This window comes from Janthinobacterium sp. EB271-G4-3-2 (assembly GCF_020858035.1).
GTDB lineage: Bacteria > Pseudomonadota > Gammaproteobacteria > Burkholderiales > Burkholderiaceae_D > Janthinobacterium > Janthinobacterium aestuarii.
In genome coordinates this window covers 78617-136287 of record NZ_JACYMG010000005.1, presented here as the reverse complement: position 1 = coordinate 136287, position 57671 = coordinate 78617, and the positions used below count along the sequence as shown (strand labels likewise).

General features: G+C 65.5%; 42 protein-coding genes and 1 tRNA gene (1 of these 43 cut by a window edge). 22 read left to right on the top strand and 21 right to left on the bottom strand.

Going from position 1 to position 57671, the window contains the following annotated elements; all coding sequences use genetic code 11:
• The 7 genes in view from IGS55_RS12825 to tssA are tightly spaced (at most 53 nt apart) and all read left to right on the top strand, a layout consistent with a single transcriptional unit that may run on beyond the window.
• A protein-coding gene (locus IGS55_RS12825; RefSeq protein WP_230518812.1) for a M15 family metallopeptidase crosses the window boundary here: on the top strand, positions 1–163 show its 3' end. 680 nt of this gene lie to the left of the window's left edge; 163 of the gene's 843 nt are visible here — the last part of the coding sequence; its start codon lies beyond the left edge, outside the window; it ends in the stop codon at positions 161–163.
• Positions 164–174: 11 nt separating this feature from the next.
• Complete coding sequence (locus IGS55_RS12820) at positions 175–444, top strand: PAAR domain-containing protein (RefSeq protein ID WP_058047875.1); 270 nt, start codon at positions 175–177, stop codon at positions 442–444.
• Positions 445–475: 31 nt separating this feature from the next.
• Positions 476–1912, top strand: coding sequence for a hypothetical protein (locus tag IGS55_RS12815; protein WP_230518811.1), 1437 nt, complete (start codon positions 476–478; stop codon positions 1910–1912).
• 53 nt (positions 1913–1965) lie between these two features.
• On the top strand, positions 1966–5718 hold the full coding sequence (gene tssM / locus IGS55_RS12810; protein ID WP_230518810.1) for a type VI secretion system membrane subunit TssM: 3753 nt from the start codon (positions 1966–1968) through the stop codon (positions 5716–5718).
• Complete coding sequence (gene tagF, locus IGS55_RS12805; RefSeq protein ID WP_230518809.1) at positions 5715–6698, top strand: type VI secretion system-associated protein TagF; 984 nt, start codon at positions 5715–5717, stop codon at positions 6696–6698. The genes tssM and tagF overlap by 4 nt, the downstream gene beginning before the upstream one ends.
• A gap of 2 nt (positions 6699–6700) precedes the next feature.
• Complete coding sequence (locus IGS55_RS12800) at positions 6701–7510, top strand: OmpA family protein (protein WP_230518808.1); 810 nt, start codon at positions 6701–6703, stop codon at positions 7508–7510.
• Between the two features lie 48 nt (positions 7511–7558).
• Positions 7559–8590 (top strand): type VI secretion system protein TssA, encoded by a 1032-nt coding sequence (gene tssA, locus IGS55_RS12795; RefSeq protein ID WP_230518807.1) that lies wholly within the window; start codon positions 7559–7561, stop codon positions 8588–8590.
• A gap of 13 nt (positions 8591–8603) precedes the next feature.
• Here tssA and tssH read toward each other — a convergent pair whose 3' ends face one another.
• The 8 genes from tssH to IGS55_RS12755 form a co-directional block, all read right to left on the bottom strand.
• Positions 8604–11264 (bottom strand): type VI secretion system ATPase TssH, encoded by a 2661-nt coding sequence (gene tssH, locus IGS55_RS12790; protein ID WP_230518806.1) that lies wholly within the window; start codon positions 11262–11264, stop codon positions 8604–8606.
• Between the two features lie 55 nt (positions 11265–11319).
• Positions 11320–12405, bottom strand: a complete 1086-nt coding sequence (gene tssG / locus IGS55_RS12785; RefSeq protein WP_230518805.1) for a type VI secretion system baseplate subunit TssG — start codon at positions 12403–12405, stop codon at positions 11320–11322.
• Entirely contained in the window at positions 12369–14213 is a 1845-nt protein-coding gene (tssF, locus tag IGS55_RS12780; protein WP_230518804.1) for a type VI secretion system baseplate subunit TssF, read from the bottom strand. Before tssF ends, tssG begins: the two co-directional genes overlap by 37 nt.
• 2 nt (positions 14214–14215) lie before the next feature.
• Positions 14216–14707, bottom strand: coding sequence for a type VI secretion system baseplate subunit TssE (tssE, locus tag IGS55_RS12775; protein WP_058047868.1), 492 nt, complete (start codon positions 14705–14707; stop codon positions 14216–14218).
• 92 nt (positions 14708–14799) lie between these two features.
• Entirely contained in the window at positions 14800–15291 is a 492-nt protein-coding gene (locus tag IGS55_RS12770) for an Hcp family type VI secretion system effector (RefSeq protein WP_035817450.1), read from the bottom strand.
• Between the two features lie 33 nt (positions 15292–15324).
• Entirely contained in the window at positions 15325–16809 is a 1485-nt protein-coding gene (gene tssC / locus IGS55_RS12765) for a type VI secretion system contractile sheath large subunit (protein WP_139091264.1), read from the bottom strand.
• A 1-nt stretch (position 16810) separates the two neighbouring features.
• On the bottom strand, positions 16811–17320 hold the full coding sequence (tssB, locus tag IGS55_RS12760) for a type VI secretion system contractile sheath small subunit (RefSeq protein WP_058047866.1): 510 nt from the start codon (positions 17318–17320) through the stop codon (positions 16811–16813).
• 73 nt (positions 17321–17393) lie between these two features.
• Positions 17394–17969, bottom strand: a complete 576-nt coding sequence (locus IGS55_RS12755) for a hypothetical protein (protein ID WP_230518803.1) — start codon at positions 17967–17969, stop codon at positions 17394–17396.
• 289 nt (positions 17970–18258) lie between these two features.
• On the opposite strand from IGS55_RS12755, the gene tssK reads away from it, so the two are divergent.
• Genes tssK through IGS55_RS12735 form a run of 4 tightly spaced genes read left to right on the top strand, consistent with a single transcriptional unit; the run spans position 18259 to position 24721 of the window.
• A complete protein-coding gene (gene tssK, locus IGS55_RS12750) occupies positions 18259–19605 on the top strand; it encodes a type VI secretion system baseplate subunit TssK (RefSeq protein ID WP_139091267.1) in 1347 nt (448 codons plus the stop codon).
• A gap of 9 nt (positions 19606–19614) precedes the next feature.
• Entirely contained in the window at positions 19615–20397 is a 783-nt protein-coding gene (icmH, locus tag IGS55_RS12745; RefSeq protein ID WP_230518802.1) for a type IVB secretion system protein IcmH/DotU, read from the top strand.
• Positions 20397–24224, top strand: coding sequence for a type VI secretion system Vgr family protein (gene tssI / locus IGS55_RS12740; RefSeq protein WP_230518801.1), 3828 nt, complete (start codon positions 20397–20399; stop codon positions 24222–24224). The genes icmH and tssI overlap by 1 nt, the downstream gene beginning before the upstream one ends.
• 41 nt (positions 24225–24265) lie before the next feature.
• Positions 24266–24721, top strand: coding sequence for a hypothetical protein (locus tag IGS55_RS12735; RefSeq protein WP_230518800.1), 456 nt, complete (start codon positions 24266–24268; stop codon positions 24719–24721).
• A 5-nt stretch (positions 24722–24726) separates the two neighbouring features.
• On the opposite strand, the gene IGS55_RS12730 is transcribed toward IGS55_RS12735, so the two are convergent.
• The 7 genes from IGS55_RS12730 to cysS all read right to left on the bottom strand — a co-directional run bounded on the left by IGS55_RS12730 (position 24727) and on the right by cysS (position 33090).
• On the bottom strand, positions 24727–26310 hold the full coding sequence (locus tag IGS55_RS12730) for a methyl-accepting chemotaxis protein (protein ID WP_230518799.1): 1584 nt from the start codon (positions 26308–26310) through the stop codon (positions 24727–24729).
• Positions 26311–26687: 377 nt separating this feature from the next.
• Positions 26688–26780, bottom strand: a tRNA-Ser gene (locus IGS55_RS12725).
• Positions 26781–26890: 110 nt separating this feature from the next.
• The gene (locus IGS55_RS12720; RefSeq protein WP_230518798.1) at positions 26891–28138 is read right to left on the bottom strand and encodes an aspartate kinase; all 1248 of its coding nucleotides are present in this window, start codon (positions 28136–28138) and stop codon (positions 26891–26893) included.
• Between the two features lie 196 nt (positions 28139–28334).
• A complete protein-coding gene (gene tilS / locus IGS55_RS12715; protein ID WP_230518797.1) occupies positions 28335–29753 on the bottom strand; it encodes a tRNA lysidine(34) synthetase TilS in 1419 nt (472 codons plus the stop codon).
• 197 nt (positions 29754–29950) lie between these two features.
• Positions 29951–30925, bottom strand: coding sequence for an acetyl-CoA carboxylase carboxyltransferase subunit alpha (locus IGS55_RS12710; RefSeq protein WP_230518796.1), 975 nt, complete (start codon positions 30923–30925; stop codon positions 29951–29953).
• 54 nt (positions 30926–30979) lie between these two features.
• The gene (locus tag IGS55_RS12705; protein ID WP_128140838.1) at positions 30980–31693 is read right to left on the bottom strand and encodes a DNA-3-methyladenine glycosylase family protein; all 714 of its coding nucleotides are present in this window, start codon (positions 31691–31693) and stop codon (positions 30980–30982) included.
• Complete coding sequence (cysS, locus tag IGS55_RS12700) at positions 31693–33090, bottom strand: cysteine--tRNA ligase (protein ID WP_230518795.1); 1398 nt, start codon at positions 33088–33090, stop codon at positions 31693–31695. Before cysS ends, IGS55_RS12705 begins: the two co-directional genes overlap by 1 nt.
• A 278-nt stretch (positions 33091–33368) precedes the next feature.
• Here cysS and IGS55_RS12695 point away from each other — a divergent pair, with 278 nt between their 5' ends.
• The 11 genes from IGS55_RS12695 (at position 33369) to IGS55_RS12640 (ending at position 51039) form a co-directional block, all read left to right on the top strand.
• Positions 33369–33998, top strand: coding sequence for a peptidylprolyl isomerase (locus IGS55_RS12695; RefSeq protein ID WP_230518794.1), 630 nt, complete (start codon positions 33369–33371; stop codon positions 33996–33998).
• Between the two features lie 73 nt (positions 33999–34071).
• Positions 34072–34563, top strand: coding sequence for a peptidylprolyl isomerase (locus tag IGS55_RS12690; protein ID WP_230518793.1), 492 nt, complete (start codon positions 34072–34074; stop codon positions 34561–34563).
• A gap of 86 nt (positions 34564–34649) precedes the next feature.
• Positions 34650–35396, top strand: a complete 747-nt coding sequence (locus tag IGS55_RS12685) for a UDP-2,3-diacylglucosamine diphosphatase (RefSeq protein WP_230518792.1) — start codon at positions 34650–34652, stop codon at positions 35394–35396.
• A 69-nt stretch (positions 35397–35465) separates the two neighbouring features.
• A complete protein-coding gene (locus tag IGS55_RS12680; protein WP_230518791.1) occupies positions 35466–36182 on the top strand; it encodes a DUF72 domain-containing protein in 717 nt (238 codons plus the stop codon).
• 130 nt (positions 36183–36312) lie between these two features.
• The gene (locus IGS55_RS12675; protein ID WP_230518790.1) at positions 36313–36693 is read left to right on the top strand and encodes a GntR family transcriptional regulator; all 381 of its coding nucleotides are present in this window, start codon (positions 36313–36315) and stop codon (positions 36691–36693) included.
• Positions 36690–37562 (top strand): ABC transporter ATP-binding protein, encoded by an 873-nt coding sequence (locus IGS55_RS12670; RefSeq protein WP_230518789.1) that lies wholly within the window; start codon positions 36690–36692, stop codon positions 37560–37562. The genes IGS55_RS12675 and IGS55_RS12670 overlap by 4 nt, the downstream gene beginning before the upstream one ends.
• On the top strand, positions 37559–38560 hold the full coding sequence (locus tag IGS55_RS12665; protein ID WP_230518788.1) for a hypothetical protein: 1002 nt from the start codon (positions 37559–37561) through the stop codon (positions 38558–38560). Before IGS55_RS12670 ends, IGS55_RS12665 begins: the two co-directional genes overlap by 4 nt.
• A 757-nt stretch (positions 38561–39317) precedes the next feature.
• Entirely contained in the window at positions 39318–46304 is a 6987-nt protein-coding gene (locus tag IGS55_RS12655) for a hypothetical protein (protein WP_268992033.1), read from the top strand.
• Between the two features lie 181 nt (positions 46305–46485).
• Complete coding sequence (locus IGS55_RS12650; protein WP_230518785.1) at positions 46486–47712, top strand: TolC family protein; 1227 nt, start codon at positions 46486–46488, stop codon at positions 47710–47712.
• A gap of 28 nt (positions 47713–47740) precedes the next feature.
• Positions 47741–49873: an ATP-binding cassette domain-containing protein gene (locus tag IGS55_RS12645; protein WP_230518784.1), complete on the top strand. Its 2133-nt coding sequence runs from the start codon at positions 47741–47743 to the stop codon at positions 49871–49873.
• Positions 49870–51039 (top strand): HlyD family type I secretion periplasmic adaptor subunit, encoded by a 1170-nt coding sequence (locus IGS55_RS12640; RefSeq protein WP_219329792.1) that lies wholly within the window; start codon positions 49870–49872, stop codon positions 51037–51039. The genes IGS55_RS12645 and IGS55_RS12640 overlap by 4 nt, the downstream gene beginning before the upstream one ends.
• A 12-nt stretch (positions 51040–51051) precedes the next feature.
• Here the strand turns inward: IGS55_RS12640 and udk are convergent, their stop codons facing one another.
• The 6 genes from udk to rnr all read right to left on the bottom strand — a co-directional run bounded on the left by udk (position 51052) and on the right by rnr (position 57219).
• Positions 51052–51696, bottom strand: a complete 645-nt coding sequence (gene udk / locus IGS55_RS12635) for a uridine kinase (RefSeq protein WP_070303044.1) — start codon at positions 51694–51696, stop codon at positions 51052–51054.
• 59 nt (positions 51697–51755) lie between these two features.
• Positions 51756–52259 carry a DUF2199 domain-containing protein gene (locus tag IGS55_RS12630; protein ID WP_230518783.1) on the bottom strand — a complete coding sequence of 168 codons (504 nt, stop codon included), beginning with the start codon at positions 52257–52259 and terminating at the stop codon, positions 51756–51758.
• Positions 52260–52273: 14 nt separating this feature from the next.
• Complete coding sequence (locus tag IGS55_RS12625; protein WP_070221306.1) at positions 52274–52972, bottom strand: YceH family protein; 699 nt, start codon at positions 52970–52972, stop codon at positions 52274–52276.
• Between the two features lie 10 nt (positions 52973–52982).
• The gene (gene cysE / locus IGS55_RS12620) at positions 52983–53732 is read right to left on the bottom strand and encodes a serine O-acetyltransferase (protein WP_034756915.1); all 750 of its coding nucleotides are present in this window, start codon (positions 53730–53732) and stop codon (positions 52983–52985) included.
• A gap of 193 nt (positions 53733–53925) precedes the next feature.
• Positions 53926–54669, bottom strand: a complete 744-nt coding sequence (gene rlmB, locus IGS55_RS12615) for a 23S rRNA (guanosine(2251)-2'-O)-methyltransferase RlmB (RefSeq protein ID WP_034756912.1) — start codon at positions 54667–54669, stop codon at positions 53926–53928.
• A 15-nt stretch (positions 54670–54684) separates the two neighbouring features.
• The gene (gene rnr, locus IGS55_RS12610) at positions 54685–57219 is read right to left on the bottom strand and encodes a ribonuclease R (protein WP_230518782.1); all 2535 of its coding nucleotides are present in this window, start codon (positions 57217–57219) and stop codon (positions 54685–54687) included.
• Between the last annotated feature and the right edge of the window lie 452 nt (positions 57220–57671).

The following is a 57671-nucleotide window of genomic DNA, read 5'->3' as shown; positions in this document are numbered from 1 at the left end:
TGGCAAGCTGATCATTTCCGAGAAGGACCCGTGGGCCATGCGCGGCTACCAGCTGTATGGCGAAGTGGCCGAATCGGTCGGCATGACCTGGGGCGGACGCTGGAAAATGATGGATTTCGGGCATACCGAGCTGCGCCTGCCCGGCATAATGAAAAAACACTGAGAGGAGCGCATATGGCCGGTCCCGTAATCAGATTAGGCGACAAGACATCGCATGGCGGCACCGTGCTGGAAGCATCGGCGGTGAGCGACAGCGGCGGCATCGGCATGGCCCGGGTCGGCGACAAGGTAGCGTGTCCCCTGCCCGGCCATGGCGTCTGCCCCATCGTCAGCGGCGACCCCAGCCTCATCGTCGATGGCAAGCCCGTGGCGCGCCACGGCGACAAAACCAGCTGCGGCGCGCTGCTGATCGCCAGCCAGCAAGCCACCACCGACCAGGCATGACGGCCCTGCCCGTATGCGGAGTAGCCCGCTGATGCGCCCCTGGCTGCGGCGCTGCCTGCTGACCGTGTCCGTCTTTGCGCTATGCTGGACGGGCGCCATCGCGTATTGGCGCGACAGCACGCGCATGCCTGCACCGGGCGAGCTGGCCGGCGCCATGCTGGCGCTGCCGCTGGCCCTGCTGTTGATGCTGTGGCTGGGTAAAAAGCTGCCGGCCAGGCTGCTGGCCGGGCCCGCGCTGGCCGCGGCGCCGGGTCTTGCCGCCCCGCTCCAGGCCGAGGCGGCGGCCCCGCCCGCGAAACCGGCGCCGCTGCATATCGTGGCCGCCACCCTGCGCATGCCGGGCGGCGCCACGCCGGCGCAATTGCTGGCCGCCATGCGCTCCCGGCAAGCCCGCCCCGCGCTCGACGGGCAGCTCCTCGATGAGGACGGCTATCCGCTGCTGTGCGGCAGGGTGGACGGCATCGACGAAGAGGCGCAGCAGCCACTGCTGGCCGCCTGGCTGGGTGAACATCCGCAGGCAGGCCTGGCCAGCGAACCGTTCCCCTTCAACCCGGAAGACCTGCGCGCGCTGGCCCTGGGCGCCCAGGTGCTGGCCGAACTGCTGGACGAAGCCCTGCAGCATGCGCTGTCGGCAGGCGCACCGGCCTCGCTGGCCAGCGCGCTGCCCATGCTGCGGCTGCACCTGCTGATGCCAGCCTCGTGGAGCGCCGCCCAGCGCCAGGCCGGCGACGCCTGGCTGCGCCACCTGGCGCGCGAGCAGGGCTGGCCGGCGCAGAAATTGCTGCCGGCCGCCGAGCCAGCCACGGGGCAGCCGGCGCCGTTTGCACTGTTGAATGCGCTTACCGGAGACGCGCCACCGCAGCCGCCCTGCCTGTCCATCGTGCTGGCCTGCGACTCCTGCATAGGCGAGCTGCGCGTGCATGCGCTGGCAAGCCAGGGCCAGCTGTTCAGCGCCGCTCAGGCGAACGGACAGATCCCCGGCGAAGGCGCGGCCGGCCTGCTGCTGGCCGGCCCTGGCGCAACGGCGCCGCTGGACGAGCCGGCGCCAGTGCTGCTGCACCGCGCCGCCACGGGCGAACTGCCGCAAGGCGCCAGCCGGCGCGGCGAAGCGGACAAGAACCTGCTGGCGGACCTGGGCCGGCAGGCGCTGGCCGCGGCAGGCGACGATGCGGCGGCCGGCATCGCGCTGGTCAGCGCCGATACCGACCAGCGCGCCCCCCGCATGCTCGAACTGATGCAATGCGCCGGCGCCCTCTTGCCCCAGCTGGACCTGGGCGAACAGGTGCTGGGCGTCGGCGCCGCATGCGGCCAGTGCGGCGCCGTCACGACACTGGCCGCATTGGCCATGGCGCGGCAAGCGGCGGCCGACGACGGCGCGCAAGTCTTATGTCTCAGCAACCTCGATCCACTCCAGCGCGGCGCACTCGTTATTGGTCCGCCCGCGCAAAGCAGTCACAGCTCCACCTGATACGGCGACGTCCCCTCCACGCACATTAACGGTTTGCACACTATAAAATTATGATGCAACGATTCTGGCACTCCCTGACCTCACGCACCAGCCTGCTCATCCTCGGCATCGCGGCCGCCGTCCTGCTGCTGTTCGCCTGCGCCGTCATTTTCGACTGGCCGGCCACCCGGCTGCTGTCCTTGCTGGCCGCGGCGGCGCTGCTGGGCGCCATCGTGTGGTGGCTGCGCCGCCGCCGGCGCCGGCGCGAGGGCGCCAGCTTCAACAGCATGCTCGAGCAGCAGGCGGCCGGCGCCGCGCCCAAGGCCGGCTTGGTGCAGCGCGAGGAAACGGAAGCCATCCGCAAGCGCATGCTGGAAGCGATCAATACCATCAAGACATCGCGGCTGGGCCAGCTGTCGGGCGACGCGGCGCTGTATGAACTGCCCTGGTATATGATCATCGGCAATCCCGCCGCCGGCAAGAGCACGGCGATCGCCAATTCGGGCCTGCAGTTTCCTTTTGTCGACAGCAAGATCGTGCAAGGCATGGGCGGCACCCGCAACTGCGACTGGTTTTTCACCACCGACGGCATCCTGCTCGACACGGCCGGGCGCTACGCCATCAGCGATGAAGACCGCGCCGAGTGGTTCGGCTTCCTCGCCCTGCTGAAAAAACACCGCAAGCGCGCGCCGATCAACGGCATCATCATCGCCGTCAGCATTGCCGAGCTGACCGGCAGCAAGCCCGAATTCGCCATCGAACTGGCCAAGAACCTGCGCCAGCGCGTACAGGAACTGACGGAGAAGCTGGAAGTCCATGCGCCCGTGTACGTGGTATTCACCAAGGCCGACCTGATCACCGGCTTCAGCGAATTTTTCCACGATGCCGAGCGCAGCGAACGCGACAAGGTCTGGGGCGCCACCCTGCCCTACAGCGTCAACAGCTCCAAGCAGGACGTGCTGGAGCAGTTCGACCAGCGCTTCGACGAGCTGTACGATGGCCTGAAGGACCTCAGCCTGGCCAACATGTCGCTGCTGGGACGCGAGCGCATGCCGCCCGGCGTCTTCACCTTCCCGCTGGAATTCAGTTCCGTGAAGGGGCCGCTGCGCGCCTTCATCGCCACGCTGTTCGAGGAAAATCCGTTCCAGTTCAAGCCCGTCTTCCGCGGTTTCTATTTCACCAGCGCCCTGCAGGAAGGCGCTTCCGTCTCCGCCTCGTCGGAACGGGTGGCGCAGCGCTTCGACCTCAAGCCGCAGCAGCAGGAACACAAGACGGTCCAGGTGCGGGACCAGCACGGCTACTTCCTGCTGAACCTGTTTCGCAAGGTGATCTTCGCTGACAAGGAACTGGTGGCGCAATACGCCAGTCCACGCAAGACGCGCTTGCGCTATGCCACGTTTTTCACCGCCATCGCGCTGGCCGGCCTGGCGCTGGGCGGCTGGAGCTGGTCCTACCTGGCCAACCGCCAGTTGGCGGCCAATGTCCAGGCCGACCTGGAGCAGGCCATCAAGGTGCAGGACAAGCGGCTGGACCTGCAGTCGCGCTTCCAGGCCCTGGAAATCCTGCAGGACCGCATCGAGCAGCTGGAAGCGTACCGCAGCAAGCGGCCGCTGGCGCTCAGCCTGGGCCTGTACCAGGGTGACTTGCTGGAACGCAAACTGCGCGAAGAGTATTTTTCCGGCCTCAAGGAAGTCATGCTCGCGCCGGTGGCCCAGTCGCTGGAATCGTTCCTCGCGGAAGTGAACGCGGGCGCCGACCGGCTGCAGCCGCTGGCGGCAGTGCCGGCCGGCACGACGGCCGCCGCCACGGTCAGCCCGGCGGCCAGCACCACAGGCCAGCCCTTCAAGGATGCCGCGCCGACGAACGTGGAGGATGCCTACAATGCCCTGAAAACCTATTTGATGCTGGGTGACAAGTCGCGCGCCGAGGCCGGACACCTGAACGACCAGCTGACCCGCTACTGGCGCGGCTGGCTCGACGCCAACCGGGGCAACATGCCGCGCGAACAGATGATCCGCAGCGCCGAACGCCTGATCTCGTTCTACCTGACGCAGATCGACGACCCGTCCTGGCCGCAGATCGAGAACCAGCGGGCCCTGGCAGACCAGTCGCGCGACAGCCTGCGCCGCGTGGTGCGCGGCATGCCGGCGCGCGACCGCGTGTATGCGGACGTGAAGGCGCGCGCCGCCACGCGCTTCCCGTCGATGACGGTGGCGCGCATCGTCGGCGAGCAGGACAAGGAACTGGTGCTGGGCAGCTACGCCATCCCCGGCACCTTCACGCGCGACGCCTGGGAAAAATACATCCAGCAGGCGTTCCAGGAAGCGGCCAACCGCGAACTGCAAAGCGCCGACTGGGTACTGAAGACGGCGTCGAAGGATGACCTGACCCTGGAAGGCAGCCCGGAACAGATCCAGAAGGCGCTGGTGGAACTGTACAAGACCGATTACGCCAGGGAGTGGCAAAAATTCATCCAGGGCGTCAGCATCCGCGAATTGAACGGTTTCGACAATGCGGCGCAGGCGATGAACCGCCTCGGCGATCCGCAAGCCTCGCCCCTCAACAAGCTGATCGAGACGGTGTACCAGGAAACCTCGTGGGACAACCCTTCGCTGCTGGGCCAGGGCTTGCAGCGGGCACAGCGCGGGGCAATGGACTGGTTCCGCGAAACGGTGCTGCGCCAGAAGCCCGCCGCCACGGTGACGGGCCAGTCCGGCGGCGCCATGCCGATGGGCCCTGTCGGCCGCGAATTTTCCGGCGTGGCGCGCCTGGTGGTGGCGCGCGACAAGGAAGCGTCGCCCATGCGCGGCTACCTGGCGGCCCTGTCGAAGCTGCGCGTGCGCTTCAACCAGATCAAGAACCAGGGCGACACGGGTCCCGGCGCCAAGCAGCTGATGCAGCAGACGCTCGACGGCAGCGGTTCGGAACTGGCCGACGCGCTGAAATACGTGGACGAGCAGATGCTGACCGGCATGAGCGACCAGCAAAAGCAGGCCATCCGCCCGCTGCTGGTGCGCCCGCTGATGCAGACCTTCGCCGTCATCGTCAAGCCCACCGAGACGGAGATCAACAAGGTATGGCTGGCCCAGGTACTCGAACCGTTCCAGAAAACCCTGGCGCCGAAATATCCGTTCGCGCCCGACTCGCGCATCGAGGCGAGCAATGCGGACATCGGCCAGGTATTCGGCCCGGAAGGCGCCATCGCCAAGTTCTTCAACACCACCATCGGCCCGCTGGTCGTGCGGCGCGGCGACGCCATCAGCGCCAGGACCTGGGCCGCGATGGGCATCACCCTGGCGCCGCCGGTGGTGGCCAGCCTGCCCGGCTGGGTCGCGCCGCTCAGCGCCAACGGCGTGGCCACGGCGGCCGGCGCCGCCGAAGCGCAGACGCGCTTCGACCTGCAGGCGCTGAGCGCGCCCGGCGCCACCGAATATACGATCGAGATCGACGGCCAGGCGCTGCGCTGGCGCGGCCAGCCGCAGCCCTGGGTGCACATGGTCTGGCCCAACCCGCAGGGCGTGCCAGGCTCGCGCATCAGCGCCATCACGCCGGAAGGACGCACCGTGGTGCTGCTGAACGAACCGGGGCATTTCGGCCTGAAGAAGATGATCGATTCGGCCAGGCGCACGCGCAAGGAGGGCGGCGTATTTGAACTGAGCTGGGAAAACAGCGGCGTCACCGTGACGGCCAACCTGAAGATCGTGGCCGCTGCCGCACCGGCGCCCGCCTCCGCCGGCAACCAGGGTTTCCGTGGCCTGAAACTGCCGGAATCGGTAGCCGTCGGCGCACCGGAAACGGCCACCGCCATCGCCGGGAACACGCCATGAGCCGCCCTACCGCTACCCAGATCGGCTATTTCGGCAAGATTCCCAGCCGCGGCGACTTCATCAAGCACGGCGACAACCCGGCCCTGCTGAAGATGCTCGACGACTGGCTGGCCAACGCCATGGAGCTGATGACGGCCGATGCGCGCTGGAAGCTCACCTACGATGCGCTGCCGCCGCTGCATTTCGCCTTCATCGGCCCGCGCCGCGGCCGCGCCATCGCCGGGCATATCGCCGCCAGCAGCGATGCCTCGTCGCGCCGCTTTCCCTTCCTGATGATGGGCGCCATGGAAGTGGCGCATCCGGCCGGCTTCGTGCCGACCAGTCCGCTGGTGCTGTCGCGCCTGTGGAACCGCCTCGATGCCATGAGCGCCGAGATGTGCGGCGCGGCGGCCGGCGCCGCGCTGCCGGCCGCCGCCGCGGGCGCCAGCATCGAACTGGACTTGCGCGGCAGCGCCTACGAGGCCGCCTTCGACGACTTCCTCGGCCTGCAGACGGTGGGCGCGCTCGACGCCCTGCTGGCGCCCACGGGTTTTGGCGGTTCCGTGCGCCAGGTGCTGCTGGCCCTGGGCATGCTGCTGCAGCCCGTCATGGCCAGCAGCTCCAGCCGGCTGGAAAAAAGCCTGGAACTGCCGCTGCCGGCCGATCCGCTCTACCGCAACCTGGTGGCGGCCTTCTGGATGCACCTGATCGCACCGTTCCTGGCGCGCGCCGACTTCGAACTGGCGCTGTTCATCACCCGCATCCGCGGCCGCCATGCGCTGGTGCTGGGTTTTTGCGGCGCCTCGGCGCAGACCCTGCACGCCATCATGGAACCGCAGGCGGCGCTGGAGCACCATATCGCCTTCGACGACCTGGCCTGGGTCGAGGAACAGGCCGACAGCGACTACGCCATCAAGAAAGCCTCGACCTATCTGGCGCAGGCCAACCTGTCACTCAAATCGGCGCACGACACGTTCCGTGCGGCCTTCATCGGGAGCTGATCATGCACATCCGCCTTGCCCTCCTTCTCGGCCTCGCATGCGCGCTGGCCGGCGCCAATGCGCAAAACGCCACCGCGCCGGCGGCCGCTGTCTCGGTACCGGCCGCCGCCACGCCGCAACCGGGCCAGGTACTGGCCAGCGGCACGGTGCCGGACGAAGCGGCCAAGGCGGCGGTGCTGGCGCGCCTGCGCGAACTGTATGGCGCCGACAAGGTGGTCGACCAGATCGCCGTCGGCCAGGTCGCACAGCCGGCAAACTGGAACGCCTATGTGCAAAAGCTGCTGACGGCGGACCTCAAGCAGATCCGCCGCGGCCAGCTGAAGATCGAAGGCAGCGTGGTCAGCGTGCGCGGCGAAGTGGCCAACGAGGCGCAGCGGCAAAAGATCGCCAGCGACTTCGCCACCAGCCTCAACCCCACGTACACCGTCAACAACGGCTTGCGCGTGTCCGCCTCCGAGCAGAATATCCTCGACGGCGCACTGGCCAACCGCACCATTGAATTCGAGAGCGGCAAGACGACGCTGACGCCGTCGGGCCGCGCCATCCTCGACGAAATGAGCGCGGCGCTGCACAAGCTGGCGGGCCGCAAGGTCGACATCATCGGCCACACCGACAACCTGGGACTGCGCGCCAGCAACCAGAACCTGAGCCAGGCGCGCGCCGAGGCGGTCAAGACCTACCTGGCCGGCAAGGGCATCGACGGCGACCTGCTCAGCGCTTCCGGGCAGGGCCCGGACCGTCCCATCGCCAGCAATGACAGCGCCGACGGCCGCGCGCGCAACCGCCGCATCGAATTTCGCATGGTCCAGTAAGACCGCACCGCCCCGAGAAAACCATCCGCCCCACTGCCGAGAACACACATGATTTCAGCCGACCAGCTCCTGCTTCCCATCAGCGCCGAACAGCCATGCGGCGTCGACCTGTCTTTCTCCACCGACTTCGACGCCATCGGCCAGGCCCGCAAGTTCGACGACCCCACGCTCGACCAGGGCGAGTGGGTCACCGACCTGAAGGAAGCCGACTGGGCCTTCGTACTGCAGCGCTGCGCCGCCCTGCTGGGGGAAAAGAGCAAGGACTTGCGGCTCGCCGCCTGGCTGGCCGAAGCCAGCGCCAGGCAAGACCATTTGCGCGGACTGGGCGAAGGCTATCGGCTGCTGGCGGGCCTGCTGCGCCAGTACTGGGACCTGGGCCTGTACCCGCAGCCCGATGGCGACGACCACGAGCAGCGCATCGGCAACCTGGGCTGGATCCTGGCGCGCACGCCGTCGCTCGTGCGCGCCATGGCGCTGACGGACAAGCAGTCGGGCGGCTGGTCGACGATCGACTTCGAGACGGCGCGCAAGCGGGCCGCCAGCAACCAGGATGGCGTCAACGGCACCAGGCTGGTGGACATGGAGGCGGCGCGGCGCGGCACGTCGGCGCAGTTCCGCGCCGCTTTTGCGGCCGACGCCCAGTTCTGCCTGGACGCGCTGGCCGAGCTGGAACAGGCCGCCGATAGCCGCCTGGGCAAGGACAGCCCGGGCTTTTCCATGGCGCGCGAAGCGCTGCAAACGATGCAGCTGGCCCTGCCGGCCGCGGCCAGCCCTGCCGCCAGCGTCGCGGCCGCGCCGGTACCCGCTGGCAGCCAGGCGGCGGTGGCCGCCGTGCCGGCGCTGCCGCCGGCGCCGCCCGGCGAGCTGCACAGCCGCGCCCAGGCGCTGGCCCAGCTGCGCCAGGTGGCGCAGTACTTCCGTCAGACGGAGCCGCACAGCCCCGTCTCGTACTTCGCCGACAAGGCCGCCAACGCGGGCGAGCAGAACCTGCATGAATGGCTGCGCGGCGTGGTCAAGGACGGCGCCTCGCTGGCCCACATCGAGGAGCTGCTGGGCATCGCGCCCGGCAGCGGCCACTGAACCGATTTGGCGCCTATTTGATCGTATACCGGAACTGCCCCTGCTTGCCGGCGCTGGCCTTGATACGGCTGATGCCCTGACCTTCCGCCATGCGCGCCAGCACGGCTTCGGCGATTTCCGGCAGCAGGCTGCCATTGAGGATATTGTCGACGTTGCGCGCGCCCGAATCGACTTCGGTGCAGCGCGCCAGCACCGCCTCGACCAGCGCCTCGTCGTAGATAAACTCGGCCTGGTGATTGGCGGCGATGCGGGCGGCGATGCGGCCCAGCTTCAGGCCGATGATACGGGCCAGCACGTCGTCGCCGATCGGATAATAGGGAATCACCTTCAGGCGCCCCAGGAAAGCGGGCTTGAAGACCTTCAGCAGTTGCGGGCGGATGGCCAGCTCGAGCTGCTCCGGCGTCGGCAGCTGCTCTTGCGGCAAGTTCAGGCACGCCTGCATCATGGTGGCCGACGCCACGTTCGAGGTCAGGATGATGATGGTATTTTTAAAATCGATCTCGCGTCCCTCGGCATCGTCCATCACGCCCTTGTCGAAGACCTGGAAGAACAGCTCCATGACATCGGGATGCGCCTTTTCCACCTCGTCGAGCAGCAGCACGCTGTACGGATTGCGGCGCACCGCCTCGGTCAGCACGCCGCCCTCGCCATAGCCGACATAACCGGGCGGCGAACCCTTCAGCCCCGACACGCTGTGGGCTTCCTGGTATTCGCTCATGTTGATGGAAATGAGCTTGCGTTCGCCGCCGTACAGCACGTCGGCCAGCGCCAGCGCCGTTTCCGTCTTGCCGATGCCGGACGGGCCGACGAACAGGAACACGCCCTTCGGCTTGTCGGGGTCGTCCAGGTTGGCGCGCGCCGTGCGCACGCGCTGCGCCACCGCCTCGATCGCGTGGGGCTGGCCCAGCACGCGCTCCTGCAGCAAGTCCTTCAGCCGCAGCACGGTCTTGAGTTCATCCTTGACCATTTTGCCCAGCGGGATGCCGGTCCAGCCGGCGACGATTTCCGCCACCACGTGGCCGTCGACCTGCACCGGCACCAGCGGCGTCTCGCCCTGCAGCGACGCCAGTTCGGCCTGCAGCGCCAGCAGCTCGCGCCCCTGCCCCGCGTCGGCCGGCGTGCCGTCCTCGAGCTGGCGGCGGATCGCCTGGATCTGTTCCGACAGCGTCTTTTCGCTGTCCCAGCGCGCGGCCAGCTGAGCGTGTTCCTGCGTGGCGGCGCCGCGTTCGGCGTCGAGTAGCTGCAGCCGTGCGCCATGGCGCGCGCCGCCGCTCTCCTCGCGCGCCAGGGCCGATGCTTCCGCATCGATGCGCTCGCGCCGGCGCGCCACGCTGTCGAGCAGGGCCGGCGTGGCGCTCTGCCCCAGCGCCACCCTGGCGCAGGCCGTATCGAGCACGCTGATGGCCTTGTCCGGCAGCTGGCGGCCCGCGATGTAGCGGTGCGACAGGCGCACGGCCTCGGTGATCGCCTCGTCGAAGATGCGCACCTTGAAATGCTGCTCCATCAGCGGCGCCATGCCGCGCAACATGGCGCATGCCAGTTCTTCGCTCGGTTCCTCGATCTTGACGACCTGGAAGCGGCGCGCCAGCGCGGCATCCTTTTCAAAATATTTTTTGTATTCGCCCCAGGTGGTGGCGGCGATGGTGCGCAGCTCGCCGCGCGCCAGCGCCGGTTTCAGCAGGTTGGCCGCATCGTTCTGGCCGGCGCTGCCGCCGGCGCCGATCATCGTGTGCGCCTCGTCGATGAAGAGAATGATGGCGTGCGCGCTCTTGCCCACTTCGGCGATGACGTTTTTCAGGCGGTTCTCGAACTCGCCCTTGACGCTGGCGCCGGCCTGCAGCAGGCCCATGTCCAGGGTGTGGATCTCCACGCTCTGCAGGATCTCGGGCACGTCGCCCTGCACGATGCGCAAGGCCAGGCCCTCGACCACGGCCGTCTTGCCGACCCCGGCCTCGCCCGTCAGGATGGGATTGTTCTGGCGCCGCCGCATCAGGATGTCGATCGCCTGGCGAATTTCCATGTCGCGCCCGATCACGGGATCGACCTTGCCGGCGCGCGCGCGCGCCGTCAGGTTGACCGTGAACTGGTCCAGTGCCGGCGTTTTCGACGCCGCCGCCGCGCCGGCCAATTCCCCCACGGGATCGCCGCCGGCATCGCTCGCTTCTTCCTGCCCTGCGGCCGCCACGCCGGCTTCCTGCGAGCCCTCGGTCAGCTTGTCGAGCCCGTGCTTGATCTCGTCGAGCTTGAATTCGTGGAACAGCGCCGAGCCCCGGTAAGCCAGCTGCGCCAGTTCCGGCTCGGTCAGCAGCGCCTGCAGCAGATGACCGCTGCGGATGCTCACCTGCCGCCCGGCCCGCAAATCGAGCGAAGCGATCAGCCAGGCATGCTCGAACAGCTTGGGCAGGCGCACGGAAAACACGGGCGTGCGCGCATTGCCCGTCTGCAGGCGCGCCACTTCGGCGCGCAAATCCGCTTCCAGCATGCTCACGCTGACGCCGCTCCTGCGGGCAATCAGCACGAAATCGCTGCGCGGCTGCTCCAGCAACGCGAGGAAGACGTGTTCCAGGTCGACTTCATACTGCCCCAGGCCGACGCAAAGACTGGCCGCGCGCGTGGCGGCCGTACGGCAGGTGTCGTTCAACTTGCTGATCAATGTTTTCAGGCTGATGCTCATGGGGCGGCGGTCCTTGTCGGGTGAGAGTGGGCGAAATCGATGCAGTGGCGCGCGCTCAAGCCAGCGCATGCAGTTCATAGCGGACATCGGCGCGGTCGCGCGCCTCGCCGCCGGTGATCAGGAAACTGTCCCAGCCCAGCCGCCCGCCGCTGCGCGGCTCCGCCAGCGCAATGCCCTGCACGTCGGCGGCGCGCAGCACCAGCTGCACCTCGTATTCCAGGCACAGGCCGGTGAACATGGCGAGCATCTTCTCGAGCGCGAGAGCGGCCGCGCCGCCAGGCAGGAACGCGTCGAAGTGACAGCGGGCCAGCGGGCCGATGGTCAGCCGCAGGCGCAGGTCGCGCTGCCACACGCGTGCGCCGACCATGGCGGTCGCGCCCAGCAAGGCGTTGCTGCCGCCCAGCGTGCTTTGCTGCTCGCGCGGCACGTCGTACCAGCAGCCGACAAACTGGCTGACGGCGATGCGCTGCCCGAAATACTCGGACAGCACCTGGCCGATCAGCACGGCCGACGGCGGCCGGTGGCGCATGGCGGCGGCGAAAAAACCCACCGATTCGTCGAGCACGCCGGCGCCGTCCCCGGCCAGGCGCTGGCGCAGCGAGGCGTTGCCCAGCCCCGCCAGCGACAGCAGCAGCGGCAGGAACTGGTCCTTGCCGTCGAGCTGGTATTTGAGTTCCAGCCGGTACTTGCGCCACGCTTCATAGAACAGGGCCAGGGCGCGGTTCGAAAACGTGTCAAGGAAGGCGCGCGGCCCCTCGTCCTTTTCATACAGCTGGTGCGTGGCGATGCGTTCCGTATAGTGCAGCGGCAGCGCGCCGGCGACGCCGAGAAAGCCCATGAAGGCCGGCGTGACGCGCACGTATTTCAGCTGCCCGACGCGCAGCGCCGCGCCCAGCGCGCTGGCGTCTGTCGCCAGTTCGCGCGGTTCGGGCGCCAGCGCTTCGAGCTGGCTGGGGGCGAAGTCGAGCGAGATGGAATTCTGAAAGCGCAGGAAACTGGCCACCGCATCGTCGTGCGGCAAGCCATTGCGCCTGAGCCACAGCTCCAGCATGCGCACCGCCTGGAAGTACTGGAAGCGGCACGGCTGGGCAAACAGGCGCTCGATTACACTAGGCTCGAATCGCCGCTGCGTGGTTTGCATCGCCACAGCTCCTCTCCTGATTTTTTTGCCAGCACCACCAGCTGCGTGAAACTGTTCGCATGCACATACAAGCCCAGGAAGCACTCGATCACGTGCGCAAAGGCGTGGATGCCGCTGCCGACGAAGGCCTCTTCGTCTATCGTCAGCCGCACTTCGACGCCGCGCACCAGGCAGGCGAAGGGATTGCCCGGCAGCCAGGCATTGACGGCCTGGTGGGCGATGGCGGTGATGCCGCGGATTTGCCGCTGCGAAGTGGCCGAGCGCGGCAAGTCGTACAGGGTCAGCATTTCCTGGAACGCTTCCAGGCCGCTGCCGGCCAGTGACAGGTGATTCAGCGACAAATGCGAAATCAGACGCCAGTGGGCGCCACGTCCCCGTTCGAAACGGTGCGACTCGCTGGGTTTGCGCAGCAGGCTGATGCTGCGCACGCTGGAGCCGCCTTCGAGGAACAGGTCGCCGCCGTGCAAGCCGTAGGTCAGCTGCGCCGGCAAGTCGCGGTTGGTGCAGCTCAGCTCCAGGCTGAGCGTGTCCGTTTCCACGGCGGCCGGGTCGAAATCGATGTCGACGATCGAGATCTGCGTCTCGTAGCCGGGACTCTTGCCGGCGATGATCTCGTCGCGCCGCATGACCCAGTAGTGGCCATCCCTGGCCGGGGTTTCGCCATGGCGCAGCGAATAGAACGGACGGAATTCCACCACGGATTCGCCCTGCGGCGTCTGCCGCACCAGCTTGACCGAGTCGATGGACTGCACCTCGAACGCATAGGCGCGGCGCGCATCGGCCAGCACGGGATAGCTGGCGGCCGTGTGCGTGAGGCGGATAGGCTCGCCGCGCTGGCGGAACAGGTTGACCACCGGCGTGCAGCCCAGCAGCAGGTTGTGCGTGTTCATCGTTCCCAGCAGGCGCGCCGTGTTCGAATCGGTGCGCAGGCCGCTCAGCGCCAGGTGCAAGGTGATGCGGCGGCAGCCGGCCGGCAGCGCGGCGCACAGCGCGCCGAGGTCGATGTCGAAGAAGTTGAATTTCTCGGGAAAGCAGAAATACTCGGTCAGCAGCCGGTAGGCCGGATGCGAGCGGGCGGAAAACGGGATCAGCGCATCGTCCTCGGCAAAGCCGGCGCTGCGCACGGGAATGCCGTCGAGCGGGACCCAGCTGCCGCTGCCGTCCGCCTCGGCGTAGGCTTTCACGGTGCGCATGAACAGGGCGTCGCGCAGCGCCGCGCAAAACGAGGGCTGGCCATCGATGAACACGCGCAGCGAGGCCAGTCCCAGCCGGCCCAGCGCCAGCTGCGCGGCGCTCGACTCGATGGTGATGCGTACGCCCGAGGTGGCATTCGCCGGCAGCAGCACCTGTTCCGGCGCCTCGATGATGGCGCAAAACGCCGCGTGCGTGAGCGCCAGCGGCGCCACCGTCACGGGGTAGGCCGTGCGGAAGGTGCAGGCCACGCCTTTCACGGGACGCGTCGTCAGCTCCGTGCCGCGGGCGATTTCCGCGGGCGCCGTCAGCTGCGCCGCCGCGCCGCCGCTATCCATGCGCGCGATCGAGCACGAGGGAAACGGCCGCAGGTAATGCGGGTACAGCACTTCGAACAGCGCTTCGGTAAACTCGGGATAATCATCGTCGATGCGCTTCGAGATGCGCGAATTGAGCAGCGCGAACGACTGGATCATGCGCTCGATGTGCGGGTCCTCGCACACCTCGCCGCCCATCAGCAGGCGGCCGGCGATCTTCGGGTAGCGCTCGGAAAACTCGCGCGAATAGCGGCGCAGGAAACCCAGTTCGCGCTCATAGTAGGGCAGCAATTCTTCCAAGGTCAGGCTCCCGTGGACGCGGCGCGGCGCCCTTTGCTGATCGTGTAATGCAGGCTGGAAGGCTGCAGGATGGCGTCGAAGCTGACCGGTTCGTGCGCCGCGTGCACCACCAGCAGCGCACTGATGGCGAAATTGAGGCGGTTGATCGAGCCTTCCTCGATTTCCAGCGATGCGCGCACCTGGCGCAAGCGCGGCTCGTGGCGGGCGATGGCCTTTTCCAGGCACTGGCAGATATGGGCGCGGTCGTCCGTGCTCGACAGGCTAAGCCCGGCGAAATCGTTCAAGCCGTACGTGATGATCGACTTGCCGCACTCGGGAAAGGGTTTGAGCAGCGCCTCGGGCAGCACGGCGCGCGTGTTGAGCAGCGCTTCCAGATCGCGCGCCACGGTGTCTTTCAAATCCTCGAGCGAGAGACGCGAGACGGTGCCGCTGGAGGCGCCGTGCACGGGCGTATCCATCAGGCGGTCGAACAGGCCCGGCGTAAAACCTTTCATGGGCTTCCCGTTTCATGGGTGGCGTGAACACTGCGGCCGGCGGCCAGGAAAACCAGCGGCGGCGCGCCGCTGGCGTACGCGGTCGGGTATGGTCAAGCCGTCTTGTTGGCCGACAGGTCCCAGCCGCCAGAGGTATTACCGCCCGAACCGCCACCCACTTTTTGCTGGGTGTACTTCCACTTGACCTTCGAATACTTGAGCGCCAGGTCTTCGCCGAGAATGTCGCCCGCGGCCACCGATGGCGCCACGCTGCTGATCATCACGTTCTCCAGTTCGATTTCGAAGTACTTGATGCGTTCACCCTGGCCGTCGGCGCGCAGGAACTCGAGCTTGGCTTTCGGGATGGTCTTGCCGGACGAGCAAGTCTGCAGCAGCAAGGGGCTGGCGAGATCGGCCATCTTGGCGATGACGATATCCTTGTGCTCGGTACGTTCGGCGGTATGGCCGCCGCCTGTCGAGGCGGTCGCCGATTTGGGTTGCAGCACTTGCCACTGGACCGACTTGCATTCGATCCAATCCTTGTGGCTGTTATCCGTGGATTCGCCCTTGATGCCATCAATTTGCAAGTATACGTCGATTGCCATGTTATTCCTTTCAATAGTGTGAAGAAAAATACATTACGATTTGGTCGACTGCGGAAGCTCCGCGACCAAACGGAGTGAAACGGACAATTCGTCCAGCTGGAAATGCGGACGCAAAAAGGACACGGCGCGGTACACGCCGGGCCGGCCCGGCACTTCCGCCACCTGCACCGAAGCTTCGCGCAGCGGAAACTGGGCTTTCTGTTCCTGGCTGGCGTTATCGTCGAGCAGCACGTACTGCGTCAGCCAGCGGTTGAGGAAATCTTCCACGTTGGAGGCGGCGGCAAAGCTGCCGATCTTGTCGCGCATCATGGCCTTCATGTAATGGGCGATGCGCGAGACGGCAAAGATGTATTGCAGCTGCGCCGACAGCACGGCGTTCGCGTTCGCGGCGTCCGTATTGTATTTTTTCGCCTTCTGCGCCGACTGGGCGCCGAAAAACGCGGCATAGTCCGTGTTCTTGCAGTGCACGAGCGAGATGAAGCCCAGGTCGCTCAATTCCTTTTCGCGGCGGTCCGTGATGGCGATTTCGGTCGGGCATTTCAGCGCCACCTCGCCCTCGTCCGTCTTGAAGGTATGCGTCGGCAAGTCTTCCACCAGGCCGCCCCCTTCGACGCCGCGTATCGCCGCGCACCAGCCGTAATCCTCGAAGGCGGCCGTCAGCTTGGTGCCGAAAGCGTAGGCGGCGTTGCACCACAGGTATTTCTGGTGATCGGTGCCGTCCACGTCCTCGACGAAATTGAAGCCGTCGACGGTGGCGCCATCGAGCGGATTGAACGGCAGCCGGCCCAGGAAGCGGGGCAAGGTCAGGCCCACGTAGCGCGCGTCTTCCGATTCGCGCAAGGATTTCCACTTCGCATATTCGACCGTGTCGAATACCTTGGCCAGGTCGCGCGGTTTGCCCAGGTCGCTGTAGCTTTCCAGGCCAAACAATTCCGGCGACGCGGACGAGATGAACGGCGCGTGCGCGGCGGCGGCCACATGCGACATCTGCTCGATGAAATACATGTCTTCGGGCTGGCGGCTGAATTCGAAGTCGCCCAGCAAGGTGCCGAACGGCGCGCCGCCAAAGGTGCCGAATTCCTCTTCGTAGACTTTCTTGAACATGGTCGACTGGTCGAACTCCAGCGCGCTCTGGAAATCCTTGACCAGTTCGCGCTTGGTCGCGTTCATCAGCTTGATTTTCAGGTTCGTGCCGGTGGCCGTGTTCTTCACCAGGTAATGCAGGCCCGTCCAGCTGCTTTCCAGCTTCTGGAATTCGGGTGCGTGCATGATGGCGCTGAGCTGCGCGGAAATGAGCTGGTCCAGTTCGGCCACGCGGGCGTCGATGGTGGCGGCCAGGTTGTTCGACACCACCACCGTGCCATCCATGACCTGGCTGACCAGTTCGGAAATGAGATCCTTGGCGCGGGCGTGTTCGACGCTGGACTTGGCCACCTTGCTCTGCTCGACGATCTGGTCGAGCAAGTCGATTTCGGCGGTGCCGGCAGCGCTCAATGCGGGGGTCAGTTGTGCGGACATATCAATCTTTCCTGACGTGGGAATGTTGTTCCAGCTGGGCCAGTTTTTCCGTGCTGTTGAGCACGTCATTCAGGATGTCTTCCAGCTTGTCGTTGCCGGCCAGCTTGTTGCGCAGGTCGGCCAGCTTGGTGCGCGCCTCGAGCAGCTTGCGCAGCGGCTCGACCTGCTCGACCACCGCTTCCGGGCGGAAATCGGCGATCGAGCGGAATTTCAGCTCGACGCCGAACTGGCCGCCACCGGCGCCCAGTTCATTGGGCACGCGGTAGGTGGCGCGCGGCTCGATGCCCTTCATCACTTCATCGAAATTGTCGCGGTCGATATCGACGAACTTGCGGTCCTTCAGGCGCTTCTGCTCGAGTTCCGAATTGCCGCCGAAATCGCCCACCACGCCCACCACGAACGGCAGCTCCTTGTTTTCGATGGCGTCGCCGATCTCGACGTCATAGGTCATCTGCACGCGTGGCGGGCGTACCTTTTGCAAGCGCTTCTGCACACTATCTTTTTTCGACATGACATCCCCTTCCCAAATGTTGGCGGCATCGGCGATGCGCCTGTTGAACTGCGGCGTACCTGTGCCTGGCTGGCTACTTCAGGGCATTGAATGGATTGGCGCTTCCCTCATCGGCAGCGCGCTTGCTTGGCTGCTTGCGGGCTTGGCGCACGGGCGGCTTGTCCGGCGGCGGCACCAGCACGGTTTCGCCGAGGCTCTCGCGCAGCAGCTTGGCCAGGTCCTGCGATTCCGCGCGCAGCGGACCGGACAGGTTGTTCTGGCGGCTCAGGTCGGCCAGCGCCCGCGTCGACAGGCGCAGTCCGCTGATGGCGATCACGCTGTTGGCCAGCTTGTCGGCAGGATCGCGCACCAGCACTTCCTGGGCATTGAGGATGGCTTCGCCATACTGGCCCGCATCGTAGCGGCTTTGCGCCATGCGCACCCAGGGCTGCTTGTCGGCGGGCGCGGCGGCGGCGGCCTCCTGCCACAGCGCCAGCGCCGCCGCCTTGTTGCCCGTATCCACCGCCTGCGCGGCCTTGGCCATCAGTTCCTCCAGCGTCGGCGGCGCCACGACGGTTGGCGGTTTGGCCACCGGCGCGGTACTGCAGGCGCCGAGGGCAAAAGCACAGGTGATAACGGCAAGAGTGCGTAGCGAAACCGAGCGTGTCATGTTGAGCGTTCCTTCAAAAAAGAAGACCGTTTTGACGATTGAAAAGTTGCTTTTTATAGTTGCTAATTGTTTATTTTTCGGAGCGTAGCATGATTTGAAAATTTACTGCGTTCAATAGAAAATACGCGAAAACTCACACCACTTAGGCTAAAAACGTACAGTACGCACCATTCCTCAAGATAATGTTAAGGTTCTTGCAGTTGCGAAAAAAGCACCAAGTTGCGCGATGCGAAGCATGTTTTTCAGTCGCCGCCGCGCGCCTCACTGTGTCTGGCATAGAGGGCAATTCATGAGCATGGCAAACAAATTGTTATGGGGCGAAGGCCTGTTCCTGCGGCCCCAGCATTTCCAGCAGCAAGACCAGTACCACGAACAGCGCCTGCACGAGAGCGTCAAGGCATTGCACCCGTATGCGTGGGGGGTGAACCAGCTGCAGATCGACCGTGATGCGCTGGCCAACAACAGCTTGCGCCTGCTGGAACTGTCGCTGGTCTTCCAGGACGGCGAAATCTACAATGCGGCCGGCGGCGATGAACTGCCCGAGGCGCTCGACCTGGGCAACTTGCCGTCGTCGCTGCAATCGGTGACCTTCCACGCCGCCTTGCCGGCCTTTAAGCCATTCGGCGGCAACTTCGCCGCCAGCGGCCAGCCCAACAACGCGGCGCGCTACGCCCAGGCCAATCTCAGCACGCCGGACCTGTACACCCAGGCCGCGCAGGCCGAACTGACCTACCTGAAAAAAACCCTGCGCCTGGTGGCCGATTCCGAACCGCGCGATTCCTACGTCAGCTTCCCCCTGCTGCGCCTGCGGCGCCTGTCGACGGGCGGCTTCGAGCAGGATCCGGCCTTCGTGCCCCCCAGCCTGTCCATCCGCAGCGCGCCCCTGCTGTTCCTGCAATTGCGCCGCCTGATCGACGCGCTGCAGGCCAAGGTCAATGCGCTGTACGGGCATCACCGCGAGCCGAGCAAGAGCGTGATCGAATTCCGCTCGGGCGACATGTCCTCGTTCTGGCTGCTGCACACGGCCAGCGCGGCCTATGCTTCGCTCAGCCACTACTACCATCATCCGGCGCTGCATCCGGAGCGGCTGTACGAACAGCTGCTGGCCCTGGCGGGCGGCCTGATGACATTTTCAAGAAGCCATGCGCTGGCCGACCTGCCGCCGTACCGGCATGCCGATCCCGGCCCGCCGTTCGCCCAGCTGCACGCCATGATCCGCGAATTGCTCGACACCGTGATCTCGTCGAAATACTTCGCCATCGCGCTGACGGAAACCAAGCCGTCCTACCACCACGGCAAGCTGGACTCGGAAAAGATCGACGCCAAGACGGCGTTCTACCTGGGCGTGTCGGCCGACATGGCCGGCGTGGAACTGGTCGACGTGGTGCCGCTGCGCTTCAAGGTGGGCGCGCCGGACGACGTGGAAAAGTTCGTCCTGTCCGCCCTGCCCGGAGTGCGCCTGCAGCACGCGCCGCAGGTGCCGGCCGCCGTGCCGGTGCGCCCCGACATGTTTTACTTCACCATCGAGGCCAAGGGCCAGATGTACGAACGCATGCTGCAGGCGCAGTCGCTGCTGGTCTATGTCCCTTCCGGCATGCGTGAACTGAAACTCGAACTTGTCGCCGTCACTTCCTGAGGTCCAACGATGCATTCCAGCGCTCCTCCTTCCCTGATGTCCGGCGGCCAGGCCGCCTATGCCTCCGGCATGGCTGCCGGTCCCGGCACGGAACACACCTTGATGGACCTGATGTACGACGGTTTTTACGCCCTGTTCATGCTGAAGAACGGCAGCGGGCCGCAAGACAATGCCGATTTCATCAGCAAGATGACGCACTTCCTCGATGAGTTCAGCCGCGGCGCGAAAAAACAGGGCGCGTCGGCGGACGATATCGACGCCGCAAAATATGCGTTCTGCGCAGCCGTCGATGAAATCATCCTGCGCTCGCCCTACAGCATCCGCGACGAATGGGCACGGCGGCCGTTGCAGCTGGTGCTGTTCGGCGACCAGCTGGCCGGCGAAAACTTCTTCATCCGCCTGGAAGCGCTGCGCGCGCGCGGCAGCGCGCACCTGCAGGCGCTCGAGGTATTCCACATGTGCCTGCTGCTGGGTTTCCAGGGCCGCTACATCCTGGAAGGCCCGGAAAAACTCAACTACCTGACGGCGCGCCTGGGCGACGAAATCGCCCAGATGAAGGGCAAGAAGACCGGCTTCGCCCCGCATGCGGAGCGGCCCGACCAGATCATCCACAAGCTGCGCAACAACGTGCCGCCATGGGTGCTGTGTTCGGTGTTCGCCCTGATCTGCGCGCTGGGCTACCTGGGGCTGCGCACCATGCTGGCCAAGCAGACGCAAGCGCAGATCAATGCCTACAACGACATCGTCAAGCTGGCGCCGCGCGTGGCCAACCTGAGCATTACCCTGCCGTGATGGGCGGCGCACAACAAGCCCCCGCCGCCACGGGCCAGTTCGGCACCGGCCTGAGCCAGCATGCGCGGCTCATCACCCTGGCCACGGCGCAGCAGTCCGGGCAGCCGGAATCGCTGATGGCGGAACAGTTCGAGGGCCGCGAGGCCGTCAATGAACTGTTCCGCTTCGAGGTCGATGCCCTGAGCACCGCGGCCAGCCTGGACCTGGCCTCCTTCATCGGCGAGGAAATGACGCTGTGCCTGCTTCAGCCCGACGGCAGCCAGCGCGCCTGGCACGGCATCTGCACCGATTGCGCCTGGCTGGGCGCCGACGGCGGCGTGGCGCGCTACCGGCTGCGCCTCGAACCGGCCCTGGCCCTGCTGCGGCTGCGCCGCGACAGCTATATTTTCCAAGACAAGCATGCGCGCGACATCGTCACCGAGCTGCTGGCCGACTACCCGCAGCTGCGCTTCGAATTCGACGTCAGCCAGGCGCTGGCCACGCGCGCCATCTGTACCCAGTACCGCGAAAGCGACTTCGATTTCTTCGCGCGCCTGCTGGCCGCCGAAGGCCTGAGCTGGCGTTTCGAGCACGACCAGCCCGGCGGCGCGCAGGAAGGCGGCGACGGCCAGGCGCAGGCCAGGCACAAACTGGTGATCTTCGACAGCAAGGCCACGGCGCCGCAGACGCCGGGCGGCGCCGACATGCGCTTTCACGGCGTGCGCGCCACCGATACGGACGACGCCATCGACCGCTTCGGCGCGCGCCGCCAGGTGCAGCCGAATGCCGTCAGCATCAGCAGCTGGCACCCGGAGCAGGTGACGGCGCCCGCCGCAGAGCAAGTCTCCAGCCTGGCGGCCGGGCAATTGCCGCAGCTGGCCGTGTATGACGGCGCCGGCGAGCGCCTGCATGCCGACCGCGCGGCGGCCGGGCCGCACAGCGAGCGCATGCTGCAAGCGCTGGAGCTGGACAACAAGCAGTTCGACGGCGCCGGCGCCGTGCGCCGCCTGGCCGCCGGCCACGCCATGCGCCTGCTGCAGCACGAGCAGCATGCCGATGGCGCCAACGCATTCACCGTGCTGTGGGCCGAACACCAGGCGCGCAACAATGCGGGACCGGCCGGCGCCAGCCTGGGCGGCATGCTGTCGCAGCTGGCCAGGACAGCCGGCCTGGGCGGCGTGGCCGACTGGATCGCCGGCCAGATCGAACCGGGCACCTACCGCAACCGCTTCGGCTGCGTGCGCGCCAGCGTGGCCATCGTGCCGCGCGCCACCGCCGCGCGCGCACCGGCCGTGGCGCTGGGTCCGCAGACGGCGCTGGTGGTGGGCCTGGCCGACAGCGTCGCCACCACGGGCCGCGACCATCAGGTGCGCATCCAGTTTGCCTGGCAGCGCGGCAGCGCCGCCAATCCGGGCGGCCTGGCGCACAACACCGACCAGCAGGGCAACGCGCCCGGCAACGAGGCGTCCGGCGCGTGGGTGCGCGTGGCCGAAGCGCTGGCCGGCCCGAACTGGGGCTCGCAATTCACGCCGCGCCTGGGCACGGAAGTGCTGGTCGACTTCATCGAAGGCGACATGGACCGCCCGCTGGTGGTCGCCCAGCTCTACACGGGCAGCGACATGCCGCCGTATGCGGCCGGCGAGGATTCGGGCGTCAACCATGCAGGCGTCCTGTCGGGCATGCACAGCCACAATTTCGACGGCGCCGGCTACAACCAGTGGGTGCTCGACGATACCCAGGGCCAGCTGCGCACCCGGCTCGCTTCGAGCAGCGCCGCCACCGAGCTCAATCTGGGCTATCTGGTGCAGCAAGGCGCCAACACGGCGCAACGGGGCAGCTACCGCGGCAGCGGCTTTGAATTGCGCACCGATGCCTGGGCCATGCTGCGCGCCGGCGAAGGCATGCTGATCTCGACCACGGCGCGCGCGCGCCAGGGCGCCGGCGTGGCGTCGAGCCAGCTCGACACCAAGGAAGCGCTGGCCCTGCTGCGCGGCGCCTGTGAACTGAGCAAGACGGTGGCGACGTCGGCTAGCCAGCAAAAAGCCCTCGTCAGCAAGGATGCGAACCAGGCGCAGCTGGACATGGCGGCGCAGATCGACCCGCAGCAGGATGGCAAGTATCAGGCCGCTGTCGGCGGCCAGGACGCCAGCAAGGCGGGCAGCGGCACGCGCGCGCCCGATACGGCGCAGCCCGTGGAACGCTACGCCCAGCCGCTCGTGCTGATGGAGTCGCCCAGCGGCATCAACTGGGCCACGCCCGCTTCGACCGTGCTGTTTGCGGGCCAGCAGCTGCACTGGACGGCGCAGGCCGACCTGCACATGACGGCCGGCCAGACGGTCGCCTCGGTGGCGGCCAACGCGGCCACGCTGTTCTGCCAGGAAGGCGGCATCAAGGCTGTCGCGGGCAACGGCCCCGTCTCGCTCGAAGCGCATACCGACCAGCTGGAAATCCTCGCCGATCAAGCCGTCACGGTGATCTCCGTGAGCGACAGCATCGACATCAAGGCCAACCAGAAGATCATCCTGCAGGCGGGACAATCGTCGATCACGCTCGAGGGCGGCGACATCACCTTCCGCTGCCCGGGCCATTTTACGGTCAAGGGCGGGCAGCATGTCTTCAACGGCGGCGCCAGCGCCGCCGCCGGCCTGCCGCCGCTGCCCGACAGCCGCCTGAAACTGTTCGACGAAGGCTTCGTGCTGAAAGACCGCGACACGGGCGAACTGATGCCGCGCCAGCCATACCGCATCAAACGCGCCGATGGCAGTATCGAAACGGGCATGACGGACGCCAGGGGCTTGACCCATGTCGTGGCGGCCGCCGCCGTCGAAGCGCTCGTGATCGAACTGCTCAAGTCGCCGGGCCAGTTGCCCGAGACGCCGGACAGCCCTGCCCCATCCCCTGCGCCTGCGCCCGGCCCGGACACGCGCGCCAAAGGGCCGGCGCCCGGCACGACGGCCAAGGCGCCGCCCAAGCCCGAGCCGAAATTCAAGGAAACGGGTACGTCGAGCACCAGCCCCGTCGACAACAAGCGGCGCAAGGAAGTGCTGATCAAGCGCCCCGCCTGCTGGATCGCCGACTATGAAAAGGAGATCGATGTCTCCAGCGTGCCGCGCTACAACAATACCTTCGGCGCCAACGGCGCGCCGCATAACTATTTCGACACCGTGCGCTACAAGATCTACGTGCCCGTCAAATCGAACACCAGCATCATCGCCGAACTGCGCGTCAAGGTGATCACCGTGCTCGATCCGGCCGACCAGGCGCTGGAAGACCGCGAGCGGGGCACACCGCAGGCCGCAACGCGGGCCAAGCAGCGCGCCGCCGTCATCAAGTACGTCAAGGGCATCGCCACCACGGGCCTGGAAAGCCACTGGAACAATAAATTCCGGATGGAGATCAGCGACCCGGAATGCGGCACGCGCACGCTGCCCATCATCTACCGCGTCGTGTATGTGGAAAGCAACGAGCATTACCTGATGCAGATCCACAAGCGCTACGAGCGCGAGGGCGTGACGGGTACCGTGATCGACGTCTCCGCCTCGACCGATGGACAGACGCACGCGCATGAATTCGGTCACTGCTATGGCTTGCCGGACGAATACTCGTACGTGGCGGGCGACGACGAGACCGTCAAGTACAAAAAACCGGACGGCACCTGGGACGCGCCCGTGCCGTCGCTGTCGGATGACGAGGAACCGGAACCGGCCGCTGCCAACATCATGAACTCGGCCGGTTCCGTCATCATCCGCGACCGTCATGCCTGGCAGATCGCCATCGAAGTGCAGGAATTGCTGCGCACGAAAATAGGACGGAAAATCAAATGCGATATCATCCTGAACGGCTCCTAAGCGCGCTGCTTGCGCTGTCCATTCAACTCACAGGAAACGCCATGCCGAACGACGTTCTTTCCATCAGCGCCCACTGCCTCGACAATCCCGCCTGCATTTTCACGGGCAGCGATATGCGCATCGAGGTGCTCATCAAGAATACCGGCACGGCGGCGGTCGGATATCCGCTCGAGTACATTCAGCAGCGCGGCCCCAACCTGCGCCTGATCGACAACGTGAGCGAACAAAGCCAGGTATTGAAGACGGGCCTGGCGAAGCACGCGCTCAAGCGTGACTTCACCCCCATCGGGCCGGGCCAGTCGGTGGCGCTGCACACCATCATCAAGAATACGGAGCTGCTGCTGTTCCGCAAGGAGTTCGTCGACGTGACGGCCGAAATCGGCGTCTCGGCCGGCATCCGGACGGCTGGCAGCGAGGAAGTGCTGCCCTTCAAGGGCGGCGCCAGCCTGAAGATCATCGGCAGGGATACGCTGGAACGCGAGGCGCAGCGGCGATAAGACCGCTAGCGCGCCTGCAAGGCAAGCGCCTGGCTGTCGAGCTTGAACACTCCCACTTCCCGCACCAGGCTGGCCGCCTGCTCTTCCAGGCTGCCGGCAGCGGCGGCCGCTTCCTCGACCAGGGCGGCGTTCTGCTGCGTGACCTCATCCATCTGCGTGATGGCCTGGTTGACCTGTTCGATGCCCAGACTCTGCTCCTGGCTGGCGGCGGCGATTTCGCTCATCAGGTCGACCACCTGTTTGACGGACGTCACGATCTTGTCCATCGTGGCGCCCGCCTCGTCGACCAGCTTGCTACCCGCATCGACGCGGTCGACCGAATCGCCGATCATGGCCTTGATTTCGCGCGCGGCGCTGGCCGAACGTTGCGCCAGGCTGCGCACTTCGCTGGCGACGACGGCGAAACCGCGTCCCTGCTCGCCCGCCCTGGCTGCCTCCACGGCCGCATTCAGGGCCAGGATATTCGTCTGGAAAGCGATGCCGTCGATCACATCGACGATATCGACGATCTTGCGCGAGCTGGCGTTGATGGCGCCCATCGTATCGACCACGCGCTCGACCACCTGACCGCCCTGCACGGCAAATTCCGACGCCGACACCACCAGTTGATTGGCCTGCCTGGCATTGTCGGCATTCTGCTTTACCGTGCTGGTCAGCTCTTTCATCGCGGAGGCCGTTTCTTCCAGCGAACTGGCTTGCGCCTCCGTGCGCGACGACAGGTCGAAATTGCCGGCCGCGATTTCGCGCGAAGCAACAGTGATGCTTTGCGTGCTGCTGCGCACCTGGCCCACGGTGCGCGACAGGCTGCCATTCATCGCTTCCAGCGCCTGCAGCAATTGACCAGGCTCGTCGGAGAAGCGCTTGTCGACGCGATTGGTCAGGTCGCCTGCCGCCACCATCTGCGCGGCCCGCAACGCCTCCTGCAAGGGGCCGGTAATGCTGCGGCTGATCAAGACGGCGCCGGCGATGCTGACGCCCAGCGACGCCAGCAGCAAACCCGCCAGCAGCACGGTTGCCGAGCGCGCGCTATCGGCCGACTCGGTCTCGAATGCGGCCGAACGCTTGCCGGTCATGTCGACCACGCGGGTGATGGCCGCCAGATGGCTATCGTAGCTGGCGGCCATGGCCGCCATGGCAGCGGCCACGCCCGCCTTGTCCTGCCCCTGCAGCGCGGGGATGAAGCGCGTGAATGCCGTCTCATAGAATGCCAGGGCAGGCGCGTGCGCCTGCGTCAGCAAGGCCTCGGCGATATCGTGGTCGAGATCCTGGGTGCGCCAGAACTGATGGCGCGTGTCGTACTCGGCCTTCAAGACCTTCAGGCGCTCGACCAGCTTATCTTGCGCACCCATGTCTTCGGATGCCATCAGCTGAAACGCGACCAGATAGGATTCGAGGATGTATTCCGGCGGCGGCAGTATGTCGGCCACCAGGTCCTTGCCCTGCACGATGCGGTGATACACGGGGCCGTTGACCTTCAATTCGTGCAGCACGCGCAGCGACCAGCCGCCATACACGATCAGGCCCAGCGAAAAGATGGCGACCAACAAGGCCAGCCGGCGCGACAGTTTGACTTGGCGAAGCAGCTGCATGTGCGTACCCCCTCGTTTATCCGGACCATGCCGTCAATGCCGCCGGCATAGGCCGCGCTGGCCAGTATGAAATTTCTGCGCGGCATTTGCAGATTATGCAACTTTTTAAGGGGCTTGGGCTGGATGCGCTGAAAAAGAATCTCTTGCTGAGCAACGGCCGGCGCAGGCGCCCGCAAAGGCCGGCGCAGGCGCTGGCCGCCACTGCCTGAGATGGGGGGGGCGGCGTTGGCCGCTGCGCGGCCAACGGGGCCGCGCGGGGCGCGGCAGATGGGCGATTCGGAGAGGGTTGGGCCGGCACGGCCCAGCCCTTCGAATCCCACCGTTCCGTCCAGACAAATAAAAAAGCCTCCCGCAGGGGAGGCTTTTTTATTTGATTCTGGCGGAGACGGTGGGATTCGAACCCACGATACAGGTATAAGCCGTATGCATCCTTAGCAGGGATGTGCCTTCGGCCACTCGGCCACGTCTCCTAGCTGATTACTCAACTATGTCTCTGTAGCTAACTGCGCTGCAGCGACGAACGTCATAATATCGATTGCCCCCCCTTTGGTCAAGGGCGTGGGGCAATATTTTTGGATATTTACGCTTTTTCCAGCTCGAACGCTTTATGCAGCGCGCGCACGGCCAGTTCCATGTACTTTTCATCGATCAGCACGGAAATCTTGATCTCGGAAGTGGAGATCATCATGATGTTGATGCCCTCTTCCGACAGGGTGCGGAACATTTGCGATGCGACGCCGACATGGCTGCGCATGCCCACGCCGACGACGGACAGTTTCGACACTTTCGCGTCGCCCGTGATGCTGGCCGCGCCCAGCGCTTCGCGGTTCGCTTCCAGCACGGCCAGCGCGCGCGCGTATTCGCCGCGCGAGACGGTGAAGGTGAAGTCCGTCTTACCGTCGACCGACTGATTCTGTATGATCATGTCGACTTCGATGTTCGCGTCCGCCACCGGGCCCAGGATGTGGTACGCCACGCCTGGACGGTCGGGCACGCCGAGCACGGTGATTTTGGCTTCATCGCGGTTGAAGGCGATGCCGGAGATGACTGCTTGTTCCATGTTTGTATCTTCCTCAAACGAAATCAGGGTGCCTGAATTGGCTTCTATTTCCAGCGGCAACATCGGGTCGGTCAGCGACGACAGCACGCGCGTGGGCACGCGGTAGTTGCCGGCGAATTCCACCGAACGCGTTTGCAGCACTTTGGAGCCCAGCGAAGCCAGTTCCAGCATTTCTTCAAAGGTGATGGTCTTCAGGCGGCGCGCCTCGGAGACCACGCGCGGGTCGGTCGTGTAGACGCCGTCGACGTCCGTGAAGATCAGGCATTCGGCCGCCTTCATGGCGGCGGCGATCGCCACGGCCGACGTGTCGGAACCGCCGCGGCCCAGGGTCGCGATGTTGTCGTGCTCGTCAACGCCCTGGAAACCGGTGATGATGACGATCTTGCCCGCATCGAGATCGCGTTTGACTTTTTCGTCATCGATCGACTGGATGCGTGCCTTGGTAAAGGCGGAATCGGTCTTGATCGCGACTTGCCAGCCAGCATAGGATACGGCTTGTTTGCCGATCGCCAGCAATGCCATCGACAATAGGCCGACGGACACCTGTTCGCCTGTCGAGGCGATCATGTCAAGTTCACGGGGATCGGGTTGATCCATGATTTCCTTGGCCAGTCCAATCAGGCGGTTGGTTTCGCCCGACATGGCGGATGGCACCACCACGATTTGATGCCCAGCGTCGTGCCACTTGGCAACGCGCTTGGCGACATTCTTGATACGGTCAGTCGAGCCCATCGACGTACCGCCATATTTGTGGACGATTAAAGCCATAAGAGTGAAGTTTCCGCTCAAGAAGAATAAAAAAGGAGGGCTTTACTCTACATGCCGCAATGCAAAATAACAAGCTAAAAAGCGCATTAGCTCATACCAATTGTACATATGGAAATAACCAATCCATGCAGTCCAGCTGGCCAACGCCGCCGCTTGGCGGCCGCCCCGGGAGTGGCCTTGGCAGCTGTCCTTACGCTCAGCAGGAGACCCAGCGCAAGGCGACGCGGGGACGATCCAGCAGACTCAGGCAATGGCAATCGAGGCCGATACCCGCCGCGAACAGCAATTGTTGCGCCGCACAGACAAGGGGCAGGCGTTCGCGTTCCCAGGCGGGCACGTCAAACGCCTGGTAGTGGTATTTCAAGCTCTTGGTGGGACGGTTCAAGGCCAGTTTCAGGCGCTCGCCACCCTGGCGGAAATCGATGGTCAAGGTTTGAGATTGCAACCAGGCAATATCGATACCCTGGCCGCCCTCTTCCACCGCATCGAAATGCAACACGCCGCCATACGCGGGAAAGGCCAGGCTGGCCTCGCCTTTCCACACAAATTCCTGGCTGGCTTTTTCCAGGCCAGGAATGCCCGCGTCGTCACGCTCGCGCATGCCGGCCAGATCATCGAGCTTCGGCGTCAAGTACAACCGGTCGCGGTGGCGCCGGACGTGGCATTCGGGATGCGTGACCAGCAATTGCGCATCGGGCCGCGCTTCCAGCAATTGCGCCAGCATTTCCGCCAGCCATGCCGTCGACGGCATGCGCAAGCCGCGCGTGCCGAACCAGTGGCGCAGCAGGTTGTAGCAGCGGTCCGCGCTCAGCGCGCGCAATTTCGCCAGTTCGATGCAATCGCCATCGAGGCACGCCGCCAAATCCTGCGTCGCCAGTTCCGTCAGCAGGCGCTGTGCCGATTGCGCGTGCTGGGCGCTGCGGGCGAAGCGTTCCTGGAAACCGGGAAAGGCCTGCGCCAGCACGGGCATCACCTGATGCCGCAGAGCATTGCGGGCAAAGCGGGGATCGTCGTTCGATTCGTCATGGATGTGCGCGATCGCATGTTTTTCCACGTAGCTTTCCAGCTGCTTGCGCGACACGGGCAGCAGGGGGCGCGCCATCACCAGGTCCGGGTTGCCCAGCAGCTCGGGCGCGCTGTTGGCGCCATCCATGCCGGACAAGCCCGCCGTGCCCGAGCCGCGCAGCAATTGCAGCAGCACCGTCTCGGCCTGGTCGTCCTGGTGGTGGGCCGTCAGCAGCAGGCGCACGCCGTGCGCGGCGCACAGCTCGCCCAGGGCCGCGTAACGGCGCTTGCGGGCCGCCTCTTCCGTACCCGTCTTCGCATTTTTCTCCAGGGTAACCTTGCGCGCCTCGAAAGCGATGCCCATGCCGGCGCACAATTGTTCGCAATGGGCCAGCCAGGCATCCGCATTCGGACTCAGGCCGTGGTGCACGTGAAAGGCGTGCAGAGCCACGCCGTGCTCTTGCGCCCAGGCATGCGCCAGGTGCAGCAGGGCCGAGGAATCGAGGCCGCCGCTCAAGGCAATGCCGACCGTCTCGCCGGTTCGCGGTGCGCAGGCGTTCAGCGCGCGGGCGAAGATATCGGCGACGGTGGCGGTTTGTTGCTTTTTCAATCAGGACTCCGGGAATGCAAAGAGGGACAGGCTGCTAAACGGATGGTGTCGTTTAGCGGACTGTCCCTGGTAACTCTTGATATTTTGTCGGCTTACGTCTTGTCGGCTTACGTCTTGTCGGCTTACGTCTTGTCGGCTTACGCTGCGCTAAGCCGACCTACGCCGGCCTGCGCCGACCCACGTCGACCTGCGCCGGCTTATTCGCTCGGCGTCGTTTCCTTGAACTTGCCGTAGCTCAGCAGTTTTTCATGGCGCGCGGCCAGCAGGTCCTTGGTTTTCATGCCGTGGAACTGGCGCAGGGTGTCGGCCAGTGCGCGCTTGAGCAAGGTGGCCATCTGTTTCGGATCGCGGTGGGCGCCGCCCAGCGGTTCGTTGATGATCTTGTCGATCAGACCCATGGCTTTCAGGCGGTGGGCGGTCAGGCCCAGCGCTTCGGCCGCGTCGGAGGCGCGCTCGGCGCTCTTCCACAGGATCGAGGCGCAGCCTTCCGGCGAGATCACGGCATAGGTCGAGTATTGCAGCATCAGCACGGCATCGCCGACGGCGATGGCCAGCGCGCCGCCGGAACCGCCTTCACCGATGATGGTGGCGATCAGCGGCACTTTCAGTTCCGCCATTACGTACAGGTTGTGGCCGATGGCTTCCGACTGGCCGCGCTCTTCCGCGTCGATGCCGGGGAAGGCGCCTGGCGTGTCGACGAAGGTGAAGATAGGCAGGTTGAACTTTTCAGCCACTTTCATCAGGCGCATGGCCTTGCGGTAGCCTTCCGGTTTCGGCATGCCGAAATTGCGCATGGCGCGCTCTTTCGTGTCGCGGCCCTTCTGGTGACCGATGACCATGCACGGCTGGCCGTTGAAGCGGGCCAGGCCGCCGACGACGGACAGATCGTCCGCGTAGCTGCGGTCGCCATGCAATTCGTGGAAATCGGTAAAGATTTCACTCACGTAATCCATGGTGTAGGGGCGTTGCGGGTGGCGCGCGATCTGCGCCACTTGCCAAGGGGTCAGCTTGGCGTAGATATCTTTGGTCAGCTGCTGGCTCTTCTTGGCCAGGCGGTCGATCTCTTCCGAGATGTCGACGGCCGAATCGTCTTGCACGAAGCGCAACTCTTCGATCTTGGAATCGAGTTCCGCGATCGGCTGTTCAAAATTGAGGAAAGTCGTTTTAGTCATTGTACCTCCAGGTTTTACCGGCCACGGCGCCAGGGCGCGCGGCGTCATCTATGTTTATTTTACCGTACCGGCTGCTGCGCCGGGGGCTGCATCGGGTGCGGCAGGGGCGGCTGCAGGGTCGAGACTGCGCCACAAATACCACGTCGCGACGGTGCGCCACGGTTCCCAATTGGCGGAAACTTCGCGCGCATCGCTGCGGGAAACTGGTTCGCCGGAGAAATAATTGACGCTGATGCCCTGGATCAAACCGGGGTCGTCGAGCGGCAAGACATTCGGCCGGAGCAGATTAAATATCAGAAACATCTCGGCTGTCCAGCGGCCGATGCCGCGGATCTGCACCAGCTCGGCGATGACGGCTTCGTCATCCATCTGGTCCCACTGGCTCGCGTGCACGCGCTTGGCCTTGAAATGGTCGGCCAGGTCGAGGATGTATTCGGTCTTGCGTTTGGACAAGCCGCAGGCGGACAACTGCTCGGCGCCTGCCTTCAATACTTGCGAAGGCGTGCATTTCGGGCAAGCGAGCAGCAGCTTTTTCCAGGCAGCATCCGCCGCCTTGGGCGTGATCTGCTGTCCCACCAGCGAACGGGCCAGGGTCGTAAACGGGTCGCTGTGGCCGACCAGGTGCAGGTCGCCAAATTGCGGGATGAGCTTTTTCATGATGCGGTCGCGCTTCATCAGCTCGATCTTCGCCTCTTCCCAGTAATGCGGCACCTGGATCACTTGCGCGGCTATTACCGGCGCTTCCCCGTTTTCCCTGGACGTTGGCATCATGCGCGGCGCCAGTTGGTCGAGCCGTCAGGCTTGTCTTCGAGAATGATGCCCGCCGCCAGCAAGTCGGCGCGGATCTTGTCGGACTGCGCAAAGTCGCGCGCCTTTTTTGCCGCGCTGCGCGCCGCGATGGCCGCTTCGATGCCGGCCGCCTCATCGACGCCACCGGCGGCGGCGCCGATGGTTGCTTGCAGGAATTGCTGCGGCGTGCGTTCCAGCAAGCCGAATACGCCCGCCAGGCCCTTCAATTGACGCGCCAGGGCTGGCGACTTGCTCTTGTTGACTTCCGTTGCCAGATCGAACAGGGCGGCCACGGCCAGCGGCGTGTTGAAATCGTCATCCATCGCTTCGCGCACGCGCACGGCATGCGCCTCGTTCCAGTCGATGGCGCCCTCTTCCACCGCCACGCCGGCCAGCGCCGTGTACAAGCGGGTCAGCGACAGGCGCGCATCGTCGAGGTGCACGTCCGAGTAATTGAGGGGGCTGCGGTAGTGCGCGCGCAGGATGAAGAAGCGGATCACTTCGGCATCGAACTTTTGCAGCACTTCGCGGATGGTGAAGAAGTTGCCGAGCGACTTGGACATCTTTTCATTGTCCAGGCGCACGAAGCCGTTATGGATCCAGTAATTGACGCTGGTATGGCCGAACGCGCCTTCGGATTGGGCGATCTCGTTTTCGTGGTGCGGGAATTGCAAGTCCGCGCCGCCGCCATGGATGTCGAACTGTTCACCGAGCAAGGCGCACGACATGGCCGAGCATTCGATATGCCAGCCCGGGCGGCCCTTGCCCCACTTCGACTCCCATTTGACTTCTTCCGGCTCGGACTCTTTCGACGACTTCCACAGCACGAAGTCGAGCGGATCGCGCTTGCCCGTATTCACGTCGACACGTTCGCCCGCGCGCAGGTCGTCGAGCGACTTGCCCGACAGCTTGCCGTAATGGGGGAAATTGCGCACGGCATAGTTCACGTCGCCATCCGCGCCCTGGTAAGCGAGTTCCTTCGCTTCCAGCTGCTCGATCAGGCGCAGCATCTGCGGCACGTATTCGGTGGCGCGCGGCGTGTGGTCGGGCGTCAGGATGCCCAGCGCGGCCGTGTCTTCATCCATGTACTGGGTGAAACGCGTCGTCAGCTGGGAAATCGTCTCGCCGTTTTCCACGGCGCGGCGGATGATCTTGTCGTCGATGTCCGTAATGTTGCGCACATAGGTGACGTCGAAACCGGACGCTTTCAGCCAGCGGTAGATGACGTCGAACGCCATCATCATGCGCGCATGGCCGATATGGCAATAATCGTAGATGGTCATGCCGCACACGTACATGCGTACCTTGCCCGCTTCCATCGGGACGAATACCTGCTTCTCGCGCGCCAGGGTGTTGTAAATCTTTAGATTGCTCATCGTACTTTGCAAGTGGAGCGGCCGCCAGCCTGGCAAAACGACAGACAGGCGCGGACACCGGGGGTGCCGCGCCACAGAACTGCCGTGTGCGCCGAGACGGGACGACCCGCTGTATTGTTGTTCTTGTTTGTTAGAATTAGGGCGTTAGCGGTCAAGTATAACATTGATAAAAACCATACTGGCCCGATATGAATCAGGTTTTTACGATGTTCAACCGAATTTTCATTTCTTTACAATTAAAGCAAGTTTAGAGAAAAATAACGATCAAGGACGCCTTCATGCAAGAAATCAAATCGAAACGCCTGTCTTTCCTGGCCCGTTGTTGCACCCTGTTTGCCGGCCTGACCCTGGGCAGCGCCGTCGTGGCGGCCGCTCCGGCGACCGCCCTCGACCCCACGCCCCATGTGGCCCTGAAAACCAGCATGGGCGAGATCGTGCTGGAACTGAACCAGGAAAAAGCGCCGCAAAGCGTCGCCAATTTCTTGCAGTACGTCAAAAGCGGTTACTACAAGGGCACGGTGTTTCACCGCGTCATCGACGGCTTCATGATACAGGGCGGCGGCTTCGACAAGAACATGAAGCAGAAAGCCACCAAGGCGCCGATCAAGAATGAAGCGCAAAACGGCTTGCAGAACGTCACCTACAGCATCGCCATGGCGCGCACGGGCGACCCGCATTCGGCCACCGCGCAATTCTTTATCAACGTCAACGACAATGGCGCGCTCGACTACCCTGGCCGCGACGGTTTCGGCTACACGGTGTTCGGCAAAGTCGTCAGCGGCATGGACGTGGTCGACAAGATCAAGGCCGTGCCCGTTGCCGACAAGGGCCCGCACCAGAACGTGCCGGTCACCCCTGTAGTGATCGAATCGGCGACTTTACTCAAATCCGCGCCCGCAAAACTGTAAAATAGCGTTTTTGCGGCGCCGGCCTGCCTGGCGCCGCCGAATCAATTATTCATCCAATTTATTAAGGATCATCATGACCTCCGTCATCATCACCACCAATCTGGGCAAGATCACCGCTGAACTGGACGCCGACAAAGCGCCGAAAACGGTTGCCAACTTCCTGGCCTACATGAAAGCCGGTCACTACGACAACACGATTTTCCACCGCGTCATCGACGGCTTCATGATCCAGGGCGGCGGTTTCGAGCCAGGCATGAAACAAAAGCCAGCCGACACCACCGTGGAAAACGAAGCCAAGAACGGCCTGAAAAACGACACGTACACGCTGGCCATGGCCCGCACGTCGGATCCGCATTCGGCATCGGCTCAGTTCTTCATCAACATCAAGAACAACAGCTTCCTCGACTATCCAGGCCAGGACGGCTGGGGCTACGCCGTGTTCGGCAAAGTCACCGAAGGCAAGGAAGTCGTCGACGCCATCCGCGCCGTGAAAACCTCGCGCGCCGGCATGTTCGCCGACGTGCCAGTGACGGACGTGATCATCGAGAAGGTAGAAGCCGCGTAATCAGGCTTCAGCATCATGAATAACAGGCATTGCAGCGTTTGCGCTTTTCCATGCACATCACTTTTTGGGAGCGTTGAACGATGACAATGCCTGCCGCACTCTTTATTTCCGACCTGCATCTGCAGAGCTCGCACCCGCGCACGAGCGCGGCGTTTCTTTCTTTCCTGGAACACCATGCGCAATATGCGCAAGCGCTGTATCTATTAGGCGACCTGTTCGAATACTGGGCCGGCGACGATGACCTGGAAGACCCGTTCAATGCGCGCATGACGGCCGCCATCCGCGCCGTCAGCGATGCTGGCGTGCACGTCTACTGGATCGCCGGCAACCGCGACTTTCTGGTCGGCTCCGGCTTTGCCGCCGCCGCCGGCGCCACCCTGCTCAGCGAACCGCACGTGGCCACGATAGCCGGCCGGCGCATCGTCCTGCTGCATGGCGACGCCGAATGCACGAAAGACGTGCAATACATGGAATTTCGCGCCATGGTGCGCCAGCCCGCCTGGCAAAAACAGTTCCTGTCCATGCCGCTGGCGCAGCGCAAGGCCATCATTGACGGTTTGCGCAAGAGCAGCCGCGAGCATAATGGCGAAAAATCCATGGACATCATGGATGTCACGCCCGATGCTGTCGCGCAAGTGTTTGCCGAACACGCGAGCGCCGTCATGATCCACGGCCACACGCACCGCCCCGCCCTGCACCGGGTCGACAATACCCTGCGCTACGTCCTGCCCGACTGGGAGTGCGATGTCACGCCGCCGCGCGGCGGCTGGATCGCCATCGATACGCGCGGCAACATCACGCGCCATGACCTGAACGGCAACATCATCGACTAGGCCCGCGCCGACGGCGGCACGGGCGTTTGTCCGATAGCCGCGCCCGCCTGGGCTTGCTGTAATGGCGCCATGCATACTGTTTACATCGGCACGGCCGGCTGGAGTATTTCCAGCGCCGCCGCCAGCCACTTCCCCCTCGATGGCAGCCACCTGCAGCGCTATGCCCAAGTGCTCGACTGCGCGGAAATCAACAGCTCCTTCTACCGCCCGCACCAGAGCGCCACCTATGCGCGCTGGGCCGCCAGCGTGCCGGACCATTTCCGCTTCAGCGTGAAATTGCCGCGCAGCATCACGCACGAGCGGCGCTTGCGCGATGGTGAGGCCGAGCTCGATCGTTTTGCATCGGAAGTGGGGGAATTGGGAAGCAAGCTGGGCTGCGTGCTGGTGCAGCTGCCGCCCAGTCTGCGTTTCGAAGCGGACGTGGCCGCCGCATTTTTCACCGCCCTGCGCCAGCGCTTCGACGGCATGCTCGCGTGCGAAGCGCGCCACCCCAGCTGGTTCGAGCAAGGCGCGACCGAGCTGTTAACAATGCAGCGCATCACGCGCGCGCGCGCCGATCCGCCTGCAGGCCAACCGGGTCCGCACGTACCGACGACGGAAGTCGCCTACTTGCGCCTGCACGGCAGCCCGAAAATATACTACTCGGACTATCCGGCCAATGACCTGGCTTCGCTGGCCGCCGAATTGCGCAACCCAGCGCATGCGGGCAGCTGGTGCATCTTCGACAACACGGCAGCCGGGGCCGCCCTGTTCAATGCGCTGGACTTGCAGGCGCGGCTGACTTGAAAATACGTGTTGATTTTTTGGGGCTTAGTGTTATAGTTAACTACAACACCAACTCAATACATCACGGAGCTTCGATGCCTACCGCATTTTTCACGCGCCGCCCCACCCCGCCCTTGTCGGAGCGCATCCCATGAGCGCCGAATGGAACGACAATAGCCCCATCTACCGCCAGCTCAAGGCCAGGGTGGTGGGCATGATGCTCGATGGCGTGCTGCAGTCGGGCGACGCCCTGCCTTCGGTGCGCCAGGTGGCGGCCGACTATCAATTGAATCCCATCACGGTGTCGCGCGCCTATCAGGAACTGGTCGACGATGCCCTGGTGGAAAAACGCAGAGGACTCGGTATGTATGTCTTGGAAGGCGCCCGCGACAAATTGCTGGCCAGTGAACGCGAGCGCTTCATGCGCGAAGAATGGCCAGCGATGCTGGAACGCATCACGCAACTGGGCCTGAACCTCGAACAACTACTGCAAGCGAGCCGCGACAGCGACGCACATGGAGAGAGCGCATGAATGCATTGAACAAGGACAGCGTCATCAGTGCGCGCGGCTTGCACAAGCAATATGGCAAGCAGGTGGCCATCGATGGCATCAGCTTCGATATCGCGCCGGGGCGCATCGTCGGCTTGATCGGGCCGAACGGTTCCGGCAAGACCACCACGTTGAAAGCCATCCTGGGCCTGACGGGCTTCGAAGGCGACTTGTCGGTGCTGGGGCGCGATCCGCGCGTGCAGCGCGATGCGCTGATGGACGACGTGTGCTTCATCGCCGACGTGGCCATCCTGCCGGGCTGGCTGCGCGTGGCCGACGCCATCGATTTCGTTGCTGGCGTGCATCCACGTTTCGACCGCAGCAAGGCCGAACGCTACCTGGCCCATACCAAGCTGTCGCCGAAGATGAAGGTCAAGGCCATGTCGAAAGGCATGGTGGTGCAGCTGCACCTGGCGCTGGTGATGGCCATCGACGCCAAACTGCTGGTGCTCGACGAGCCCACCCTGGGTCTGGACATCCTGTACCGCAAGCAGTTTTACCAGAACTTGCTGGAAGACTATTTCGATGAAAACAAGACCATCGTCATCACCACGCACCAGATCGAGGAAGTGGAGCACATCCTCAGCGACCTGATGTTCATTCGCGACGGCAAGATCGTGCTGGCCTCGAGCATGGAAGAAGTGGGCGAGCGCTATATCGAGGTGATGGTGGGCCCGCAGCACGTCAATCCGGCGCGCGCGCTGCAGCCGATCAGCGAACGCAGCGTATTCGGCAAGTCGGTGATGCTGTTCGACGGCGTCGCCCGCGCCCAGCTGGCCGCCCTGGGCGAAGTGCGTACGCCCAGCCTGGCTGACCTGTTTGTCGCGACCATGAAAGGATCGTACCAATGAGTATTTCCCCTGCCAACAAGATGCAATGGCTGATCCGGCGTGAACTGTGGGAACACAAGGGCATGCTGATATGGACACCCGCCCTGATCGGCATCGCCATGACGGTGCTGGGCGCCTTGATGACGATAGGCACCATCGCCAAGACCAAGATGCGCACGGCGCTCACCGTCAATGGCGAGGAAGTGTCCTGGAGCACCGTCTTCAATACCCGCACCTTCGGCCCGCGCCGCACGGAAATCATCGACGCCGTCGCCAACAACTACACGTACGCGGCCGCGCCGCTGTTCCTGGCGCTGGGTTTTCTCGTGTTTTTCTATTGCCTGAGCGCCCTGCATGACGACCGCCGCGACCGCAGCGTGCTGTTCTGGAAATCGCTGCCCATCTCCGATGCGCAGACGGTGCTGTCGAAAGCGGCCATCGCCCTGCTGGTCGCGCCGCTGATCGTGGCCGCCGCCGCCAGCCTGACTTCGCTGGCCCTGATCCTGATCCTCAGCGGCGTGCTGGCGGCCAACGGCATCCACGTGTTTGCCGAACTGCTCGCCACCCCGGGCCTGTACCTGGGACCGCTGCGCGTGTTCGGCTTGCTGCCCGTGTATTGCCTGTGGGCCTTGCCGACGGTGGGCTGGCTGCTGATGGTATCGAGCTGGGCCAAGTCGAAAGTCTTCCTGTGGGCCGTCGGCGTGCCGCTGCTGCTGCTCATCCTGACCGTCTGGGCCGGCAAGCTGACGCAGACGGAAAGCAGCATCGGCTGGATACAGATGAATGTCATCGGACGCGCCCTGCTGGGTACCCTTCCTGGCAGCTGGTATCTGTTCGAGCCGGGCCTGCTGCCGCAAATGCACGCCCTGGCAGAGGGGGGATCGCACATGACACGCATCGATGTGTTCAGCAATTCCTGGTCCAGCCTGACCTTGCCAGCCGTCTGGCTGGGTGCGGCGGCAGGCGCGGCGCTGATTTACGCCGCTATCCGCCTGCGCCGCTGGCGCGAGGAAGGCTGACAGCGCAATATTTCCTCCCTACAAAACGCCCCGCCCGCCGGGGCGTTTTGTATTTCTACTCCATTCAGCCCCCGAGATAATAACTACCTTACCGATAGTTATTATAAAAATCCCCTCCCGCCACAACAAGACTCTTCATTCGATAGCATTAATTCGATATTAAAATTACAAATAATTATTTCTATCGTATTTTATTACCAATCACATTTGATAATCGGCATTCAAAAAACAACAACTAGCAATTCGATAGCAAGGCGGTTTTTTGGATAAAAGACGCAGAAATACGCGGGCAAGACAGCAGACTCAGCCGAAAACACCTGTTTCGTGACAATTCGTGATTATTCAGCTGCATGACGCCAGAGAAAATAATGTCATGAAAAGTAGTCAAAATGAAATTGGAAGTTTCAAAATTGAAACTATCATCAGAGTGAGCGCCACTGCCCACCTCGTGCAAAGGCTGTACCCTGCCGTTGCGCCCTGCCGGACAAGCCAGTTGCCGGCGCAACAAAACACAGGAAAGCGGCGACGCACAAAACGAATATGAAAATAGCATTTTTAATATTGCCGAAGTAGCGCTCTTTTGCCCCAACGTTTTTTTCCCAATTATGTTTTACTTGCCACTATCAACATCGGAAACACCAGAGTTCAACCACGGCCCAAGCCTCGCCGGAGCAAGCAAGGAATCGCAGCAGATTATTGATTTTTTATTATTTTAGAAAATTGCACGAATACTTAACCTTTTCCGGAGACTTTTCAAATGGCCACCACCCAAAATCCAGCACAAGTTCCCGTCAATGCCGAAGGCGCTGGCGCCAAGCTCGCGACGCCCGCAAAAAAAGCCGTCGACCCAAAAAACGGTGACCGCAAGCAGTATGACGAAGATGAACTGATCAAAGGGGACGATGCCAGCGCGACCATGCCGCCTGAAAATGTCGTGGAAGTCACGGGCAGCGCCGCCAACGGCAATGCCGGCGCCGTGGGTGCGGCGGCCGCTGTGGCGGCAGCCGCCCTGGCAGCCGGTGGCAGTGGCGCGGCCGCAGGCCAGGCCGGCAACGGCGGTGCCGACCTCGGCACGCCGCAAAGCGATAACAATGGTGGCGCCGCGGGCGCGACGGGCACAGGCGCGGGGGCGGGCGCGGCCGGCATCCCCAGCGGCAGTGTCGTGGATGTCGCCGGAGCGTCGGCTGGCGCCGGTAGCGGTGCCGGCGCGGGCGCGGGCGCTGCGGGCGGCCTGGGCGGACTTGGCGTGCTGGGCGCGCTCGGCGGCCTTGGCCTGGTCGCCGCAGCGGCAGGTGGTGGCGGAGGCGCCGCGGCTGGCGGTTCCGGCACCGGAGGCGGCACGGGCGGTACCGGTGGCACGGGCGGATCGACCGGCGGTGGCACGGGCAATCAATCCGCCACCACCGTCGTGACCGACGAAGCCGTGCTGGCCGCCGCCGCCGCCGCCGCGGCCGCCGCCAATGCCCTGGCCGATGACGCGGCGGCGGCGGCTGCAGCGGCCACGGCCGCAGCTTCGCTGGCCGCGGCAAATGCGGCCCTCCTGGCCGACCAGCTGGCGGCCCAAGCGGCCGCTGACGCTGCCGCAGCCTTGCTCGCCGCCAATAGCGCCACCAGCGACGATGCGCTGGCGGTCAGCACTGCCGCTGTCGTTCCCGGCGCACAAGCGGCCGCTGACGCCGCCACGAGTGACGACAACGCTGCCGCTGCGGCGGCCGCTACCGCCGCCATATCCCAGGCTGCCGCCACGTCGGCGCAAAATGACGATGCGGCTGCCGCCACGGCCGCCGCCAACGCCGCCGCCGCGCAGGCCGCCGCCGATGCGGCGCAAACGCAAGCGGACCAGACCAATGCCCCTGCCCTGCAAGCCATCGCCGATGCGGCCGACGTGGTCGCCGCCGCAGCCAACACCCAGGCAGCACTGACCGATGCGGCGGCACTTGGCGTCATTTCGGCCAATGATGCCGCCGCTGCCGCCGCCGCCACGGCGCTGGCCAATGCCACGGACGCCGCCGCGCTGGACCTGGCGGCAACCGCCGCCGCCAACACCGCCGTCTCGGCCGGCATCCAGGCCAGCTTTACCGATGCCGCCGCCCTGGCCCTCATCTCGGATGCGGATGCCGCCGCGTCTGCCGCTGCGACCGAACTGGCCGATGTCACCGATGCCGCCGCCCTGGCTGCCGCCGCGAGCGCCGCGGCCACCGCCGCGGCCGATGCAGCGACAGCGGCCAATGCCAGCGACGCCACGGCACTGGGCATCGCCGCCACCGCCGCCGCGAATGCCTCCATTGCCGCCGATGCACAAGCAAACTTGACCGACGCCGTCGCCCTGACCATGGCGGCGGACGCCGCCGCCGGCATTGCCGCCCAGGACGCCGCCATCGCCAACGCCACGGACGCCGTCGCCCTGCAGGCGGCCGCCAATGCCGCCGCGACGAACGCCGCCAATGCCCAGACGCAAGCGAACATGACGGACGCGCCCACCCTGGGCCTGATCGCCGATGCCGCCACTCTGGCGTCGGACGCGGCGCAACTCCAGGCCGGCTTGACGGATGCGGCTGCGCTGGCCCTGATTTCCGATGCCGACGCTGCCACGGCGGCCGCCGCCGCCCTGGCCGCCAGTAGCGATGCCGCCGCGCTCGATGCCGCCGCCGCCCTTGCCGCCACTGTGGCGGCGAATGCCGTCGTCACAGCCAGCCTGAGCGACGCGGCAGCCCTGCAAATCACGGCCGATGCGGCCGCCAATACCGCCATCGCCGCCGCCGCGCAGGCAGCATTGACGGACGCGACCGCCCTGCAAGTGGTTTCCGACGCCGATGCGGCCGCCGCGCTGGCCGCGCAAACGACGGCCAACCAGACGGATGCGGCGGCCCTGGCCGCTGCCGACGCAGCCGCCGCCAGCGATGCCGCCAATGCCCAGACAGTGGCCGACCAGACCGATGTCGTCGCCCTGCAGCAAGCGGCCGACCAGGCCGATGCCGACGCGGCCGCCGCCAATGCGCAAGCCAGCTTGCTGGACGTCAACGTTGCACTCAACGCCTTCAATCTCGCCAGCCTCGCCGCCCTGGCCGCCAACGTGACGGCCGGCGAGACCAGCGTGCTCGATCTGACGGCCACCGTCAATGCCTTGCAGCTCGGCGCCGATAACGCCGATATCACTGCCAGCCTGACGGATGCCATCACCCTTGCAGCGACCGCCACCATCGACGCGGCGGCGGCAGCCGCCTTGCAAGTGACAGCCAACCTGACCGACGCAGGAGCGCTCGCCGCCGCCGCCGCCGCCGCCGTCTCGGCGGCAGAAGCCGCTGCCGCCCTTGGCGGGATCGATATCTCGGCAGTGAGCGCCGCGGCGGCAGCGCAAGCCGCCGCCACCGCCGCCGCCGCCACGGCCGCACTGACCGATGCCGGCGCGCTGGGGCTCATTTCCACCACCGACGCCGCCGCTGAACTTGCCGCGCAAACGGCTGTCAGCACCTTGACGGCTGCCAATACGCTGGCGCAAAACGCGCTGACGGCGGCACAATCTGTTGCCAATCTGACCGACGCCGTGGCATTGGGCCTGGTCTCTTCCGCAGCCGACGCGGCCGCAGCCTTGGCCGTCACGACGGCTGGCCAGACCGATGCCACCGCGCTGAGCCTCATCTCGAATGCCGATGCGCTGGTCGCCTCCTCGGCCGCCAGCCTGGCGGCGCTGACGGACGCCACGGCGCTGGGCTTGATCTCGACCGCCGACGCCACCGTGGCCGCCACCCTGCAGGCAACGGCCGACCTGACGGACGCCGCCGGCCTGGGCCTGCTCGCCACGGCCGCCGCAGCCGCCGCCAATACGGCGACGAATGTTGCCAACCTGACCGATGCGGTGGCCCTGGGCACGCTCTCGGCAGCTGCCACCACGGCCGCCAATACGGCTGCCGCCACCGCCGCGCTGACGGACGCCACCGCACTGGGCCTGGTCGCGACGGCTGACGCGGCTGCCGCCGCCGCCCTGCAAACGACAGCCAACCTGACCGATGCCGTGGCACTGAACCTCGTCTCGACGGCCGCCAACACGGCCGCCACCGCCGCTGCCGCCGTTGCCAACCTGACCGATGCGGTGGCCCTGGGCACCGTGTCGACAGCCGCCACGGCCGCCGCCAACACGGCAGCGGCCACCGCCGCGCTGACCGACGCCGTCGCCCTGGGCCTGGTGTCCACCGTCGATGCGGCCGCGGCCGCCGCCGCGCAAACGACGGCCAACCTGACGGACGCCGTCGCCCTGGGCCTGGCTGCGACCGTCAATGCCACCGCCGCCACGGCCGCTGCCACCGTCGCCGGTCTCACCGACGCCGTCCTGCTCGGTACCGCCCACACGCTCAACGTCACGGCCGCCACCGTGGCGGCCACCAAGGCGGCCCTGACGGATGCCGCCGCACTGACCACCATCGCCAGCAACGATGCGGCCAATGCCGCCGCCCTGGCCGCCTATTCGGCTGCCCACCCGCTCGACTTGGTGGCGGCGCTGGCGGCCACCACGGCAGCCACCACGGCGGCCCTGTCGCAGGCCGTCGCACAGGCGGCGCAAGCCGATGACGCGGCGGCCGCCTCGACAGCCGCCACGGCGGCGGCATCCCTGACCGCCCTGAACAATGCGCTCGCGGCCGACAGTGCGGCCACCGCCGCCGCCACCCTGGCCCTGACTTCCCAGGCGGCGGCCACGGCGGCGGCGCTGGACGACACGCTCGCGGCCACCGCCGCCGGCGTGGCGGCCACCTCGCTGGCCGCTGCCCAGGCGGCACAGGCGGCCGATGCCGCCGCCGCCGCGACGGCGGCAACAGCGGCCAATGCCCTGGCCGCCCTGAATGCGGCCTTGCAGGCGGACGCGAATGCGGCCGCCACGGCCGCTGCCGCCGTGGCGGCAAGCGCGGCCACCGCTACCGCCATCGCCGACGATCTGGCCGCTGCAACGGCCGCCACTGTCGCCAGCGTCTCGCAAGCGGCCGCGCAAGCGGCGCAACTGGCAGACAATGCCGCCGCCAGCGCCGCCACCATCGCCGCCAACGCGCTCGCTTCCATGAATGCGGCCCTGGCCGACGATGCGGCTGCCGCTGCGGCTGTGCTGAACTCCACCAATGCAACGGCCGCCGCGGTGGCCGCCGCCACCGCCGACACGGCTGCTGCCGTGGCGGCGGCCGTGGCTGCCATTTCAGCCGCCGCCACGCAGCACGCGCAGGCGGACGATATTGCCGCTGCCACTGCCGCCCTCACGGCATCCATCTCGCTGGCAGCCACGCAAGCCGCGCTGGCCGCCGATCTCGCCATCGGCACGACCGCGGCAACGGCGGCCAGCGCCCTGGCCGCGCTGAACCAGGCGCTGAACGACGACAGCCTCGCCGCTACGGCAGCCACGGCAGCGGCCAACGCGCAAGCGGCCCTGAACGCGGCCATCACCACGCTCAACGCGGCGATAGTGACGGCCAGCGCCTCGCTCGCCGCCGCCAATGCCGCCGCGGCCGACGACGCCACTGCGGCAAGCACGGCGGCGGATGCGGCGGCGGCCCAGCTCATTTCCGATGCGGCCTTGCTGGCCGACGGCGCCCTGGCGGCCCTTGCCACGACCGCCAACAACGCATTGGCAGCCGCCAGCGCGGCGCTGGCCGCCGACGATGCCGCCGCCAATGCCGCGCACACGGCCGCCCTCTCTGCGGCGGCCACGCTGGCAGCGCAACTGGCCGATACGGCAGCCCTCAACGCCCATATCGCGCTCGATGCGGCCATCGCCAACCTGAGCGCCGCCGTGACGGCCGATGTCAACGCCACGGATGCGGACAATGACGAGACGCTGAAACTGAACCTCCTCATCGCCGCCCAGAGCGCGGCCGATGACGCGGCCCAGGCCAATGCCAATGCGGCTGCCGCCCATGCGGCGCTGGCGGCGGCCCAGGCCGACGATGCGGCGGCCGCCACCGCTGCCGCCAATGCGGTTGCCGCGCATGCGGCGGCGGTCGCGGCGCAAAACGCCGATGCCGCCGCGGCAGCGGCAGCCGCGCAAGCGGCCATTTCCCTGGCCGCCACCCTCAATGCCCAGGCGGACGACGCCACCGCGGCAGCCGCCGCCACAGCCGCCGCCAATGCGCAACTGGCGCTCGATGCAGCGCTGGCCGCCGATGCCGACGTCGCCGCCACGGCCGCCGCGGCAGCGGCAGCCCAGCTGGCGGCGCAAAACGCGCATGACGCCGATGTCGCGGCAGCGGCCGCAGCCGTTGCGGCTGCCATCACCCTGGCCGCCACGCAGGCGGCGCAAGCCGATGACGCGGCAGCCGCGCTGGCAGCGGCCAATGCGGCCAACGCCCAGGCGGCGCACGATGCCGCCGTCGCCGACGACCAGGCCGCCGCCGACGCCGCCGCAACCGCCGCGCTGGCGCAAGCGGCTGCCACGGCAGCGGCAGCCGCCGATGCCGCCGCCACCGCCAGCGCCGCCGCAGCGGCGGCATCGCTGCTTGCAGCCCAGGCGGCGCAGGCCGATGACACGGCCGCCAACCAGGCAGCGGCCAATGCCGCTGCCGCCACCGCCGCGCACACGGCCGCCATCGCCGCCGACGCGCTGGCCGTCAGCACGGCGGCAACAGCTGCCAGCGCACTGGCAGCGGCCACGGCAGCGCAGAACGACGATGATGCGGCCGCGGCCGCAGCGGCCCAGGCCGCAGCCTCGCTGGCAATCACCCAGGCGGCGCAGGCCGACGATGCGACCGCAGCGGCGGCCACCGTCAACGCCAATAATGCGATAGCAGCCGCATCGGCCGCCCATGCGGCCGATGCGGCCGCGCCGCTGGCGCAGGCACAGGCCGCCGCCTCGCTGCTGGCCCTGCAAGCGGCGCAAGCGGACGATGCGGCCGCCGCCAGCGCGGCAGCGGCTGCGGCGCAAGCGCATGCCAATGCGGATGCCGCGCAGGCGGATGACGCGGCGGCAGCCCAGGCCAATGCCGACGCGCAGGCAGCCGACGCCGCCCTGGTGCAAGCGAACGCCATCGCCGCGCAAACCGACGCCAGCGCCCTGGCCGTCGTGGCAAATGCGGATGCGGTCAACGCCGCCGCCGTGCAAGCCATCGCCGACCAGACCGATGCCGTGGCGCTCACGCAGGCCGCCGATGCGGCAACGGCAGCGGCGCTGGCGGCGGCGCAGGCAGCCGCCCTGACGGACGCCAGCGCCCTGCAACTGGCAGCCGATGCGGCCGCGGCCGCCGCCCTGCAAGCGCAGGCGCAGGCGGACTTGACGGACGCCGGCTCGCTGACGGTGACGGCGAATGCCGATGCCGCAGCGGCGGCGGCGGCCCAGGCCCAGGCCGACCTGACGGACGCGAGCCAGCTGTTCGTGCTGAGCCAGAATGCCCTGCACAACCCGTTGACGGTGGCCGACTTCAGCACGGGCCTGCCGGCCGCCGGCGGCGACGTGATCGACATGTCGGCCATCGCCGACCTGACGGCATCGGTGGCCGTGGGCGTCAACGTGAGCACGGACTTTGGCAACAACAACCTGTTCATCTTCGACGGCACGTCCGTGTCGATCGGCGCGGCGGCCAGCGCCATCGCGGCCGACGACAGCGTCTTGTCGGGACAGGGCTACATCGTCATCGCCGATGCGCAAAACAGCGGCGCCGTGACCGTGTATCACTCGACTGACCTGAGCAACGCCAACGCCATCGACACGGCGCTGGTGCTGCTCAGCGGCGTGAACATCACGCAGCTGACGGGTGCCAACTTCGTCGTCTGAAGCAGGGCACCCACGCCAGGCGCCGCGCCTGGCACGGCGGCGGGAGCGCGGCACAGCGGGCGCTCCCGCCACACCTAGAAATGCGTCAGGCCTGGTGCCGGAAAAATACGGGATGAGATTACGCGGTTCCCCAGCATTGTTTGTACCGCCACGTGGCGCGGCCTTGCTGGCGGCCATGGCCATGGCATTCATCAGCTCCTTCGCCCAAGCCCAGGGCAGCACCGCCTGGAGCTTCGACCAGGTCTTGCAGCAGGCGCTGCAAAGCCATCCCGCCGTGCAGGGCAAGCGTTCGGCGCAGGCTGCCGCGCGCGCCGACCTCGATGGCGCGCAGTGGCAGCGCTTCCCCAGCCTGTCGGCCGAAGTTCCCACGGGTTCGCGGGAAACGGGCGGCGTGGTGCGCATCGAGCAGCCGCTGTGGAGCGGCGGGCGCATCGACGCCGGCATCGATGCAGCCGGCAGCCGGGTCGACGCGGCCGGCGCCGCCATCGAGGAAGAACGCCTGACCCTCTCGCTGCGCGTGATCGCCGCCTATACCGAGGCGCTGCGCCAGACGGCCCGCATGCGCTCGGCCGAAGAGGGGCTGGCCGAGCACCAGCGCCTGCTCGACATGATCAAGCGCCGCGTGGCGCAGTCGGTCAGTTCGCAAACGGACCAGCGCCTGGCCGAATCGCGCGCCTACCAGGCGGCCAACGACGTGTCGAATGCGCGCCAGGCACAGGAAAACGCGCTGGCGCAGCTGTCGCAGCTGGCCGGCAAACCGGTGCGTCTCGTCACCGCCACCGGCATCGGCGTGGGCGAACCGCTGCCCGACGCCAGCCTGGAACGGGTCATGCGCCAGGCCATCGGCTACTCCCCCACCCTGCACCGCCTCGATTTCGAGGCGCAGGCGGCCGATTCCGAGATCACCATGCAGCGCTCGGCCTACATGCCGAAGGTGGTGCTGCGCATGGAAAAGCCCACGGGCGGCGGCATCAATGCCGACAACCGCGCGCGCGCCATGCTGGTGCTGCAGGCGCAGCCGGGCGCCGGCTTGTCGGCCAAGGCCGGCGTGGACGCGGCCGTGGCACGGCGCGAAGGCGCGCGCGCCGCGCACGATGCGGCCGAGCGCGACGTGCGCGAGCGTTTCACCCTGGACTGGAACGAGGCCGAAGCGAGCCGCCAGCGCCTGGACAATGCGGGCGAGGCCAGCACCACCTCGACGCAGGTATTCGAATCGTATGCGCGCCAGTACGTGATCGGCCGCAAGAGCTGGAACGACGTGCTCAACGCCGTGCGCGAAGCGACCCAGGCGCGGTTTTCGCTGGAAGACACGCGCGCGCAGGCGATTGCCGCCAGCCTGCGCCTGGCCGCGCAGACGGGCACCCTGGCCGGGCGCACGGCGCCGCCGGGCCTGGCGCGCGCGAATTGACACCGACATGATGCACACAGGAGACAGCGTGGATAACTCCATCAAACATGGCTTGCTGACACTCGTCGAACGGGCCGCCCGCCTGACAGGCCAGCATCTGGCGGCTGCGCGCCTGGCCGACCTGCAGCGCCAGCTCGAAGATATCGACGACAGCGGCGCACCCGCCATGGTGCTTACCGCCATCTGGCAGGCGGCCGGGCTGGAAGGCGCGGCGCGCCCGCTGCACGAGCCCACGCCGGGCGAGCTGCCGTTCGCCGTCTACAGCGCCAGCACGGGCTGGGGCTTGCTGCAGTCGCGCGGCGCCGACGGCGCCTGGCGCGGCGAAGGCATCGATGGGCGCGCCCTGCAACTGGCCTCGTCGGCAGGTTTAGCTTGCGTGGGCCTGCCGCGCCGCAGCGAAAAAAGCGGCGCCCGCCCCGGCGCGCTAAGCCTGGTGCGCAAGGCCCTGTGGCTGAAGAAAAGCGTGTTCGTCGATGCCGTGCTGGCCACCGCGCTGGTGACCCTGCTGACCATGGCCACCTCGCTGTTTTCCATGCAGGTGTACGACCGCGTGATCCCGAACCAGAGCTTCAGCACCCTGTGGGTGCTGGTGGTGGGCGTGGCCTTGTCGATCGGCCTGGAATTCATCCTCAAGCAAGTGCGCAGCCGCATCGTCGATCACTCGTGCAATGACGTCGACCATGAATTGTCGGAATGGTTTTTCCAGCGCATGCTGGGCATCCGCATGGAGGCGCGCCCCGCTTCCGTCGGCACTCTGGCGGCGCAGGTCAAAGGCTTTGAAATGGTGCGCGGCGTGCTCACGTCGACCTCGCTGTTCGTGCTGACGGACGTGCCCTTCGCCCTGATTTTCCTCGCCATGATCACCATCATCGGCGGCTGGCTCGTGGTGGTGCCGCTGGTGGCGCTGCCGCTGGCCCTCGTGTGCGGGCTGATGTTCCAGCGCGCCATCCAGAGTCATACGCGCAAGAACCTCAACGCCAGCAACCGCAAGGCGGGCTTGCTGGTGGAAGCCGTCGATGGCGTGGAAACGCTCAAGGGCAGCAGCGCCGAATGGATGATGCAGGCGCGCTGGGCGGAACTGGTGGCCGAAACGAGCCACGCGGAACAGAATATCCGCGACTATGCGGCCCTGTCGCAAAACATCACGGCCGCCTTCCAGCAGCTGACCAACGTGGCACTGATCTCCATGGGCGCGTGGTTCGTGGCCGAGAACCAGATGACCATGGGCGCCCTGATGGCGTGCACCATCATCAGCAACCGCGCGCTGATGCCCATCGTGCAGCTGCCCGCCGTGATGGTGCAGTGGGCGCACGCGCGCGCCTCGATCGACGGCCTGGAACAGGTCATCAGCCTGCCCAACGAAGCCGACACCGCGCAGTTCGCGCTGACGCCGCGCAGCCTCGATACGGGATTGCGCTTCGAGCGCATCCGCTTTACGTATGGCGGCGCGCAAAAGGTGGCGCTGGAAGTGGAAAGCCTGGCCATCCGCCCCGGCGAACGGGTCGGCCTGGTGGGCGCCATCGGCTCGGGCAAGAGCACCCTGCTGAAACTGGCCTCGGGCCTGTACCAGCCGGCCGAAGGCAAGGTGTACCTGGGCGACGTCGACATGGCCCTGCTGGCGCCGGCCGTGGTGCGCGAAATGGTCGGCTACCTGCCGCAGGAAACGCGGCTGTTCAGCGGCACCCTGCGCGACAATCTGCTCTTGGGATTGGCCGACCCGGGCGAGGAAGCGATACTGGCGGCGGCCAGGCGCACGGGCCTGATCGAGCTGATACTGGGCCAGCCAAGGGGACTGGCGCTGGGCATCACCGAAGGCGGGCGCGGCGTGTCTGGCGGCCAGCGGCAATTGATCGCCGTCACGCGCCTGCTGCTGGCCAAGCCGCGCATCTGGCTGCTCGATGAACCGACTGGCGCCATGGATGCGAAGACGGAAGCACGCATCGTGGGGCTGTTGGGAGAACTGGCGGCCGAAGGCGTGACCATGGTCGCCACCACGCACAAGAACGCCCTATTGCCCCTGCTCGACCGCCTGGTGGTGCTGCAGGCGGGCCGGGCGCTGCTCGACGGCCCGCGCGACGTTGTCCTGGCCAAGCTGTCGGGCAAGCCGCAGGCCGTGCCTAGTTCCGCAACGGCGCCGGTAGCGCAGGGAGCCGTCGCATGAAACTGGCCAAGGTCGAAGCGAAAGAGGAAGCGAAACGGGGACGGGTGCTGATCTGGAGCTGCACGGCGGCGCTGGCCGGCATCATCGCCTGGGCTTCGTGGGCGGAGCTGGACCAGGTCACGCGCGCCAACGGCCAGGTGATCGCCAGTTCGCGCAACCAGATCATCCAGGTGGCTGATGGCGGCGTGCTGGCCGAGTTGCGTGTGCACGAAGGCAGCGTGGTAAAAAAAGGAGCATTGCTGGCGCGCTTCGACCGCACGCGGGCCGAGACGAGCTACCTGGAAAGCACGGCCAAGGCGGCCGGGCTGAAGGCGGCCGTGGCGCGCCTGCAGGCCGAGGTGTTTGGCGGCGCGCCCAAGTTCCCGCCCGAACTGCAGGCGTTCCCGGAGTTTCGCGCCAACCAGCTGGCCCTGTTCAGCAAGCGCCAGGGCGCCGTGCAGGCGGAAGTGGGCTCGCTGGAAAGCGCCATGAAGCTGATCAAGGAAGAGCTGGAAATGAATCTGCCGCTGCTGGAAACGGGGGACGTCAGCCGCGCCGAAGTGCTGAAACTGCGGCGGCAGGTGGTCGACATCCAGGCGCAGATCACCAACCGGCGCAACAAATACCTGCAGGATAGCCAGACGGACCTGGTGAAAGCCCAGGAAGACCTGGCCGGCGTGCTGCAGACGGTGACCCAGCGCAAGGAGCAGCTGGGCTCGACGGATATCTATGCGCCCACGGACGGCATCGTGCGCAACGTGCGCCTCACTACCCTGGGCGGCGTGGCCAAGCCGGGCGAGGAAATCCTGCAGATCGTGCCGACGGACGATGACCTGATCATCGAGGCGAAAGTCAAACCGGCCGACATCGCCTTCATCAAGCCCGGCCTGCCCACAGCCGTGAAACTCGACGCCTACGACTACGGGATCTACGGGCGCCTGCGCGGCACCGTCAGCTACATCAGCGCGGACACCTTAAGTGAAGACAACAAGGGCAATGAGCAGCCCTACTACCGCGTGCAGATCAAGACCAGCGGGCGCAATCTGATGGGCAAGAATGGCGAGCCGATCCTGATCCAGCCCGGCATGACGGCCACCGTGGAAATCAACACGGGCCGCAAGACGGTCTTGCGCTACCTGACGAAACCGATCACCAAGACGTTCTCGGAATCGATGGGGGAGCGGTAGCCTGGCGGGCTGTTAACCGGCAGGCTTCAGGCGGCCAATGACGCTGGCCACCTTGGCCGTGATCATGTCGACCGCAGGACCGTTGGCGCCATGCGGCAATATGACATCGGCATTGCGCTTGGTCGGCTCGATGAATTGCTTGTGCATCGGGCGGACCGTTTCCAGATACTGCTCGATGACGCTTTCCACGGAACGGCCGCGTTCCGTGATATCGCGTTGCATGCGGCGGATGAAGCGCACGTCGGAAGCCGTGTCGACAAAGATCTTCAGCGACATCATGTTGCGCAAGTCTTCGTCATACAAGGCAAACAGGCCTTCGATCACGATCACGGGCGCCGGCTTGACGGGGATGGTCCTGTTGGAGCGGTTGTGCAGCGTGAAGTCGTACTCGGGCATCTCGATCGCTTCGCCATTGCGCAAAGCCTGGATGTGCTGCACCAGCAATGGCCACTCGAACGCCTGCGGATGGTCGTAATTCTGCTGGCGCCGGACTTCAGGGGAAAGATGGGTTTGGTCGCAATAGTAGTCGTCCTGCATCACGACCGAGACCATGTCGGCGCCGAAGGACGCGAGCACTTGTTGGGATACGGTGGACTTGCCACTGCCGCTTCCGCCAGCGACACCAATAACAAACGGTTGGAAGGAAATATTATTCATGCCGAATGATACCGGAAACGCGAGCGGACTGACAGGGAACGGCGGCAAAGCCGGGCCTGTCACGCGTCATGCACGAGCCGCGCATACAGCTCGGCCACCCGCTCTGCCGTGATGCCGTCGCGCTGCGCCACCGCCAGCGGATGGCCGGTAGGCTCCAGTTCGATTGCCGGACGCATGCCGTCGTCGCGCAGGTGCACGCGGGTTTTCAGGTTCAGGGTGTCGGGATAGGCAGGCAGGCGCGTGCTGAGCCAGCCGAAGAAGGGGCCGATGTGGGAACGCTTGGCTTCATTGAAGCAGGCGTCCCAGGCGTCGAAGCTGTCGCCGCTCAGCGATACCCAGACGCCCCAGCTGAACGGTTCATCCGAGCCATGCACGGGAATGTCGATGGTGGCGCGCACGAAGCAGTGCGTTTCATCGACGATGCAGGCGTCGCTGTCGAGCTGGCAGCGCGTTTCGCGCTCGGCGGGCGCCATCTGCTCAACCAGCCACGGCGCGTCGGCGCCGAAGCTGGGCATGCCCGTATGCACCTCGCCGCAGGAGCGGCACAGAAAGGAAAAAGTCACGCGGGAAAGACGCCTTATTCGAACTGCTTGCGGAACGCCTCGAACTGCGCCGCCAGACCATCGAAATCGCTGCGCAATTGCAGCACTTCCTGCTCCAGCTGGGCGACACGGCTGCCCTGCTGCGGCGCGCTGACGGCGCCGGCGTAGCCTGCCGCCGTCTCGATCTGCGCCAGCGCTTCCTCGCCGCCCAGCAAGTGGCCGTAGCGCGGCTCCTTGGCGCCGGGTGCGACGGCCAGCTTGGCCACCAGCGGCGGATATTTGTCGATCAAAAACTGCAGGCCCGACTCCACTTCCGCCACGGACTTGAATTCGTGCACACGGCCGCTGCGGCTGCGGATTTCGCCCGCCGTCTGCAAACCGCGCAGCATCAGGATCGTCAGGATGGCCAGCTTGTCCTGTTCCAGCGACCACTTGATGCGCATGCGGTGTTCGTACTTGGCGACCCGCGCGCCGGCCTGCGTGATGCCGTTGACGAACTTGCGTTGCATCAGGCGCTGCAGCACGTCGTAGACGGTTTCTTCGGACAGGGCCATGACGGGATCGCGGCTGGACAGCTGGTTGCAGCCGTTCGTCAGCGCGTTGAGCGACAGCGGATAGCTGTCCGGCGTCAGCGCTTCCTTTTCAGCCAGCACGGCCAGCACGCGGATCTCGAACGGGTCGAGCAGATTCGGATTGTCATTGCTTTTTTCGCCTGCCGTCACATCAGTATTCATGCCTGTATCCTTAGTCAACCAGCTTGTTCATTTGCTCGGAATCGAATTTATCACACTCGGGCACGCCCTGGCAGCAGATGCCCGCCGCCTTCAGGGTGGCGAGGATGGTTTCGATGCGCTGTTCCTGCGCCACGGCGTGCGTGATCAGGCCTTGCAGGGCTTTCGACAGCGGATCGTCGCCGTTGGGCGTGACGCCATACGCGGCGAACAAATGGGCCGTGCTGCCCTCGCGCAAGGCGCTGACATCCTTTTGCACGATGTGCGCGGGGTTGCCCACGGCCGTCGCGCCGGACGGCACGGGTTTGAGCAGCACGGCGTTCGAACCCACCTTGGCGTACTCGCCCACCGTGAAGCTGCCCAGCACCTGCGCGCCGGCGCCGACGATGACGCCGCGCTCGAGGGTCGGATGGCGCTTGGCGCCGCTGTGCAGCGACGTGCCGCCCAGGGTCACGCCTTGGTAGATGGTGCAGTCGTCGCCGACGACGGCCGTCTCGCCGATCACCACGCCGAAACCGTGGTCGATGAAGACGCGCCGGCCGATGACGGCGCCCGGATGGATCTCGATGCCCGTGATGATGCGGGCGATATACGAAATGAAGCGCCCCACCCATTTCATGCGCCGCGTCCAGCACCAGTGTGCCCAGCCGTGCATGACGATGGCGTGCAGGCCCGGATAACAGGTCAGCACCTCCCAGCCATTGCGGGCGGCGGGGTCACGTTCGATGATGCTGTTGATGTCTTCGCGCAGGTGGTGGAACATAATGAAAATGGATAAGGTGGAACGCAAATGGTAGCGTATTCGGCGGCGTGCTGCCGGAGAGGCAGATAAACAACCGCCGCCTCAAGGGCGGCGGCTGATTTTCTGGAAGCGCTACAAAACGTTCAGGGCAAGGCGCATTGCCGAAGACAGTACGAATGTACGGCGAGGCAATGCAACGCCGCCCTGGCGTTTTTTAGGCTTCCAGCGCGATGCGCTGGCGGCGGGCTTCGTAGAGGCACACACCGGAAGCGACCGACACGTTCAGGCTCTCGACGGAGCCGAACATCGGGATGCTGACGAGGATGTCGCAGGTGTCGCGCGTCAAGCGGCGCATGCCTTCGCCTTCGGAACCCATGACCAGGGCCGTCGGGCCCGTGAAATCGGCTTCGTACAAGCCTTTTTCGCCGTCGTCCGAGGTGCCGATCAGCCAGATGCCGCGCTCTTTCAGTTCACGCATGGTGCGCGCCAGGTTCGTCACCGTGATGTACGGGACGGTTTCGGCGGCGCCGCTGGCGACCTTGGCGGCCGTGGCGTTCAAGCCCACGGCGCGGTCCTTCGGCACGATGACGGCATGCGCGCCGACGCCGTCGGCCACGCGCAGGCAGGCGCCCAGGTTATGCGGGTCGGTGATGCCGTCGAGAATCAACAGCAGCGGCGGGCCGTCGATGGCGTCCAGCAGCTCATCGAGATTGCGCGCCAGCGACAGCTGCGAGGCAAACGCGATCACGCCCTGGTGGCGGCGTGTGCCGACGATCTTGTCCAGACGCGACGAGTCGACGGGCATGACGCGCACGTTGGCAGCCTTGGCGGCGGCGATCATGTCCTTCATGCGGCCGTCGACGCGGCTGGCATCGACGAAAATTTCTTCCACGGACGACGCTTCATGACGCAAACGCGAGGTGACGGCGTGGAAGCCGAAAATCATTTTATTCTTCATTTGTTATCGCTTCTTTTATCGCTTGTTCTTGCTTGATTTTGATACAGTTTTTGCTGCACGTGGTGCCGCCGCAGCGGGTGCCGCGGCTGGTTTCTTGCTGCGCTTCGGCGCGGCGGCCTTGGGGGCTTCCTTGGCTGCAGGCTTGGCTTGCGCCTTGGCGCCATTGGGTCGGCCGCCGGAACCCTTGCCAGCCTTGCCGCCGCCATTGACGCTGGTTTTGATCTCGTGGCGCTGCTCGGTCGCGGGACCGGGCTTGACCATCGATTTCTTTTCGCCCTTGCGCTTGCCGCCAGCTTGCTTGGCCGGCGCTTCTTCGCCCGCCAGTTCCGCATCGGTGACCAGGCGCAGGTCGATCTTGCGCGTTTCCAGGTCGACTCGCGCCACTTGCACCGTCAGACGGTCGGTCAATTGATAACGCTTGCCCGTACGTTCGCCGCGCAATTCATGGCGCGCATCGTCGTACTGGAAGTAGTCGGCACCCAGCTCGGTGACGTGCACCAGGCCTTCGACAAACAGGGTGTCGAGCTGCACGAACACGCCGAAGGTGGTCACGCCGGTGATCGTGCCGGTGAATTCCTCGCCCAGTTTATCCTGCATGAAGTAACACTTGAGCCAGGCTTCCACGTCGCGCGATGCTTCGTCGGCGCGGCGCTCGTTGGCCGAGCAATGCACGCCCAGCGCGTCCCAGATCGTCAGGTCCGTCTTCTTCGGCTTGCCGTCGGCCTTGTCCTTCGCCTGCTGCTTGCGCGTGGCGTTCGACACGTTCGTGTTCAGCACGGTCTTTTCGGACAGCTTGGGTTCGTATTTCTTGCCTTGCAAGATGGCCTTGATGGCGCGGTGCGTCAGCAGGTCTGGATAGCGGCGGATCGGGCTGGTGAAGTGGGCATACGCCTCGTAGGCCAGGCCGAAGTGGCCGATATTGTCCGGGCTGTAGACGGCTTGCTGCATCGAGCGCAGCAGCATCGTTTGCAGCAGGGCCGCGTCGGGACGCTCCTTGATCTGCTGCATCAGGGTCTGGTAATCGGATGCCGATGGCGTATCGCCGCCCGTCAGGTTCAGGCCGACTTGCTTGAGGAAGGTGCGCACTTGCGTGAGCTTTTCCTTGGTCGGGCTGGCGTGGATGCGGTAGGTGCCTGGGTGCTTGTTACGCAGCAACAGATCGGCCGCGCAGACGTTGGCCGCCAGCATGCACTCTTCGATGATCTTGTGCGCTTCGTTGCGCGTGCGGGGAATGATCTTTTCGATCTTGCCGGCGCTATTGCAGACGATATACGTTTCCGTCGTCTCGAAATCGATGGCGCCCCGCTCCGTGCGTGCTTTCAGCAAGGCGCGGTAGACGGCTTCCAGGTTTTGCAGGTGCGGCAGGATCTCCGCGCGGCGTGCCGCTTCGGGACCCTTGGTGTTGCCCAGCACGGCAGCGACTTCGTCATACGTGAGGCGCGCGGCCGAGTGGATCACGGCCGGGTAGAACTGGTAAGCCTTCAGCTCGCCCTTGTCGCTGACGACGGCGTCGCAGACGAGAGTCAAACGGTCGACGGCCGGGTTCAGCGAGCACAGGCCGTTCGACAGTTTTTCCGGCAGCATCGGGATCACGCGGCGCGGGAAGTAGACGGACGTGCTGCGCTCGAGCGCGTCGATATCGAGCGCGTCGTTCGGTTTTACGTAATGGCTGACGTCGGCAATCGCCACGATCAGGCGGAAGCAGTTGGCGCGGCCGATCTTGACGGGTTCGCAATACACGGCATCGTCGAAATCGCGCGCGTCTTCGCCGTCGATGGTGACGAGCGGCACGTCGCGCAGGTCGACGCGGTCTTTCAGGTCGGCGGCGCGCACTTCGAACGGCAGTTTTTCCGCTTGCTTGAGGGCGGCGGCGGAAAAGATGTGCGGCACGTTGAATTTACGTACGGCGATCTCGATTTCCATGCCGGGATCATCGAGCGCACCGAGCACTTCGACGATCTTGCCGACCGGCTGCTTGAAGCGCATCGGTTGCTCGGTCAGCTCGACGCTGACGATCTGGCCGGCCTTCGCCTTGCCCACCGAACCGGTGACGAGAATGTCCTGGCCGATGCGCTGGTCTTCCGGCGCCACGACCCAGGTGCCGTTTTCCTGGATCAAACGGCCGATGACGTGGGTGTTGGCGCGCTGCGTGACTTCGACGATCGTGCCTTCCGGGCGGCCGCGGCGGTCCGTGCCGACGATGCGGGCCATGACCTTGTCGCCATGCAGTACTTTCTGCATTTCTTTCTCGGGCAGGAACAGGTCGGCGCTGGCGTCGTCGGGAATGACAAAGCCGAAGCCGTCGCGGTGGCTCATGACGCGACCGGCGACGAGCGCGCTCTGGTCGGCCAGGCTGAAAACACCGCTGGCGTCAGACTTGAGCTGGCCGTCGCGCTCCATCGCCTTCAGGCGACGGACCAGGACATCCATGGAATCGGCATGCACTTGCAGCGTTTTCCCGAGAGACTGCGGGTCGAGAGGCGCGTTGACGCTGCGGAATATGCCGAGAATGTCCTCCCGGCTGGGGATGGTGTGGGTATTTTGGCTCAAAAGTATTTCTATAGTTGTTATTGACAGTGATCAAACGGAAGACAAAGACCGATGACATCACCGTCAATATTGACACGGTGATGTCCGGTAGTGTACCGGAGGACGCCTTGGTTTGCCTAACGGACAGCGTAGCGGAAACCGAACAAGTGCCCCGCCGATGAAAAAAAGGAGAAAAGCTGCGCAATGCATTTGACTTCGGCAAATATTGCTCTATAATCTCGGTCTCTTGCAGCAACAAACCTTCACGGGAATGCAGTTGCGGGAAAGCGGTACAGGGTTGATGTGCAGTATGGAGCGAAAGCTCATCTGGCGCAAAACTCTTCAAGTCGCTATAATAGCAGAATTGTTGCCAAGTTATTTGACAACAAGTAGTAAAGCAGCATCAGTGCCCACGTGGCGGAATTGGTAGACGCGCATGGTTCAGGTCCATGTGCCTTCGGGTGTAGGGGTTC

Excerpts from the sequence above, each read along its gene's own strand:
- tssB (WP_058047866.1), bottom strand. The coding sequence starts at position 17,320 with ATGTCGAAAAAAGATAGTGTGCAGAAGCGCTTGCAAAAGGTACGCCCG.
- IGS55_RS12665 (WP_230518788.1), top strand. The coding sequence starts at position 37,559 with ATGAGTATTTCCCCTGCCAACAAGATGCAATGGCTGATCCGGCGTGAA.
- IGS55_RS12640 (WP_219329792.1), top strand. The coding sequence starts at position 49,870 with ATGAAACTGGCCAAGGTCGAAGCGAAAGAGGAAGCGAAACGGGGACGG.
- IGS55_RS12680 (WP_230518791.1), top strand. The coding sequence starts at position 35,466 with ATGCATACTGTTTACATCGGCACGGCCGGCTGGAGTATTTCCAGCGCC.
- tssG (WP_230518805.1), bottom strand. The coding sequence starts at position 12,405 with ATGCAAACCACGCAGCGGCGATTCGAGCCTAGTGTAATCGAGCGCCTG.
- icmH (WP_230518802.1), top strand. The coding sequence starts at position 19,615 with ATGCATTCCAGCGCTCCTCCTTCCCTGATGTCCGGCGGCCAGGCCGCC.
- tssA (WP_230518807.1), top strand. The coding sequence starts at position 7,559 with ATGATTTCAGCCGACCAGCTCCTGCTTCCCATCAGCGCCGAACAGCCA.
- tssH (WP_230518806.1), bottom strand. The coding sequence starts at position 11,264 with ATGAGCATCAGCCTGAAAACATTGATCAGCAAGTTGAACGACACCTGC.
- IGS55_RS12710 (WP_230518796.1), bottom strand. The coding sequence starts at position 30,925 with ATGACTAAAACGACTTTCCTCAATTTTGAACAGCCGATCGCGGAACTC.
- IGS55_RS12705 (WP_128140838.1), bottom strand. The coding sequence starts at position 31,693 with ATGCCAACGTCCAGGGAAAACGGGGAAGCGCCGGTAATAGCCGCGCAA.
- cysS (WP_230518795.1), bottom strand. The coding sequence starts at position 33,090 with ATGAGCAATCTAAAGATTTACAACACCCTGGCGCGCGAGAAGCAGGTA.
- IGS55_RS12650 (WP_230518785.1), top strand. The coding sequence starts at position 46,486 with ATGGCATTCATCAGCTCCTTCGCCCAAGCCCAGGGCAGCACCGCCTGG.
- IGS55_RS12720 (WP_230518798.1), bottom strand. The coding sequence starts at position 28,138 with ATGGCTTTAATCGTCCACAAATATGGCGGTACGTCGATGGGCTCGACT.
- rlmB (WP_034756912.1), bottom strand. The coding sequence starts at position 54,669 with ATGAAGAATAAAATGATTTTCGGCTTCCACGCCGTCACCTCGCGTTTG.
- IGS55_RS12815 (WP_230518811.1), top strand. The coding sequence starts at position 476 with ATGCGCCCCTGGCTGCGGCGCTGCCTGCTGACCGTGTCCGTCTTTGCG.
- udk (WP_070303044.1), bottom strand. The coding sequence starts at position 51,696 with ATGAATAATATTTCCTTCCAACCGTTTGTTATTGGTGTCGCTGGCGGA.
- tagF (WP_230518809.1), top strand. The coding sequence starts at position 5,715 with ATGAGCCGCCCTACCGCTACCCAGATCGGCTATTTCGGCAAGATTCCC.
- IGS55_RS12690 (WP_230518793.1), top strand. The coding sequence starts at position 34,072 with ATGACCTCCGTCATCATCACCACCAATCTGGGCAAGATCACCGCTGAA.
- IGS55_RS12735 (WP_230518800.1), top strand. The coding sequence starts at position 24,266 with ATGCCGAACGACGTTCTTTCCATCAGCGCCCACTGCCTCGACAATCCC.
- tssE (WP_058047868.1), bottom strand. The coding sequence starts at position 14,707 with ATGAAAGGTTTTACGCCGGGCCTGTTCGACCGCCTGATGGATACGCCC.
- cysE (WP_034756915.1), bottom strand. The coding sequence starts at position 53,732 with ATGTTCCACCACCTGCGCGAAGACATCAACAGCATCATCGAACGTGAC.
- tssC (WP_139091264.1), bottom strand. The coding sequence starts at position 16,809 with ATGTCCGCACAACTGACCCCCGCATTGAGCGCTGCCGGCACCGCCGAA.
- IGS55_RS12695 (WP_230518794.1), top strand. The coding sequence starts at position 33,369 with ATGCAAGAAATCAAATCGAAACGCCTGTCTTTCCTGGCCCGTTGTTGC.
- IGS55_RS12625 (WP_070221306.1), bottom strand. The coding sequence starts at position 52,972 with ATGAATACTGATGTGACGGCAGGCGAAAAAAGCAATGACAATCCGAAT.
- IGS55_RS12770 (WP_035817450.1), bottom strand. The coding sequence starts at position 15,291 with ATGGCAATCGACGTATACTTGCAAATTGATGGCATCAAGGGCGAATCC.
- IGS55_RS12670 (WP_230518789.1), top strand. The coding sequence starts at position 36,690 with ATGAATGCATTGAACAAGGACAGCGTCATCAGTGCGCGCGGCTTGCAC.
- tssM (WP_230518810.1), top strand. The coding sequence starts at position 1,966 with ATGCAACGATTCTGGCACTCCCTGACCTCACGCACCAGCCTGCTCATC.
- IGS55_RS12820 (WP_058047875.1), top strand. The coding sequence starts at position 175 with ATGGCCGGTCCCGTAATCAGATTAGGCGACAAGACATCGCATGGCGGC.
- tssI (WP_230518801.1), top strand. The coding sequence starts at position 20,397 with ATGGGCGGCGCACAACAAGCCCCCGCCGCCACGGGCCAGTTCGGCACC.
- tssK (WP_139091267.1), top strand. The coding sequence starts at position 18,259 with ATGAGCATGGCAAACAAATTGTTATGGGGCGAAGGCCTGTTCCTGCGG.
- IGS55_RS12655 (WP_268992033.1), top strand. The coding sequence starts at position 39,318 with ATGGCCACCACCCAAAATCCAGCACAAGTTCCCGTCAATGCCGAAGGC.
- IGS55_RS12685 (WP_230518792.1), top strand. The coding sequence starts at position 34,650 with ATGCCTGCCGCACTCTTTATTTCCGACCTGCATCTGCAGAGCTCGCAC.
- IGS55_RS12730 (WP_230518799.1), bottom strand. The coding sequence starts at position 26,310 with ATGCAGCTGCTTCGCCAAGTCAAACTGTCGCGCCGGCTGGCCTTGTTG.
- IGS55_RS12675 (WP_230518790.1), top strand. The coding sequence starts at position 36,313 with ATGAGCGCCGAATGGAACGACAATAGCCCCATCTACCGCCAGCTCAAG.
- IGS55_RS12755 (WP_230518803.1), bottom strand. The coding sequence starts at position 17,969 with ATGACACGCTCGGTTTCGCTACGCACTCTTGCCGTTATCACCTGTGCT.
- IGS55_RS12800 (WP_230518808.1), top strand. The coding sequence starts at position 6,701 with ATGCACATCCGCCTTGCCCTCCTTCTCGGCCTCGCATGCGCGCTGGCC.